60 protein-coding genes, 3 pseudogenes and 2 riboswitches (1 of these 65 running past the window's edge) are annotated in these 57,671 nt (G+C 40.7%); of the genes and pseudogenes, 41 read left to right on the top strand and 22 right to left on the bottom strand.

Features of this window, described 5'->3' with window-relative positions; translation table 11 throughout:
- The 12 genes from AC1DVB_RS08115 to AC1DVB_RS08060 form a co-directional block, all read left to right on the top strand.
- Positions 1-857, top strand: partial view of an amino acid permease gene (locus AC1DVB_RS08115; protein WP_034314336.1) — the 3' portion only. It extends 493 nt beyond the left edge of the window; 857 of the gene's 1,350 nt are visible here — the last part of the coding sequence; its start codon lies beyond the left edge, outside the window; the stop codon is at positions 855-857.
- Between the two features lie 17 nt (positions 858-874).
- Positions 875-1,720: a tryptophan 2,3-dioxygenase gene (kynA, locus tag AC1DVB_RS08110; protein WP_057278935.1), complete on the top strand. Its 846-nt coding sequence runs from the start codon at positions 875-877 to the stop codon at positions 1,718-1,720.
- A gap of 14 nt (positions 1,721-1,734) precedes the next feature.
- Positions 1,735-2,361, top strand: a complete 627-nt coding sequence (gene kynB, locus AC1DVB_RS08105) for an arylformamidase (RefSeq protein WP_057278936.1) — start codon at positions 1,735-1,737, stop codon at positions 2,359-2,361.
- Positions 2,362-2,377: 16 nt separating this feature from the next.
- Complete coding sequence (gene nadD, locus AC1DVB_RS08100; RefSeq protein ID WP_057278937.1) at positions 2,378-3,031, top strand: nicotinate (nicotinamide) nucleotide adenylyltransferase; 654 nt, start codon at positions 2,378-2,380, stop codon at positions 3,029-3,031.
- A 267-nt stretch (positions 3,032-3,298) separates the two neighbouring features.
- Complete coding sequence (locus AC1DVB_RS08095; RefSeq protein WP_477588900.1) at positions 3,299-4,330, top strand: sulfate ABC transporter substrate-binding protein; 1,032 nt, start codon at positions 3,299-3,301, stop codon at positions 4,328-4,330.
- A gap of 78 nt (positions 4,331-4,408) precedes the next feature.
- Positions 4,409-5,239, top strand: coding sequence for a sulfate ABC transporter permease subunit CysT (cysT, locus tag AC1DVB_RS08090; RefSeq protein WP_477588913.1), 831 nt, complete (start codon positions 4,409-4,411; stop codon positions 5,237-5,239).
- A 9-nt stretch (positions 5,240-5,248) separates the two neighbouring features.
- Positions 5,249-6,133: a sulfate ABC transporter permease subunit CysW gene (cysW, locus tag AC1DVB_RS08085; protein WP_095679634.1), complete on the top strand. Its 885-nt coding sequence runs from the start codon at positions 5,249-5,251 to the stop codon at positions 6,131-6,133.
- Between the two features lie 10 nt (positions 6,134-6,143).
- Entirely contained in the window at positions 6,144-7,208 is a 1,065-nt protein-coding gene (locus AC1DVB_RS08080) for a sulfate/molybdate ABC transporter ATP-binding protein (protein WP_034314325.1), read from the top strand.
- A gap of 513 nt (positions 7,209-7,721) precedes the next feature.
- Positions 7,722-9,122 carry a C40 family peptidase gene (locus AC1DVB_RS08075; protein WP_477588897.1) on the top strand — a complete coding sequence of 467 codons (1,401 nt, stop codon included), beginning with the start codon at positions 7,722-7,724 and terminating at the stop codon, positions 9,120-9,122.
- 199 nt (positions 9,123-9,321) lie between these two features.
- A complete protein-coding gene (locus AC1DVB_RS08070; protein ID WP_057279039.1) occupies positions 9,322-9,756 on the top strand; it encodes a hypothetical protein in 435 nt (144 codons plus the stop codon).
- A complete protein-coding gene (locus tag AC1DVB_RS08065) occupies positions 9,744-10,043 on the top strand; it encodes a YxcD family protein (RefSeq protein ID WP_034314323.1) in 300 nt (99 codons plus the stop codon). Before AC1DVB_RS08070 ends, AC1DVB_RS08065 begins: the two co-directional genes overlap by 13 nt.
- Positions 10,044-10,281: 238 nt before the next feature.
- Complete coding sequence (locus tag AC1DVB_RS08060; RefSeq protein WP_057278944.1) at positions 10,282-11,256, top strand: aldose 1-epimerase; 975 nt, start codon at positions 10,282-10,284, stop codon at positions 11,254-11,256.
- A gap of 39 nt (positions 11,257-11,295) precedes the next feature.
- On the opposite strand, the gene AC1DVB_RS08055 is transcribed toward AC1DVB_RS08060, so the two are convergent.
- On the bottom strand, positions 11,296-12,684 hold the full coding sequence (locus AC1DVB_RS08055) for an amino acid permease (RefSeq protein WP_057278945.1): 1,389 nt from the start codon (positions 12,682-12,684) through the stop codon (positions 11,296-11,298).
- Between the two features lie 522 nt (positions 12,685-13,206).
- On the opposite strand from AC1DVB_RS08055, the gene AC1DVB_RS08050 reads away from it, so the two are divergent.
- Entirely contained in the window at positions 13,207-13,374 is a 168-nt protein-coding gene (locus AC1DVB_RS08050) for a YezD family protein (protein WP_082609452.1), read from the top strand.
- A 62-nt stretch (positions 13,375-13,436) separates the two neighbouring features.
- Here AC1DVB_RS08050 and AC1DVB_RS08045 read toward each other — a convergent pair.
- Positions 13,437-13,631 (bottom strand): annotated as a pseudogene (locus AC1DVB_RS08045) (transposase); the annotation flags it as partial.
- Positions 13,632-14,020: 389 nt separating this feature from the next.
- Here AC1DVB_RS08045 and AC1DVB_RS08040 point away from each other — a divergent pair.
- On the top strand, positions 14,021-14,806 hold the full coding sequence (locus AC1DVB_RS08040; protein WP_239860578.1) for a serine hydrolase: 786 nt from the start codon (positions 14,021-14,023) through the stop codon (positions 14,804-14,806).
- Positions 14,807-14,906: 100 nt separating this feature from the next.
- Positions 14,907-15,506, top strand: a complete 600-nt coding sequence (locus tag AC1DVB_RS08035; protein WP_082609465.1) for a YdcF family protein — start codon at positions 14,907-14,909, stop codon at positions 15,504-15,506.
- A gap of 33 nt (positions 15,507-15,539) precedes the next feature.
- Here the strand turns inward: AC1DVB_RS08035 and AC1DVB_RS08030 are convergent, their stop codons facing one another.
- Positions 15,540-15,800: a hypothetical protein gene (locus AC1DVB_RS08030; protein ID WP_283930219.1), complete on the bottom strand. Its 261-nt coding sequence runs from the start codon at positions 15,798-15,800 to the stop codon at positions 15,540-15,542.
- Positions 15,801-16,088: 288 nt separating this feature from the next.
- Between AC1DVB_RS08030 and cspC the strand changes: the two genes are divergently transcribed.
- Positions 16,089-16,289 carry a cold shock protein CspC gene (cspC, locus tag AC1DVB_RS08025; RefSeq protein ID WP_034314312.1) on the top strand — a complete coding sequence of 67 codons (201 nt, stop codon included), beginning with the start codon at positions 16,089-16,091 and terminating at the stop codon, positions 16,287-16,289.
- A gap of 128 nt (positions 16,290-16,417) precedes the next feature.
- Here the strand turns inward: cspC and AC1DVB_RS08020 are convergent, their stop codons facing one another.
- The gene (locus AC1DVB_RS08020; protein WP_164468809.1) at positions 16,418-16,585 is read right to left on the bottom strand and encodes a hypothetical protein; all 168 of its coding nucleotides are present in this window, start codon (positions 16,583-16,585) and stop codon (positions 16,418-16,420) included.
- 537 nt (positions 16,586-17,122) lie between these two features.
- On the opposite strand from AC1DVB_RS08020, the pseudogene AC1DVB_RS08015 reads away from it, so the two are divergent.
- Positions 17,123-17,350: pseudogene (locus AC1DVB_RS08015) on the top strand (class I SAM-dependent RNA methyltransferase); the annotation flags it as partial.
- A gap of 358 nt (positions 17,351-17,708) precedes the next feature.
- On the opposite strand, the gene AC1DVB_RS08010 reads toward AC1DVB_RS08015, so the two are convergent.
- Entirely contained in the window at positions 17,709-17,804 is a 96-nt protein-coding gene (locus tag AC1DVB_RS08010; protein WP_454862179.1) for a DUF3898 domain-containing protein, read from the bottom strand.
- 239 nt (positions 17,805-18,043) lie between these two features.
- Here AC1DVB_RS08010 and AC1DVB_RS08005 point away from each other — a divergent pair, with 239 nt between their 5' ends.
- Positions 18,044-18,295, top strand: coding sequence for a hypothetical protein (locus AC1DVB_RS08005; RefSeq protein ID WP_057278949.1), 252 nt, complete (start codon positions 18,044-18,046; stop codon positions 18,293-18,295).
- A 464-nt stretch (positions 18,296-18,759) separates the two neighbouring features.
- Here the strand turns inward: AC1DVB_RS08005 and AC1DVB_RS08000 are convergent, their stop codons facing one another.
- Positions 18,760-19,992, bottom strand: a complete 1,233-nt coding sequence (locus tag AC1DVB_RS08000) for an aminopeptidase (RefSeq protein WP_454862124.1) — start codon at positions 19,990-19,992, stop codon at positions 18,760-18,762.
- Positions 19,993-20,270: 278 nt separating this feature from the next.
- Positions 20,271-21,758 carry an aldehyde dehydrogenase family protein gene (locus AC1DVB_RS07995; protein WP_454862125.1) on the bottom strand — a complete coding sequence of 496 codons (1,488 nt, stop codon included), beginning with the start codon at positions 21,756-21,758 and terminating at the stop codon, positions 20,271-20,273.
- Positions 21,759-22,028: 270 nt separating this feature from the next.
- Here AC1DVB_RS07995 and AC1DVB_RS07990 point away from each other — a divergent pair, with 270 nt between their 5' ends.
- The gene (locus AC1DVB_RS07990) at positions 22,029-23,234 is read left to right on the top strand and encodes an MFS transporter (RefSeq protein ID WP_477588890.1); all 1,206 of its coding nucleotides are present in this window, start codon (positions 22,029-22,031) and stop codon (positions 23,232-23,234) included.
- Between the two features lie 44 nt (positions 23,235-23,278).
- Here the strand turns inward: AC1DVB_RS07990 and thiE are convergent, their stop codons facing one another.
- From thiE to tenA, 5 genes are read right to left on the bottom strand one after another with little or no spacing between them, the layout of a single operon-like run.
- Positions 23,279-23,911, bottom strand: a complete 633-nt coding sequence (gene thiE, locus AC1DVB_RS07985; protein ID WP_230135520.1) for a thiamine phosphate synthase — start codon at positions 23,909-23,911, stop codon at positions 23,279-23,281.
- Positions 23,892-24,707: a hydroxyethylthiazole kinase gene (thiM, locus tag AC1DVB_RS07980; protein WP_230135519.1), complete on the bottom strand. Its 816-nt coding sequence runs from the start codon at positions 24,705-24,707 to the stop codon at positions 23,892-23,894. Before thiM ends, thiE begins: the two co-directional genes overlap by 20 nt.
- Positions 24,704-25,510, bottom strand: coding sequence for a bifunctional hydroxymethylpyrimidine kinase/phosphomethylpyrimidine kinase (gene thiD / locus AC1DVB_RS07975; RefSeq protein ID WP_477588887.1), 807 nt, complete (start codon positions 25,508-25,510; stop codon positions 24,704-24,706). Before thiD ends, thiM begins: the two co-directional genes overlap by 4 nt.
- Positions 25,479-26,000 (bottom strand): energy coupling factor transporter S component ThiW, encoded by a 522-nt coding sequence (gene thiW, locus AC1DVB_RS07970; RefSeq protein ID WP_477588910.1) that lies wholly within the window; start codon positions 25,998-26,000, stop codon positions 25,479-25,481. The genes thiD and thiW overlap by 32 nt, the downstream gene beginning before the upstream one ends.
- Before the next feature lie 15 nt (positions 26,001-26,015).
- On the bottom strand, positions 26,016-26,705 hold the full coding sequence (gene tenA, locus AC1DVB_RS07965) for a thiaminase II (protein WP_054397083.1): 690 nt from the start codon (positions 26,703-26,705) through the stop codon (positions 26,016-26,018).
- A 97-nt stretch (positions 26,706-26,802) separates the two neighbouring features.
- A riboswitch (TPP riboswitch) is annotated at positions 26,803-26,908 on the bottom strand.
- A gap of 157 nt (positions 26,909-27,065) precedes the next feature.
- Positions 27,066-27,170: riboswitch (SAM riboswitch) on the top strand.
- A gap of 175 nt (positions 27,171-27,345) precedes the next feature.
- Between tenA and AC1DVB_RS07960 the strand changes: the two genes are divergently transcribed.
- Positions 27,346-27,534: a Fur-regulated basic protein FbpA gene (locus AC1DVB_RS07960; protein WP_057278954.1), complete on the top strand. Its 189-nt coding sequence runs from the start codon at positions 27,346-27,348 to the stop codon at positions 27,532-27,534.
- 252 nt (positions 27,535-27,786) lie between these two features.
- On the top strand, positions 27,787-27,981 hold the full coding sequence (locus AC1DVB_RS07955; protein ID WP_063596405.1) for an aspartyl-phosphate phosphatase Spo0E family protein: 195 nt from the start codon (positions 27,787-27,789) through the stop codon (positions 27,979-27,981).
- A gap of 68 nt (positions 27,982-28,049) precedes the next feature.
- Here the strand turns inward: AC1DVB_RS07955 and AC1DVB_RS07950 are convergent, their stop codons facing one another.
- A complete protein-coding gene (locus AC1DVB_RS07950; RefSeq protein ID WP_034314287.1) occupies positions 28,050-28,556 on the bottom strand; it encodes a GNAT family N-acetyltransferase in 507 nt (168 codons plus the stop codon).
- Between the two features lie 218 nt (positions 28,557-28,774).
- Here AC1DVB_RS07950 and AC1DVB_RS07945 point away from each other — a divergent pair, with 218 nt between their 5' ends.
- Positions 28,775-29,476: a DUF459 domain-containing protein gene (locus AC1DVB_RS07945; protein WP_239860583.1), complete on the top strand. Its 702-nt coding sequence runs from the start codon at positions 28,775-28,777 to the stop codon at positions 29,474-29,476.
- 42 nt (positions 29,477-29,518) lie between these two features.
- On the opposite strand, the gene AC1DVB_RS07940 is transcribed toward AC1DVB_RS07945, so the two are convergent.
- Complete coding sequence (locus tag AC1DVB_RS07940) at positions 29,519-31,342, bottom strand: ABC transporter ATP-binding protein (RefSeq protein WP_477588883.1); 1,824 nt, start codon at positions 31,340-31,342, stop codon at positions 29,519-29,521.
- 184 nt (positions 31,343-31,526) lie between these two features.
- Here AC1DVB_RS07940 and AC1DVB_RS07935 point away from each other — a divergent pair, with 184 nt between their 5' ends.
- The 3 genes from AC1DVB_RS07935 to AC1DVB_RS07925 all read left to right on the top strand — a co-directional run bounded on the left by AC1DVB_RS07935 (position 31,527) and on the right by AC1DVB_RS07925 (position 33,300).
- Positions 31,527-32,009: a DinB family protein gene (locus AC1DVB_RS07935; protein WP_057278959.1), complete on the top strand. Its 483-nt coding sequence runs from the start codon at positions 31,527-31,529 to the stop codon at positions 32,007-32,009.
- 152 nt (positions 32,010-32,161) lie between these two features.
- Positions 32,162-32,626, top strand: coding sequence for a M15 family metallopeptidase (locus AC1DVB_RS07930; RefSeq protein WP_081088762.1), 465 nt, complete (start codon positions 32,162-32,164; stop codon positions 32,624-32,626).
- 131 nt (positions 32,627-32,757) lie between these two features.
- Positions 32,758-33,300 (top strand): acyl-CoA thioesterase, encoded by a 543-nt coding sequence (locus AC1DVB_RS07925; RefSeq protein WP_034314279.1) that lies wholly within the window; start codon positions 32,758-32,760, stop codon positions 33,298-33,300.
- 102 nt (positions 33,301-33,402) lie between these two features.
- On the opposite strand, the gene AC1DVB_RS07920 is transcribed toward AC1DVB_RS07925, so the two are convergent.
- The gene (locus tag AC1DVB_RS07920) at positions 33,403-34,038 is read right to left on the bottom strand and encodes a Bax inhibitor-1/YccA family protein (protein ID WP_477588881.1); all 636 of its coding nucleotides are present in this window, start codon (positions 34,036-34,038) and stop codon (positions 33,403-33,405) included.
- A gap of 493 nt (positions 34,039-34,531) precedes the next feature.
- Between AC1DVB_RS07920 and AC1DVB_RS07915 the strand changes: the two genes are divergently transcribed.
- From AC1DVB_RS07915 to AC1DVB_RS07880, 8 genes are all read left to right on the top strand, one after another.
- Entirely contained in the window at positions 34,532-35,557 is a 1,026-nt protein-coding gene (locus AC1DVB_RS07915; protein ID WP_477588879.1) for an ABC transporter ATP-binding protein, read from the top strand.
- Positions 35,535-36,461 carry an ABC transporter ATP-binding protein gene (locus AC1DVB_RS07910; protein ID WP_053534228.1) on the top strand — a complete coding sequence of 309 codons (927 nt, stop codon included), beginning with the start codon at positions 35,535-35,537 and terminating at the stop codon, positions 36,459-36,461. Before AC1DVB_RS07915 ends, AC1DVB_RS07910 begins: the two co-directional genes overlap by 23 nt.
- A gap of 15 nt (positions 36,462-36,476) precedes the next feature.
- On the top strand, positions 36,477-37,442 hold the full coding sequence (gene opp4B / locus AC1DVB_RS07905; protein ID WP_095679419.1) for an oligopeptide ABC transporter permease: 966 nt from the start codon (positions 36,477-36,479) through the stop codon (positions 37,440-37,442).
- A gap of 22 nt (positions 37,443-37,464) precedes the next feature.
- The gene (locus AC1DVB_RS07900; RefSeq protein ID WP_057279040.1) at positions 37,465-38,364 is read left to right on the top strand and encodes an ABC transporter permease; all 900 of its coding nucleotides are present in this window, start codon (positions 37,465-37,467) and stop codon (positions 38,362-38,364) included.
- Between the two features lie 19 nt (positions 38,365-38,383).
- Positions 38,384-40,147 carry an oligopeptide ABC transporter substrate-binding protein gene (opp4A, locus tag AC1DVB_RS07895; RefSeq protein ID WP_057278963.1) on the top strand — a complete coding sequence of 588 codons (1,764 nt, stop codon included), beginning with the start codon at positions 38,384-38,386 and terminating at the stop codon, positions 40,145-40,147.
- Between the two features lie 105 nt (positions 40,148-40,252).
- Positions 40,253-40,441 (top strand): hypothetical protein, encoded by a 189-nt coding sequence (locus tag AC1DVB_RS07890; RefSeq protein WP_034314269.1) that lies wholly within the window; start codon positions 40,253-40,255, stop codon positions 40,439-40,441.
- 31 nt (positions 40,442-40,472) lie between these two features.
- Entirely contained in the window at positions 40,473-40,610 is a 138-nt protein-coding gene (locus AC1DVB_RS07885) for a hypothetical protein (RefSeq protein ID WP_477588876.1), read from the top strand.
- Between the two features lie 92 nt (positions 40,611-40,702).
- Positions 40,703-41,749, top strand: a complete 1,047-nt coding sequence (locus AC1DVB_RS07880; protein ID WP_454862132.1) for a M42 family metallopeptidase — start codon at positions 40,703-40,705, stop codon at positions 41,747-41,749.
- 212 nt (positions 41,750-41,961) lie between these two features.
- Here the strand turns inward: AC1DVB_RS07880 and AC1DVB_RS07875 are convergent, their stop codons facing one another.
- Positions 41,962-42,384 carry a pyridoxamine 5'-phosphate oxidase family protein gene (locus AC1DVB_RS07875; RefSeq protein WP_057278966.1) on the bottom strand — a complete coding sequence of 141 codons (423 nt, stop codon included), beginning with the start codon at positions 42,382-42,384 and terminating at the stop codon, positions 41,962-41,964.
- 183 nt (positions 42,385-42,567) lie between these two features.
- On the opposite strand from AC1DVB_RS07875, the gene AC1DVB_RS07870 reads away from it, so the two are divergent.
- Both AC1DVB_RS07870 and cphA read left to right on the top strand, forming a co-directional pair.
- Positions 42,568-43,380, top strand: coding sequence for a cyanophycinase (locus tag AC1DVB_RS07870; RefSeq protein ID WP_454862133.1), 813 nt, complete (start codon positions 42,568-42,570; stop codon positions 43,378-43,380).
- Complete coding sequence (gene cphA / locus AC1DVB_RS07865) at positions 43,377-45,998, top strand: cyanophycin synthetase (RefSeq protein WP_454862134.1); 2,622 nt, start codon at positions 43,377-43,379, stop codon at positions 45,996-45,998. The genes AC1DVB_RS07870 and cphA overlap by 4 nt, the downstream gene beginning before the upstream one ends.
- Before the next feature lie 84 nt (positions 45,999-46,082).
- On the opposite strand, the gene yidC is transcribed toward cphA, so the two are convergent.
- Both yidC and AC1DVB_RS07855 read right to left on the bottom strand, forming a co-directional pair.
- A complete protein-coding gene (gene yidC, locus AC1DVB_RS07860) occupies positions 46,083-46,868 on the bottom strand; it encodes a membrane protein insertase YidC (RefSeq protein WP_477588872.1) in 786 nt (261 codons plus the stop codon).
- 28 nt (positions 46,869-46,896) lie between these two features.
- Positions 46,897-47,184, bottom strand: coding sequence for a hypothetical protein (locus AC1DVB_RS07855; protein WP_034314256.1), 288 nt, complete (start codon positions 47,182-47,184; stop codon positions 46,897-46,899).
- A 293-nt stretch (positions 47,185-47,477) separates the two neighbouring features.
- Between AC1DVB_RS07855 and AC1DVB_RS07850 the strand changes: the two genes are divergently transcribed.
- A complete protein-coding gene (locus tag AC1DVB_RS07850) occupies positions 47,478-47,936 on the top strand; it encodes a hypothetical protein (RefSeq protein WP_239860602.1) in 459 nt (152 codons plus the stop codon).
- A 350-nt stretch (positions 47,937-48,286) separates the two neighbouring features.
- Here the strand turns inward: AC1DVB_RS07850 and AC1DVB_RS07845 are convergent, their stop codons facing one another.
- Positions 48,287-49,108: a glycerophosphodiester phosphodiesterase gene (locus tag AC1DVB_RS07845; RefSeq protein ID WP_268590534.1), complete on the bottom strand. Its 822-nt coding sequence runs from the start codon at positions 49,106-49,108 to the stop codon at positions 48,287-48,289.
- 177 nt (positions 49,109-49,285) lie between these two features.
- On the opposite strand from AC1DVB_RS07845, the gene AC1DVB_RS07840 reads away from it, so the two are divergent.
- Positions 49,286-50,602, top strand: a complete 1,317-nt coding sequence (locus AC1DVB_RS07840) for an MFS transporter (protein WP_096338352.1) — start codon at positions 49,286-49,288, stop codon at positions 50,600-50,602.
- Positions 50,603-50,655: 53 nt separating this feature from the next.
- Here the strand turns inward: AC1DVB_RS07840 and AC1DVB_RS07835 are convergent, their stop codons facing one another.
- The gene (locus AC1DVB_RS07835) at positions 50,656-51,072 is read right to left on the bottom strand and encodes an organic hydroperoxide resistance protein (RefSeq protein WP_306804760.1); all 417 of its coding nucleotides are present in this window, start codon (positions 51,070-51,072) and stop codon (positions 50,656-50,658) included.
- 179 nt (positions 51,073-51,251) lie between these two features.
- Here AC1DVB_RS07835 and AC1DVB_RS07830 point away from each other — a divergent pair, with 179 nt between their 5' ends.
- Genes AC1DVB_RS07830 through AC1DVB_RS07820 form a run of 3 tightly spaced genes read left to right on the top strand, consistent with a single transcriptional unit; the run spans position 51,252 to position 54,473 of the window.
- Complete coding sequence (locus AC1DVB_RS07830; RefSeq protein ID WP_048687253.1) at positions 51,252-51,635, top strand: GntR family transcriptional regulator; 384 nt, start codon at positions 51,252-51,254, stop codon at positions 51,633-51,635.
- Positions 51,632-52,531 (top strand): ABC transporter ATP-binding protein, encoded by a 900-nt coding sequence (locus AC1DVB_RS07825; protein ID WP_477588867.1) that lies wholly within the window; start codon positions 51,632-51,634, stop codon positions 52,529-52,531. The genes AC1DVB_RS07830 and AC1DVB_RS07825 overlap by 4 nt, the downstream gene beginning before the upstream one ends.
- Positions 52,506-54,473: a DUF6449 domain-containing protein gene (locus AC1DVB_RS07820; protein ID WP_477588865.1), complete on the top strand. Its 1,968-nt coding sequence runs from the start codon at positions 52,506-52,508 to the stop codon at positions 54,471-54,473. Before AC1DVB_RS07825 ends, AC1DVB_RS07820 begins: the two co-directional genes overlap by 26 nt.
- Positions 54,474-54,565: 92 nt before the next feature.
- On the opposite strand, the gene cspD is transcribed toward AC1DVB_RS07820, so the two are convergent.
- A complete protein-coding gene (gene cspD / locus AC1DVB_RS07815) occupies positions 54,566-54,769 on the bottom strand; it encodes a cold-shock protein CspD (protein ID WP_034314240.1) in 204 nt (67 codons plus the stop codon).
- A gap of 894 nt (positions 54,770-55,663) precedes the next feature.
- Here cspD and AC1DVB_RS07810 point away from each other — a divergent pair.
- Positions 55,664-57,238, top strand: coding sequence for a peptide chain release factor 3 (locus AC1DVB_RS07810; RefSeq protein ID WP_034314233.1), 1,575 nt, complete (start codon positions 55,664-55,666; stop codon positions 57,236-57,238).
- 150 nt (positions 57,239-57,388) lie between these two features.
- On the opposite strand, the pseudogene AC1DVB_RS07805 reads toward AC1DVB_RS07810, so the two are convergent.
- A pseudogene (locus tag AC1DVB_RS07805) lies at positions 57,389-57,556 on the bottom strand (transposase); the annotation flags it as partial.
- Positions 57,557-57,671: the final 115 nt, after the last annotated feature.

The raw sequence follows: 57,671 nt of genomic DNA, 5'->3' as shown, positions 1-57,671 counted from the left end.
TGGGGGCCTATGTGGTGATTGGCGCCGAACCTTCAAGCGGGATCGGTGTAGAGAACTATGCCAGTGATGGAGGTTTTATGCCTTTCGGATTTTGGGGGCTCTGGGTCGCCATATTCATTTCGCTCTTCAGCTTTTTAGGAACTGAGCTGATTGCGGTGACGGCAGGGGAAGCAAAGGACCCGGATATAGCCGTACCTAAAGCTTTGAAGGCAACTGTCTTCAGGCTTGCCACTTTTTATGTACTGACTATCGGGATCATGTTAATGATTGTTCCCTGGCAAGCTGCCGGTATTGATAAGAGCCCATTTGTCAAGGTAATGGAAATCCTGAATGTTCCCGGGGCATCTGGGATAATGAATTTCATTATTTTAACCGCTGCTTTATCTGCAATGAATAGTCAATTATATGCCTCCACCAGAATGATATTTTCATTATCCGAGCAACATCAGGCTCCAGCCCTATTTCAAAAAGTGAGCAGGAAAGGTGTCCCGCTAAGGGCCCTTCTCATATCCACTTTAGGAATATTTCTTGCTGCAGGAGTAAAAGTCCTGCTTCCGGATACTTCATATGCATTCATGATGGGGATATCGATGTTCGGAGCCATTCTAACCTGGTTCATGGTATTCATTTCCCATTTGTATTTCAGGAAGAGGTGGGAGAAATCAGGGGGCCGCAAATTACCGGTTAAAATGTATGGATTTCCATATCTAACGATTCTGGGTGCATTTCTTTTGTTTGCTTTGACGGTATCCACCTGGTTCACTGGCCCATTTAAAATCGTGCTCCAGTTCGGGGTTCCTTGGCTGATCTTTCTTTGCATCGTTTACTTATTGATGTCGAAATTCAAAAGAAAGTAAAGGGAAAGAGGGATGGTATGGATAAGGATCCAAGGGATGAACATCGTTTGGAAGAAAGTATGGTAACTGATTTTGAAAAAGATATGTCCTATGGGGAATATCTGCATTTAAATCAAATTTTATCAAGTCAGCATCGGCTTTCCGGCCATCACGATGAAATGCTGTTCATCATCATTCATCAAACAAGTGAATTATGGATGAAATTGATCCTCCATGAATTGACTGCGGCAACTGATCATATTGTGGCAGGACATTTGGAGCCGTCCTTTAAGATGCTATCCAGAGTGGCCAGAATTCAACAGCAACTAGTTCAATCCTGGAATGTGCTTTCGACATTGACGCCATCCGATTATATGGAATTCCGGGAGAAACTAGGAAACTCTTCAGGGTTTCAATCATTTCAGAACAGGTTGATAGAATTTGCGATGGGTCAAAAGAATTCGCAAATATTGGCCGTTTTCCGTCATCAGCCCGAGCTTTATGAGTCGATGCTGGCAGCCTTGAATAAACCTAGTATTTATGATGCGGCTATAGGGGCTTTGGCTGCAAGGGGTCTTCCCATTGATCAATCGGTATTGAATAGGGACTGGTCTGTCATTTATCAGGAAAATGCAAGTGTTGAAAGCGCGTGGCTGACCGTTTACCGTGATGTGCATAACTACTGGGATTTGTATGAGCTGGCCGAAAAACTCGTTGATATTGGTAGTCAACAACAATTCTGGAGATTCAATCATATGAGCACCGTAGAACGTATCATCGGCAATAAAAAGGGAACTGGCGGATCGTCCGGTGTAAGTTATCTGAAGAAAGTGGTCGAACAGCCATTTTTTCCTGAACTTTGGACATTAAGGACCAAACTGTAAGGAGGGGTGAACACATGAATCAATGGTTAGATATTTCTCAGCGCCTCAATGAAAATACGCCATATTGGCCAGGAGATACGCAATATTCATATCGGCTGAATTCATCAATGGCTGAAGGTTCTTCCGTCAATGTAGGGGAAATCCGGATGAGTACACATTTAGGAACTCATATTGATGCTCCCTATCATTTTGATGAGAATGGAAAAAAAATCATCGAACTCGATCTTGATTTATATATTGGCACTGCTACCGTAGTAAAGGTGGATGCAGCTGAAAGCATTGGCATTAAAGCTTTTGAAGGCATCGAATTGACAGGGGTCCGGCGGTTGTTGGTGGCAACAGGTCAATGGAAGGACCTTAGACGTTTTCCGGAATGGATTCCACCGGTTGAACCAGATTTAGCTCCCTTCCTTGCAAATAAAGGGGTTAGGCTCCTTGGGCTTGATTTACCTTCAGTCGACTGTCTCGACAGCAAAGAATTACCTGCCCACAATAAACTGTCAGGCTGTGGAATTCATATACTCGAAGGGCTGGTCCTTGATGGACTGGAGCCTGGGCTGTACGATTTGGCTGCATTGCCGCTGGCATTGGAAGCAGGGGACGGGAGCCCGGTCAGGGCCGTGGTGAAGAAGAAAGGCTGATGAGGGGGATAAAATGATGGGTAAAATTGGAGTTTACGGATCTTCCTTCGATCCGGTCACGAATGTGCATTTATGGACAGCATCCACCATTGCGCATCGTGCTAAGCTGGACAAGGTGATTTTTTTACCTTGCGCAAATGGCCGTATCGATAAACAGATGAAAACAAGCAATGAACACCGTTGGCAAATGCTCAAGCTGGCAATAGGGGGCAACCCGATATTCGAAGTCAGTGATTATGAAATTAATGAACGTGCCGGAACGAGTAAACAATATACTTGGTATACGATGGAATATTTTAAATCTCGATTTCCAAAAGACGAAGTTTACTTCATAATGGGTGCAGATTTACTTGAAGATATTGATAATCAGGAGCTGCCGGTACACTTACGATGGAAATTCAGGGAAAAATTGATTGCCAATCATAAATTCATCGTCATGGCCCGGGATGGAATCGATATGCTGAAAATCATATCCAAAAGTCCATTGCTAAGGAATTATGATGATGGCAATACATTTCACCTTATTGATAAAGGCCTTTCCATGGAAATCAGTTCTACATATATAAGGGATGAATTTGCAATGGGCGGGGAACCACGATATTTACTGCCCGATCAGTGTTATCAGTATATCGTGGAAAATAAGCTTTATCAAAAATCATCAAATTCATAATTATTGGCAAAGTATTAAAAAGGGCTCGATCTTCCCGGTGAATCGAGCCCTTTTCGTTTAGGGAATTTTTCAACCTGCAAAATGTGAATGAATTTAATTAAAGGGACATGTAATACCTAGTTGACAACTTGGTAAACTTTGCTTTATGGTAAGGATATACAAAAATCAAAATAATTGCTGATCAGAGAACTGAAGGCATACTATCTCCCGAAAAATAATTGAAGGGAAATAGAATGCCTTTTTTGCTGTAAAAAGAGGGGGAAGCTCATGAAAAAGTTGATGTTATTGACAAGTTTGATTTTAGCCTTCGGTGTACTTACTGGATGCAACTCGGAAAAAACGAAAGAGGACGGAACATCGAAGTCAGTAGAGCTTTTGAATGTGTCATATGATCCGACAAGGGAATTGTACCAGGAATTCAATGAAGCGTTCGTGAAGCACTGGAAAGAAGAATCAGGTCAGGATGTAACGATACAACAATCACATGGCGGATCTGGTAAACAGGGCAGGGCTGTCATTGACGGATTGGAGGCGGATGTCGTTACATTGGCATTGGCTTATGATATTGATGCCATTTATGAAGCTAGTAACCTATTAGCGAAGGATTGGCAAAAACGTTTACCTGAGAACTCGACACCATATACATCAACGATTGTGTTTTTGGTGAAAAAGGATAACCCTAAAGGCATTAAAKATTGGGATGATCTGATTAAAAAGGATGTATCCGTCATTACGCCAAACCCAAAGACAAGCGGAGGGGCAAGGTGGAATTACCTGGCTGCCTGGGCTTATGCGGAGAAAAATTTCGATAATGACGAAACAAAAGTGAAGGATTTCATGAAAAAACTTTATCAGAATGTTGAAGTCCTGGATTCAGGGGCCCGCGGTGCAACGACCACTTTTGTGGAAAGGGGAATCGGTGACGTACTGATCGCTTGGGAGAATGAAGCTTATTTAACACTGGAAGAATTCGGTGATGACAAATATGAAATCGTCAACCCTTCAATCAGTATATTAGCAGAGCCACCGGTAGCTGTTATCGATGAAGTGGTCGAGAAAAAAGGAACTAAGGAAGTGGCCGAAGCCTACCTGAAATATCTGTATACGGATGCCGGTCAGGAAATTGCCGCGAAAAACTTCTATCGTCCAAGGGATGAGAAGGTCCTCGCTGAATATGGAGACCAATTTGCCAATATCGATATGGTGACTGTTGATGATACATTTGGCGGTTGGAAAAAAGCCCAGGAAACACATTTTAATGATGGTGGCACATTTGACGAGATTTACCAACAGCAGTAAGCATGAAGGAGAAGGTGTGGCTTTAACATCTTCTCCTTCATAAATCAGAAAAAGGGTTGAGGCGAAGCGATGAATATAATGACTGAAGGTAAACGGACGAAAAAGAGGACCATACCCGGTTTTGGATTGACGATGGGTTTTACGCTGCTGTATCTCACCATCATCGTTTTGATCCCGTTATCGATGGTTTTTCTAAACACATTTTCAATGGGGTTCCAGGATTTTTGGGCGACCATAACTGAACCGAGGGTTCTCGCTTCTTATAAATTGAGTTTCTTGACAGCGTTAACTGCGGCCTTTGTTAACGCAGTTTTTGGTGTATTGATTGCCTGGGTGCTTACTCGTTATGAGTTTCCCGGCAAAAGGATCATCGATGGACTGGTTGATTTGCCTTTTGCCCTCCCGACTGCCGTTGCAGGAATCACGTTGACCACCTTGTATTCACCTAACGGATGGATCGGGCAATTTTTCAGCTTTAAAGTCGCTTTCACTCCCGCAGGGATCATCATCGCCCTTATATTTATCGGTCTGCCATTCGTGGTGCGGATGGTTCAACCGGTGCTTGAAAATATCGAAAAAGGGATGGAAGAAGCATCCGCCTCTTTAGGGGCGAATCGAATGCAAACATTCATTAAAATCATCTTMCCGGAATTGATTCCAGCGATATTGACGGGTTTTGCCCTTTCTTTTGCGAGGGCACTTGGAGAGTATGGATCCGTTGTCTTCATTGCCGGAAATATGCCATTTAAAACGGAAATTTCCCCGCTGATCATCATGACAAAGCTTGAACAGTATGATTATGAAGGTGCAACAGCTGTTGCAGCCGTCATGCTCATTATTACATTTATAATTTTGTTGACCATCAATATCTTACAATGGTGGACCGGCAAAAGATATTCAGGGAAGTAGGGGGATATGATGGAACATGATAATTCAGTGGTTGCAAAAGCGAATCACCCAGTCATTATTACGAGAAACGCAACTAAAGAGCCTAAATCCATACAGTGGATCCTCATTTCCATTGTATTGCTATTTCTCACTTTGTTTTTAGTAGTCCCATTAATCGCAATCTTTGTAAAAGCCTTTGAAAAAGGTGCCGAAGCTTATTTTGCGGCCATCGCCCATCCTGATGCCGTGGCTGCGATTAAGTTAACATTGTTCGTTGTCCTCATCACCTTGCCGCTCAATGCCATATTTGGAGTGGTTGCTGCGTGGACGATAACAAAATATGATTTCAAGGGAAAAAACTTCTTAATAACATTGATAGATTTGCCTTTTTCCGTTTCACCGGTCATTGCCGGGTTGATTTTTGTCCTTCTGTTCGGCTTACATGGAACACTTGGTCCACTGCTGCAATCACTTGACATTAAAGTGATCTTTTCAATACCAGGGATTGTCATCGCCTCCATTTTCATTACCTTCCCATTCATTGCGCGCGAATTGATCCCGCTCATGCAAAGTCAGGGGACGTCTGAAGAAGAGGCCTCACTCACGCTGGGTGCGGGAGGGTTCAAGACATTTTGGTATGTGACGCTTCCCAATATAAAATGGGGACTTTTATATGGAATCATCCTTTGCAATGCCAGAATAATTGGGGAGTTTGGAGCTGTATCGGTCGTATCAGGCCATATACGGGGCATGACCAATACGATGCCGCTTCATATTGAAATCTTATACAATGAATATCAATTTTCGGCCGCTTTTGCGGTTGCATCCCTGATGTCCATCTTTGCAATCATAACGTTGATCATTAAAAGCTTCATAGAATGGAAAACGGACTTTAAATCGACCAAAGCAAGTTAGGAGGAATGAAATGAGTATCATCATAGAAAATGTTACAAAATATTACGGGTCCTATCAAGCACTCCAAAACATCGATCTGGAAATAAAGAGCGGTGAACTAGTAGCCCTGCTTGGCCCTTCCGGATCGGGAAAAACGTCATTACTGCGTATCATCGCAGGCCTTGAGCAGGCTGAGAACGGAAAAATCCTTTTTAATGAAGAGAATTACACGCATAAGCATGTAAAAGATCGAAATGTGGGTTTCGTCTTTCAGCATTATGCCCTTTTTCGTAATATGACGATTTTTGATAATATCGCCTATGGCTTAAAGGTTCGCCCAAGAAAAACAAGGCCCAGTAAAGAAGTTATCGAACAAAAGGTTACCGAATTGCTTCAACTCGTCAAGTTGGAAGGATATAAAGATCGTTATCCATCGCAATTATCAGGCGGCCAGCGCCAGCGTGTCGCATTGGCAAGGGCACTTGCCGTTGAACCGAATATCCTCTTGCTTGATGAACCATTCGGGGCATTGGATGCCAAGGTGCGCAAAGAACTTCGTCGTTGGCTAAGAAGACTTCATGATGAATTCAATGTTACGAGCGTGTTCGTGACTCATGATCAAGAAGAGGCGATGGATGTTGCTGATCGGGTCGTAATCATGAATGAAGGGAAAATTGAACAGATTGGAACCCCGGAAGAAGTATATGATCACCCTGAAAATCCCTTTGTTTATGATTTTCTAGGCAGTGTCAATCTATTCAAGGGCAACGTGCATAAAGGGAAATTGGTTACTGGCAATGTAGAAATGAATGCCCCGGGCAGTGAAGATGGAGCGGGCACTGGTTATGTAAGGGCCCATAACTTTATCATAGAAAGAGAACCAGCGGAAAAGGATTCGATCGCATCCATAGTTGACCACATCCATACAATTGGCCCCATCGTCCGGATAGAAGTCATTCGTCAGGATACAAACGAACCGCTGGAAATCGAACTGACGAAGGAACAATATTTGAATCTGGAAATAAGCAAAGGGGAAAGGGTATTCGTCCGACCGAAAGAATTGAAAGTTTTTGTCGACTTTATGGCTGGAATTTAAGAGTGGGTCGAATCTTGACGAAAAAACCGCTGAAAGCGGTTTTTTTTATTAGGCTGTCAGTAAATCTTCCTCTATGATTGGTAAATGAGCTGCAATCTGTTCCAAAAGGGCTACCGTGCATTCACAGGTGGTGAGTTTTTGTCTGCCAATAGTCCATGGTCCCTTGGTGCTAAACACTAGATAGAAAGTCTTGCATCAAAATGCGAAGGTGATTATGTAAGATATTGGATGTTTTATCACGTGAAAAAGTCGAATCTTTATGTTTAATGTTAAAATTGAAATATAATTGTAATATTGTTATTACGTATTTGACAAAATCTGATGATATACTACGACTTAGATGAAAACATAGTAGAGTTTAAGAAATGTATTTAATATTATCTCAACCTTAGAAGATTACATAAAGAGTAAAAAAAATAGAGAAGAGTTCCCAGCAAATTGTTTTGACTAATCATTTTTCATAGAGAAAAAGAAGTGGGTCGATGGAAATGCAAGGGGAGGAAAGCAGGGGAAATGAGTTTGAAGAAAAAACTTATCGTATTGAACACGACAATTATGCTTGGATTAGGAAGCGCTTTTGCCATACCGTCTGTAAAAGCTGAATCTATCACGGATATTCAATCGCAACGTACTGGAATACAATCAGATATTTCAGAGGCAGAACAAGTTATTCAGCAATTGAAAAAAGAACAATCGAAAATGAATGCCCAAATTGCCCAGATCGAATCGGCAATGAAAGAAAATGACCAAAAAATCAAAGATACTAAACAAGAAATTAAAGACACCGAAAAAGACATAGAATCTTTAAAGAAAGAAATTAAAGCGTTGGAAGAAAGAATCGCAAAACGCGAGGAAGTCTTGAAAGAGCGCGCACTTTCTTTCCAAGAGAGCGGCGGGGACGTTGAGTACCTGGAAGTTGTTTTAGGTTCTAAAAGCTTTGGTGAATTCGTTAATCGTGTTGGGGCGGTAGCCACTATCGTGGAAGCTGACCAACAGATTCTTAGCGAGCAGGAAGCGGATAAAGCTGACTTAGAGAAAAAACAAGCGACCGTTGAGAAGAAATTGCAAAGCCTTAAGGATATGGAAGTAGAGCTTAAAGGCATGCAATCTCAAATTGAAGATCAAAAAGCTGAAACTGTCAACATGAAGGCTAAGATCGAAAAGAAAGAATCGGAAACAGAAGCGCTTAAACAATCTTTAGAGAATAAAGATGCTGGTCTAGAAGCACAAATAGCTTCCATTCGTGAAAATATCAAAAAAGAGGAAGAACGTAAAGCAGCGGAAAAAGCAGATCTTGACCGTGCTGCTGAAGAAGTGAATTCTTCAAATGCTTCCAGTGAAGAATCATCAAGTTCTTCTAGAGAAGAGTCATCAAGTTCTTCTAGCGAAGAATCATCAAGTTCGTCTAAAGGAGAGGCTTCGGCAAAAAGTTCTTCTAAAGCTGAATCATCTTCAAATTCATCTAAAAACAGTTCTGCTGCTAAACCTGCAGCAAGTAAAACCGAAACATCTAGTAAGCCAAGCAGTGCAAATACAGGCTCTGCCATTACAGCAGGTTATAAATATATCGGTAACTCCACATATAAATTTGGAGGCGGAAGAACGGCATCCGATATTGCTAACGGTCTTTTCGATTGTTCAGCGTTCGTTGCATGGGCTTATAAACAAGCTGGTGTGAACCTTACACCGAGTACGGATGCATTGAAAAATGCAGGACGTCAAGTATCTGATAGTCAAAAACAACCTGGAGATTTAGTATTTTTCAATACCTATAAAACTGATGGGCATGTCGGAATTTATGTCGGCGGCGGCAAATTTATCGGTTCCCAAAGTTCAACAGGTGTTGCAATTGCCAATATGGAAAGTGGATATTGGGCAGATGTATACAACGGCCGTGTCGTTCGTGTAAACTAATAGTTCAATAATAAGCAGGGGAGAAAATGCCCCTGCTTATTTTTTTGAAAAAAATCGAAAAAAAATGAAACTTATTTTGAATTTCAACGTAAATACTATAAGATAAAACAAGGATAGGTGATGTGGACTTTCAGTTAATCTGGGAAAAGATATAATGAAACAACATTCCATACTATTAAAACGGAGGCAAAAAAACATGATGAAGAAATTAATGGCTGCATTACTTACAATTACACTAGCATTCTCGCCAGTCGGCACGTATGTATTCCAGGATCATTCGGAGTCAGTCGATGCAAGGGGTTACAAGTCCGGAAAAAGAAGCTTTAACAGCAACAACAATAATAATTCGAATTTCCAAAATAAACAAACGAAGAAATCCGATGCCACTACTGCCAATAAAGCCAAGAGTGGAAACACATTCGCAAAAGGCGGCTTAATGAAAGGACTTATGCTAGGAGGATTGGCAGGTTTACTTTTTGGTAGCCTATTTGCCAATATGGGAATGCTTGGTTCTATACTTGGTCTATTAATCAACGTGATGGCGGTTGTAGTATTAATCGTTGTAATCCGTAAAATATTCACATATTTCAAAGATAAGAAGAAGAAAGAAGATCCAAACCCATGGAGAGGCTAAAGATTTCCGAACAAGATATCATCAATGCGGTTTGTGTTTACATTGCCCGTAAAAAGCAGGTACAACCTAATGAGGTGGAAGTGGAGTTAATGTATGATGATGATTATGGCTTTTCGGCGGAAGCGTTTGTCGATGGCCGGAAACAAGTGTTAATCACCATCAACTTGATAGAAGCGCTTCGTTTATGGCTGGATGAATATATGAATAAAGATCCATACTCAGGTATTGAACTTGTTTTGGATGATGATGAAGGTATAGTGGCTTTGGTAAGTGAAAGTAATAGATGAGTAAAAAAGGATGCCGTAACGGCATCCTTTTTTTATTTAAAAAGCTACAAGTCGTCAGGGAGAAGGAAAAGGAAAAAAAGAAAATAGAAAAATAGCAAAGTAAATTAAGCAAAATCCTCGATTATACATACTATTTCAAACTTAGAAAGAGTAAGGACGAAATATATTTTCCATTTGTTGCAATAAATGGTCCGTGGAAGTAGGATGGATATATGTTCAAGTCAAAGGAGGAGAAAAAGTGAAAGGGTATATAGAAGATATCACTTTTTTAAATGAAAAGGCCATAAAGTTCGGCAATGAAAAAGTGGAAGCGATCCTTGTACCATCTTTAGGAAGCAATCTGCTTTCATTGAAATACAAGCATAAGGATATTGAGTTGCTGCGAACTCCGGATAGTGTGGAGGAGTATAAAAAAGCTTCCATTTTATACGGAATGCCAATCCTGTTTCCTCCTAATCGAATTGAAGATGGTCAATTTACATATAAGGGGACTTCGTATAAGTTTCCAATCAATGAAATGGAAAAATCCAATCATATTCATGGTTTTTTGCATGACATGCCGTGGCAAGTCTGCAAAAAGGAAGTGAACGGGAAAGAAATCGTGATTAATACTGAATTCTCAAGCAGTGATTTTGATCTAAAAGGTAGCTTTCCACAAGATATCACTGTGAATATGTCTTTATCTTTAAGGGATGAAACATTGGAAATACAATTGGAAATCACCAACAAGGGCATTGAACCATTTCCGTGGGGAGCAGGTTATCATACTGTATTCAATTTTCCATTTGGACCAGTGAGTAAATGGGAGGATTGCAGAATATCTCTTCCCGTCAATAAACATTGGGAGTTGAATGAAAGATCATTGCCCACAGGTGCAATTCATGAAACGGCCAATACATTGGAAATCCAAAACGGTATTAGCTTGGACGGCCGGCAATTTGATGACTTATTTGGCTATGATAAGGAAAGAAATCCGGAAAACGAGTGCATTCTCACTGATCAAGAGGCTGGCATACAAGTCATCTATCAAGGCGATCAACATTTTAAGTTTTGGGTATTGTTCAATCAGGAGGGGTTCGTTTGTCCTGAACCATATACTTGGGTAACGAATGCTCCTAATTTGGATTTGCCTGCAAAATTGACTGGATTGAGGGAGTTATGCTCAGGGGAAACGGTACAGCTGAAAACCAGATTGATTGTGAAAGAAATATAAAAAACACCTAGGCATTTAAAAATGCCTAGGTGTTTAAGGTTATGCTTTTTTTCTCATCCAGAGTGGGTATAGGACGATTCCGAATACATATAAGGCTATGCCTAGTATGAATGTATTCATATCGGCTGTACCTGTCTTGATGACCCAGATCGAGTAGATTAACGCCAAGATTGTAATAATGCCATCACGTACCCTTGAGCCTTTCATGATGTCATAGGTTTCCCCGGTCATCACAAGTTTCAATTGATACAGAACGGATGCAAGGTACGGGATCAAGTAAGCAAGTGTAGCGACGATCATCGAAAATTTATAAGCCTCCAAAATCGTACCTGAAATAGTGGAGAATAAGAATATCTGTGTCATGATATTTGTTATTGTCATAGAACGGACAGGTGTGCCATTTTTATTTGCTTTCGCAAAATAGGCCGGGAACAAATCCGATTTCGCTGCCTGGTAAGGAACTTCCGAGGCAACGACAATCCATCCGATCGTCGATCCCAATAAGGAAATGACGGCAAGAGCAGCCATTATATAGGTGCCGCTTGAACCAACTACTGCTTGTAGTGCGTCAACAAGCGGTTTTTGTGATATTTTCAACTCGTCTTGTGATATGGCACCCATCGTCAATAAAGTAATGCCGATATAAATGGCAACAGCGATAAGTAAACCAAGAATCGTCGCTTTCTTTACATCATTTTGTGACTTGGCACGGTTTGAAAGCATGACGGCAGCTTCGATACCGATGAAGGCCCATAATGTTGAAATGGCAGCAGCGTTCACTTGATCACCTAGGGAGATTGCAGTTCCCGCCTTATCATAAAATTCAGCTCCGTTTCCTAGATTGGAAGTATCGAAGATGAATATCGTGATAATGATGAAAAATAAGAATCCAAGCACTTTGGTAACTGTAGCAAAAAGATTCATTTTCCCGGCACTGTTAAAACTTCTTACCAAGATTGCCTGAATCCCCCAAAGGGCAACGGAACATACTGCAAACGTTAATGCTTTACCTAGTTCAAGTTGAAACGAACCCGCTGTATAAATCACTTTTGGACTATGCATCACAGGGAAAAACGTTGAAAGGTAACCAGCAAATGAAATGATGACAGAAGCTGTCGCAGCCCAATTCGCAGCCCAATACCCCCAAGCCATGCTATACCCTGAAACCCTTCCTTTAACAGGAGATTTAAATAATGACTGAGCATAACTTTGAGGTCCAGCCTTCAAATCAGGTTTCCGGACTGCCAGGTTACCAAACACCAAAGCTATTAGAAATACTCCTAGTCCAGTAACGATCCATGCTAATGTGGACCCTAACGGACTGGATACCTGTGCTAATTGAGCAGGGAGCATGAAAATTCCGCCGCCGACCATATTTCCAATTACGAAAGTGGTCAAAATCAATAAACCCCATTTTTTATTTACCATTTATATCGAACCTTTCTTATATACAAAGTGTGTGTTTATACCGACAACTTATACTAAAATAGTATATCTCAAATAGTTTAGTTTGGTAAAGTGGTAAATAAGTAAAATGTAAAAGGCGGACTAATCAGAAAATTTAAACACAGGATTGACAATAGGATAAAATTGGATTATAGTAGTAAATGCCAAGTTAGTTGGTAAGAATAATGTGGTTTGCCACATTAAATCGTATTTTTCTTTAACATTTGCCATTCCCGAATATTGCCGATTAGTCAACTAAAGGCACCCTTACATCTAATCTGTTAGATGGCGGGTGCCTTTTATTTTTTATAGGGAAGGGAGGGAATATGGAGTTCCTATTAACTGGTTATTCTTATACGGAAAGTTAAGTGATGAGGATATGATAGGTAAACCAAGTTCCCAAGAAAACATTGAAAGCGGGAAGCGCACATGTGCTTGTCGTGCGAACCTTTTTTACATTAGGTGAAAACGAAGCTTTATTACCAGTAGTGAAGGGGAGATATTATGGAAAAGAAAGAAGAATTGAAAATCAGGCAAATCATTTCAAGCTTGGAGGATCTGCAATATGGATCGGTTTTAATTACCGTACATGATGGTGAAATCACACAAGTGGATACCACCGAGAAGAAACGATTCCCATTAGTGAAGGGCCGTGCCGTTAAAGCTAGATGAATGACAGGTATTAAGGGAGCCTTCAATATGAAGGCTCCTGTTTGTAGACTTATGGGGTTCGGAATCAGTTTAACTAAAATAACTGGATCAATACTTGGGCGTCCTACCTCTGAATACATATCTTTCACCAAATCATAAATGAAAGTGAAGTCAATGGAAGCCTCCATTTTACGAACCAAATGGCTCGCCGGCACCAGTTGATCTAAAGTAATCAATTCAAGTTGATTTCGTTGAATAGAATGATGTTTMGAAAGCATCCTCATCACCTCAAGTTTTAATAAATTTATTTTAAAACAAAAAAGATTGTAGGCAAAAGGAKTTCTATCTAAATTTTTAATAGTTGACTGGAGCGGGTGTGCGAGACTCCTGCGGGAATAGCGAGTCCAAGGGAGACCCCACAGGCGCAAGTGCGCCGAGGGCGGACCGCCCGCGGAAAGCGAGTGCCTACGTTCCAATCAACGTCCAAATTTGTACAAGCAAAAAAACTGTAGACTTCAAATATGAAGGCTATTTTTTTATACAAAAATTTATTCAATTTGGAATTTCTAATAAGATTGTACTGCTTTTAACATGGTAGAATAAGTTAGGGTATAAGGGAGTTTTTTATAGGGGTTTAAATGATATCTAAGGGAGGAACAGGGAGTAGATGACCTTACAAACTATAGAACATGATATCTTGGCATTAGTTGAAACATTTAATGGGAGAATCGCATATAAAATTGAAAATGGTCTTGGGGACACGATTGGATATCACGAGAATGAATCCTTTCAATCAGCGAGTTTGATCAAAATACCAATGATCATCGAAGGTTATCGTCAAAGTGAACAAAAGAAAATCTATTTGAACCAACCAGTGACCATCCCGCCTAGTGAAGTGACTGGGGGATCTGGGGTCCTGCATGTCTTATCGAATAAGGTATTTTTGACCGTAGAGGATTTACTGACATTGATGATAACTGTTTCCGACAATACATCCACGAATATGATGATGAGCCTGTTGGGCTTTGAAGAAATCAATCAATGCATCAAGGAACTTGGTTTGAAAAATACTGTCCTTGAACGGAAAATGCAGGATTTTAAGGCTTTAAAAGAAGGGCGCGACAATACCATTTCGGCAGAAGATACGATTACCTGCTTAAAAGCCATACATACAGGCAACTTTTTAACGAAAGAAAGCCGGGAAAAAATATTGCATGTATTTGACAATCAGCAATTAAGGGATAAACTTCCATCTCTGATGGGCAGAGGAGTCAAGGTCGCAAGCAAAACGGGCGGAATTCGGGGAGTTGCCCATGATTGTGCAATCATTCGGTCAGAAACACAAACTGTTTATGCTGCAGTTCTTACTGAAGATATGAAATCAGAGGAAGAAAGCCGTCAAGTAATCAGTAAAATTGGGAAAAAGATATATGATGATATGGTCGCAGAATAAACTGTTGATTGAGAAGAGAGGGAAGTCTTTCATGATTTCCCTCTCTTCGATCTTAGTTATATAGGAGTTAATGGTAATGAAAGTTATATATGATAAGAAACTGAAGCGGGGAAAAATTTTGAAAAGGACGATGAAACTTTTTTGTGTAATATGTGTCATTGCGGTACTTGGGTATTTTGGATTTTTGCACATGAAAATTCAGGAAAGCATTCACCAGCAAATTCCGGAAAATGCCGATTACCTCATGATTCTTGGAGCAAGGGTCAAAGGTTCGGTTCCATCATTATCCTTACAATACCGGATTGATAAAGCGGCAGAATATTTATCGGCGAATAAACATACAGTGGTCATTGTATCTGGCGGCAAAGGACCGGGAGAAGATATATCGGAAGCAAAAGCAATGCAACAGGGGCTAATCGCCCAAGGAATTGAAGAAGCACGCATCATGATGGAAGACAAGTCTACAACAACTCACGAAAATATCGTTTTCTCAAAAGAGCTCATTCCTGATACAGCAGCTTCAGGGTTGATCGTTAGCAATGACTTTCATATCTACCGGGCAGTCGAAATAGCAAAAAAAGAAGGCTTGGACATGAAGGGATTGCCGGCAAAGACACCAAAAGTGTCACTGTTGAAGTCATATACCCGTGAATATCTGGCAATTACCAAATACTATTTGACCGGGTTGATTGGGAGGTAACATCGAATTCTCCTAAAAGGTGGGGTGCTTTCATTATTCGACTTCCACGACAACATTAGGAACTTGCCAAAAATCTTTCTCTTGATATAGCTCCTTAAGTGTCTTATAAACGGGAAAACCGGTATAGGAAATCTCGACTCGTTCATCAGCATCCACTTCTTCCACATCTATATCATCAACAAAACCAAGTTGATCATCGATTTCCATTAAATAATACCCGAGTGCCTCATACCCGCTATAGGCTACAATGACCTTACTGTCAAAACCGCTATTAGAAACTTTGTAATATTTCATTGAGTGTCCTCCTTGTTGATAATTCTTTAAGTGAAAATCGTACTGTTTCTTATTACTCTGATATACCCATTAATTACTATCTGAATCATTAAATTGGATAAATAAAGAAATTAAGAAGGCAAAAAGAATGTGGCCATCTTTAAATTATCACTGGAAAATTTGCTATCTGCGTCAATTCATGTTAATCTAATAAAGAATTGTTTTTGGTTGTGGAAGAGGATACTCGTTATTTTCCAAATGATTAAAAATAGTAATACAATGTGTGTTATGCACTAGGAGGCAACAACAATGGAACAAGGTACAGTTAAATGGTTTAATGCAGAAAAAGGTTTTGGATTTATCGAACGCGAAAACGGAGACGATGTATTCGTACATTTCTCAGCTATCCAAAGCGAAGGCTTCAAATCTTTAGACGAAGGTCAAAAAGTAACTTTCGAAGTTGAGCAAGGTGCACGTGGAGCTCAAGCTGCTAACGTTCAAAAAGCTTAATTTTAAAATTAAATCGTAACCTATATGAACAGACTTCCTCGATGGGAGTCTGTTTTTTATTGTGCTATAAAATGAAAGCAAAAAAAAAAAATCCCACTCTGACTGAGTAGGTTTTTAGTGACTTGTCATTAAGCTTTTTTAAATTCTTCTTCAAAGAAAAAAGTAGTCGGATGTTCTTTAACAGTATAAGAATATCTCTTCATGTTTTTTACATATGCCCATTTATTAATGGTTACTGATTCATTAGTATCCTGAATGGTTACTGTTTCACCAGTATTATACTTATTGCTTTTCAATTTAGCCACCCTCTTTACTAATAGTATAACATATTTGGCAATGAAAGATGTGTTCAAGATATTCCAATAATACATTGCGTATAAAAAACAGACTAAGCATATGGCAATGAGCCTAATAATTTTGAATGTTGTATAGAAAAAGTCAATGGGTCATGTTTTAGGATGAACAAGGAGTGGATGTCACAATATAGGATTAAGCGGGGGCAGGCTAAGTTATAGCGAATGAACTTACTCGAAAGCAAGGAGTCGATATTACTATGGGCTTGTCCCCCTTTTTGGGCATGAAAAAACAGCCACATGTTCCCAGGTACTGCAGAAATCACGTGGCTGAAGGTTTTCAAGTGATGGAAGGGGCTTAAAGCGGTTAATTAAAACGCCCAGTCCCCATTACGGAAGACAGGTTCCGAAGATTAAAGAGATAAAAATAGAAAAAGTAGGAAAAACTACTTTTTTGTGATCGCATGTGACCACTGTGTTACCAGAGAAAGTACAGTTATAATAAGCAAGAAGCAATTGGAAAAGAAATAATCTGGTGAGAATCCTCCATATGGTGAGCGGATTGGGGAGCAGAAAGCGGTAGAGCAAATGTATAAAGAAATGGGTTAAGCTTTCGCTAAGCTTGATAATTGGACCGTTTATATGAATACGTCCCATCCAGATTTTGAAAGATTATATGGCAAATTGGCTACGAAAAAACGGAATCTATTTAATAGGTTTATACGAACTGATTACTATCAATTTATTGGCTTATTCAAACGACCTTAAAATTCATATAAAAAAGAAGTTCCATTTATTTTTGGAACTTCTTTTTGTATTAAATGAATGGAAACCTTAAATCACGAACTTTCAGACCGACTTTTTAGTATTATTTATTTCATTACAGGAGCGGTCACATTTTTGGTCACTAAGCTGGTCACAACTCCTTTAATAACGCATGTTTTTGGGTTTCAAAAGCGGTCGCTAAGTTAAACGTCTTGATAACGTCACATTCTCATTCACAACCCCTAATTACCTAAACCTTCTTACTAATCCGCTCCACAATCTCTATTAAATCATCATGGCTATGAAATTCAATCGGCGAAAACCTTTATCGAAATGAATTGTATTGTATCAGTTTCTATCATTAATATATACTTCCTGTTAATTTCCTTAAATGGAAGCTATCTCCGAAATCAACTAAGAGTCCTTTGACAGATGTACTGCCAAGTTTCATTCGCAGCTCGGCTTCAGATTATTGCTCGACAATCTGGGCWGTGGCTTCGACGACTTGGTGGATTTCAAAGTGTTCCTGGATTTCCTTTTTGTCGCTCGTTTCCTTTTGAATAAGTTGCTAGAATTTTTCTTGAATATTCAGATAATAAATATACCTTTTTTTTTTTGTGTATAGCATGACAAAAGAACGAACCATGCTGTCTGAAATTGCATTTAATATATTAACAATGAAAAGAGGTGAATTATATGTCTGATTCTGGTTCTAGATCTGTTGATGTAGTTACGATTCTTTGGGAAAGAGCTACGTTAATACCTTTAGCTCAGCGTACAATTGTACAAGCTACAACGATTGGAAGTGCTGCTCCTTGTGCTAACAATTTAGATCCTGGTGATTCCTACAGAGCTGCTGTACGTTGTTTACTTCGAAATAGATTTGTACAAGTATTGAACCTTGACTTTGGGCGAACCGGAGTTGCCGTGTTCATCCGTTTATTCTAGGATATTAATTGGGGGACAAAGTATTTTTGATTTAAAATACTTTGTCTTTTTTATAAATACACAAAAACCACCAGTCTTTAAGATTGGTGGTTTTATCAATTTTACTAATACAGGAATGTTAAGTAGGAAGCGGAACATTATCTTAGTGAATTTCTAGCTGGAGTTGATCCGATTAAATTACCATTTGATCAATTTATTCAAGATTTGTCGAATCAAATGAAATTGAATGTAGCGGTAGTACATATCAAAACTTATATTAGCTTTAATAAATGTTGTATTAACACTAAACTTGGTAATATAGAATATTTTCAAAGCGGATTGGTTATACAACTATTCAAAATTACGTTATATCAATAGCTGCGTGCTTCCTAGTATGCAGAAACACGCGGCTGATGAATAGTGACCATTTCTGTCGAACACTCAAGGTTTTAGACGTTCAAAACCCTAATAGATCAAAGCTCTTCTTAAAACGCCCAGTCCCCATTACGGAAGACAGGTTCTGAAGTGCCGTCCTGTTTGATGCCGTCGATGTTCATTTTCTCCGATCCAATCATGAAATCGACATGTGTAAGGCTTTCATTCAGTCCATTTTCTGCAAGTTCTTCTGGACCCATGTTTTTTCCGCCTTCAATACAGAAAGCATAGGAGCTGCCGATAGCAAGATGGTTTGATGCATTTTCATCAAATAATGTGTTGAAGAATAAAACATTCGATTGGGAAATCGGTGAGTTGAATGGAACAAGCGCGACTTCACCAAGGTAGTGTGAACCTTCATCCGTTTCAACCAATTGCTTTAGGATTTCTTCCCCTTCTTCTGCTTTTACTTCAATGATCCGTCCTTCCTTAAACGTCACGGAAAAATTATTGATGATGTTTCCGCCGTAACTAAGTGGTTTCGTACTGGAAACCGTACCGTTAACGCCTGTTTTCAATGGAACTGTAAACACTTCTTCGGTTGGCATATTAGCCATGAATTCATGCCCCTGTACGTTAACGCTTCCTGCCCCTACCCATAGATGTTTGTCGGGTAATTCGATTGTCAGGTCGGTTCCGGGAGCCGTATAATGCAATTTTTGGTAATGCTTATCATTTAAATAATCAACCTTTTCATGCAGGGTATCATCGTGTTTTTTCCAGGCTTCCACAGGATCTTTCACATCAACACGAACTGCTTTGAAAATGGCTTCCCATAGGAGGTCAACACGTTTTCCTTCTGCTTCTTCAGGGAATACTTTAGCAGCCCAAGCCTTTGAAGGGACGGCAACTATGGACCAGCTCACTTTATCGGATTGCATATACTGACGCCACTTCTTCAGTGCTGTCCCGGATGCTTTTTGGTAGTTGGCAATCCTTTCAGGCTTTACACCTTTTAATAAGTCAGGGCTGGAGGAGATGACGGATAGATAAGCAGCTCCGTTTTCTGCGAGTTCGATCGTTTCTTCTGCGCGCCACTTTGGATATTCGTGGAACACCTCATCTGGAGCCAATTCATATTTGGTACGTGAAACGATATCGTCATTCCAATTAACGATGACATTGCGCGCACCGTTCTCATATGCCTTTTTTACAATGAGACGCACAAGGTCAGCACCCTCTAATGTTGTGTTTACGACCAAGGTTTGATCTTGTTGGATGTTTACGCCGACTTTTACGGCAAGTTCTGCATATTTTTCTAAATTCGTTTGAAAATCACTCATCATTTAAAACTCCTCTTTTCCATTTTCTACATTTTTAATTGTACTTTTTGTCATATAAAAAAGAAACTTTTTACATCGTTTGGGAAAACTACTCGTATACGAAGGAGTTCATTATAACCAGCAGCTATTTTGTCTATCTTGCATTTTACCAAAACTAAAGAAGGAAAGACTATTGAAAAGGTTTGAATAGTTGAATAATTTGATGATTTGGTGCAGTGTATCAATGGACTGAAAGAAAGAGGGCCTCTTTGAGACCCTCTTTCTTAATAGTCAGTAAATCATTTACTCAAATTAATCCAGACACTTTTCACTTCAGAATAGTTGTCCAGTGCATAAGATCCCATTTCACGTCCGATTCCGGATTGTTTGTAGCCGCCGAACGGAGAAGCTGCGTCGAACGCGTTATAACAGTTCACCCATACGGTACCGGCACGGAGTTTTCCTGCAACATAATGGGCATTGGCTATATCGCTTGTCCATAAGCCGGCAGCCAACCCATATTCACTGGCATTTGCACGGTTAATGACATCATCTAAATCCTCGAATGGCATTGCCGCTATGACCGGTCCGAAAATCTCTTCTTTAGCAATCGTCATATCCTCTTCAACACCAGCGAATATAGTAGGAGAAACAAAGTAGCCCTGTTCACCCGGTTTATTTCCGCCGACAAGAACTTCCGCACCCTCGTTTTTCCCTTTTTCAATATAGCCCATTACCCGATTTTGCTGCTCCTCGGAAACAAGCGGCCCAATTTGGGTACTTGGATCCAGGCCTATCCCTTGTTTGATGTTTTTTGCATGGCTAGCCATATCGGCAACAACATTATCATAATGTTTCTTTTGGATATAAACCCTTGAACCGGCACAGCATACCTGGCCTTGGTTAAACATGACCCCATTCAAAGCTCCAGGGATGGCTTTTGAGAAATCCGCATCAGGCAGGATGATGTTTGGCGATTTTCCTCCAAGTTCCAATGTGACCCGTTTCAATGAATATGAAGCGGAACGCATGATCAATTTTCCAACTTCGGTCGAGCCGGTAAATGCGATTTTATTTACTTGCGGGTGGTCGACAAGCGCTTGTCCAGCCGTTTCACCAAAACCGGGAACGATATTGACGACCCCATCAGGGAAACCGGCTTCAGCCAATAATTCAGCCAGGTAAAGAGCGGAAAGCGGTGTTTGCTCAGCGGGCTTTAATATGACCGTACAACCTGTAGCAAGTGCCGCTCCCAGTTTCCACATCGCCATAAGAAGCGGAAAGTTCCATGGGATGATTTGGCCGACAACACCAACAGCCTCGTGTTTCGTGTAGTTAAAGTAATTTCCGCTTACCGGGATGGTCTGTCCAACAATCTTGGTGGACCAGCCAGCAAAATATCTCATATGTTCAATTGCTAAAGGAATGTCGGCATTTGTAGTTTCACTGATTGGTTTCCCATTATCCAACGTTTCCAATTGAGCAAGTTCAGTTTTATTTTCTTCCATTAAATCGGCTAGTTTATACATCAGTCTACTGCGTGCAGCTGCGCTCATTCTTGACCAAGGACCTTCATCGAATGCTTTGCGTGCAGCTTTGACGGCTAAGTCGATATCTTCTTTATCAGCTTCATAAACATCGGCAAGTTTTTGTCCTGTAGCAGGATTAGGAGTGGAGAAGGTTTTTTTTGAAGCACTTTCTACAAACTGACCATTAATATAGAGCTTTTTTGGTCCTGTTAAAAATTTTTGCAGCTTTCCACTTACTTCTAACGTTAGATTTGTCATTAATTACCCTCCTGAATAAAATGTTTATCTTGGGCAAAACATGATGACTTATTGTTAACGCTATGATTGCCAATTTTTATGATAAATGAAAAAAAAGGAATATTCAATCTATAACATTCGACAGAATATCCAAGATTTCTTCATCTATTAAAAAAATGTAGTATTATTTTGTCAAGACATGTGTAATTACTATAGCAAAAATGAAAGTTAATAGTTAAAATGAAAAAGGATAAAATAACAAGAAGGTCTAAAGTTCTTCAGGAGGAATATATGGGAAATAATGCGAAAATGATATCGCAGCGTAAGTTACTTAGTGTTGCGGGTCTTGGATGGATGTTCGATGCACTTGATGTCGGTATGCTTTCTTTCATCATTGTTGCATTAAAGCAGGATTGGAACTTAACCAGTGAGCAGGTTGGCTGGATTGGGAGCATAAACTCCATAGGAATGGCTGTTGGCGCCGTATTCTTTGGTGCGATGGCCGACAAGGTCGGACGAAAGAATGTCTTTATCATTACTTTATTATTGTTTTCGATCGCAAGTGGCCTGTCTGCAGCAGTCAGTACACTCAGCCTGTTCTTGATATTGCGTTTTTTGATTGGAATGGGACTTGGGGGAGAACTTCCGGTTGCCTCGACATTGGTCTCTGAAAGTGTTGAAGCGAGTAAAAGGGGAAGGGTTGTCGTCCTTCTTGAAAGCTTTTGGGCGGTTGGCTGGATTTTGGCAGCACTCATATCCTATTTCATCATACCGGCTTATGGTTGGCGGGTTGCATTATTATTGAGCGCAGTTCCAGCTTTATATGCGCTGTACCTGCGCTTGAAACTGCCGGATTCACCAAAGTATACGGAACTTGAAAAAAAGCAAAGACCATCTGTATTAAGCAATATGAAAAGTGTCTGGAAAAAGGATTACTCCCGTCAGACCCTTGTATTGTGGATTCTATGGTTTTGCGTGGTCTTTTCCTATTATGGGATGTTTTTATGGCTGCCAAGTGTGATGGTCCTTAAAGGCTTCAGCATGATTCAAAGCTTTGAATATGTTTTGATCATGACGCTCGCACAGCTTCCGGGTTATTTTTCAGCTGCATGGCTGATAGRGAAAATGGGACGTAAATTCGTTTTGATCACATACTTAATTGGGACGGCCGTCAGTGCCTTTTTCTTTGGATCGGCAGAGGGGCTGGCACTGCTGATAGTTTCCGGAATGTTCCTCTCTTTCTTCAACCTGGGGGCATGGGGGGCACTTTATGCGTACACACCTGAACAGTATCCAACATCAGTTCGCGGTACAGGGGCTGGGTTAGCTGCAGGGATCGGGAGGATTGGCGGTGTTCTTGGACCTTTGCTTGTTGGGTATTTAGTTGCCGCAGACACCCCGATTTCTTCGATTTTCACCATTTTTACAATTGCTATTTTAGTGGGGGCAGTTGCCGTGGCTTTTGGGAAGGAAACAAAGAATACCGTTTTGACATAAACAAAGGATGGGGACTTTGACTGCATGCAGTCCCCATCCTTTTGTTATTTAAAGTCTTTTATGATTTTTAAAAGGGATTCGGAGGCAGTCTTCGGATTATCTGCATTCATGATGGCCGATACGACTGCGGTACCTGATAGTCCGCTATCAGAAAGAGCGGAAATGTTATCGGCAGTGATACCCCCGATTGCTACTGCGGGAATGGATACGCCGCGGCAAATTTCCCCCAGATCCTCAAGTGCCATTAGGGTTGCATCTTGTTTGGTCTTGGTGGGGAAAACGGAACCGACTCCGATATAATCCGCTCCATTTCGTTCGGCTTCGAGTGCTTCTTCAAGAGTGGAGACAGATACACCGACAATCATATCTTCAGGAATCATTTTTTTGACGACAGGCAGTGGAAGGTCATCTTGCCCAATATGAATTCCGTCCGCTCCAACCGCAAGTGCTATATCCACCCGGTCATTGATGATAAGGGGAATCGAAAGCTCATTCAATAACTGTTTTAATGCAGATGCTTTTTCATAAAAGGAGAGGGAGGAATTGTTTTTCTCTCTAAGTTGTACGATCGAGACTCCTCCTGAAACAGATTGTGCAATGATTTTGGTCAATTCTTCTATTGCTATGGACTCTTCCGTAACTAAATACAGGCTTAAATCAATTTGGGACTTCTTCACTTATTTTCACCTCATGCATCCAGATTTCCTTATCCATTCTTGATATGGCATCGATTAATCGCACACGGAAAGTACCTGTTCCTTCATCCTTTTGAAGGGTTGCGGCTGCTAGTTCCCCTGAAATGCTCATTGTTGAGATACCGGCAATTGCTGCAGAATAGAAATCATCGGTGACTCCGGAAAAAGTTCCGATAAGAGCAGTGGACATGCAACCGGTACCTGTAACATTAGTTAAAAGGAGGTTCCCGTTATCGATGATGGACGTATGTTTTCCATCGCTGACCGCATCCTTAGCTCCGCTGACCACGATGATGCTATTCAATTCATTTGCCGCTCGTGCAGCCAGCTCTGCATTGCTAATCGCAAGTTCCCCCGAATCCACCCCGCGAGTAACGGTATCCCCACCCATCAATGACAGGATTTCACTCGCATTTCCGCGAATGATTTGGAAAGTAACCTTACTTAGGAGCTCTTTGACTTGCTCTGTACGATAGGAGGTGGCACCAACGCCCACCGGGTCCAAAATGACCGGGATGTCCAGGGCATTTGCCGTTTTACCGGCAATCTCCATTGCTTCCAAGGCCTTATCATCGATCGTACCGAAATTCAGGACCAATGCATCTGCTAATTTGACCATATCCGCCACTTCTCTTGGGCTCGATGTCATTACTGGTGAACCTCCGATGGCAAGGGTGGCATTTGCACAGTCATTGACCGTAACAAAGTTGGTGATTTGGTGAACGAGTGGTTTCCTTTCTCTTACCTTCATAAATAAATCGGCTGAAGAAACCTTCATAATAAGTCACTCCTTTCTTTTTTTGAATATGAATGAAAATGATKGACAGGTCCATGACCTTTACCGATTGAAAAGCTATTGCGTATCGCTTCGGAAATATAGGTCTTGGCTTGTTCGATCGACACTTGCAATGGCAGTCCATTTGCCAGGTTAGATGTAATGGCGGATGATAGGGTACAGCCCGTACCATGAGTGTTTTTTGTATGAATGCGCTCTCCCTTGATCCAGTGGAAGTCAGTCCCATCATAAAAAAGATCATTTGGATTTCCTGCTGCATGGCCGCCTTTAAGTAAAACGGCTTTGGGACCCATTTCTTGTATCGAAATGCATGCCCTGTAGAAATCTTGTTTCGTCCGAATTGGGAAGCCAGTAAGTACTTCCGCTTCTGGTACATTGGGTGTTACAAGATTTGCAAGCGGAAGCAATTCCATTTTTAAGGCAGAGACGGCCTTTTCGTCGAGCAAATGGTGGCCGCTTTTGGAAATCATGACAGGGTCAAGGATAACGATGGCAGGCATGAAGGTTTTAAGGGACGCAGCGACCGTTTCCACGGTTTCTTTTGATCCAAGCATGCCTATTTTTACTGCATCGACAGGAATATCTTCAAAGATAGCTGCAATTTGATCCGATATGATAGCAGTTTCAATGGGCTGTACAGAACGGACTTCCATTGTGTTTTGGGCGGTTACGGCTGTGATGGCAGACATTCCAAATACACCATGTGCAGAAAATGTTTTTAAATCCGCTTGTATTCCAGCACCGCCCCCTGAATCAGAGCCTGCGATCGTTAATGCTGTTTTCATAAAAAAACCCCTTCATATAAGTATTTTTTAGCAATATTTTAAGTAATATGAAAGCTAAAATCGCCCCTGCGAATGAACTGAACATAAAAGCCGGTAAAAAACCAAAAAGAGCAGCTTTTTCTCCCAATAGGAGGGTTGCAAGCGGATAACAGGCCAGGGAACCGAGAAAGCCGGTCCCGATCACTTCCCCTAAACAGGCGAATTTTAAGCTTTGTGTTTTTCGGTAAAGGATGGCGGCCAAAAGTGCACCATACATACTGCCGGGAAAGGCGAAAATTGAACCGGTACCAATCATGTTTCTAATGATGGAAACTAAAAAAGCTTGTGTCACCGCATATGCAGGCCCCAATAGAACCGCCGTCAGGACATTTGCCAGATGTTGAATAGGAAAGATTTTTGCAAATCCTGCAGGGATGAAAATAAATGAACTGGTAAGCGTCGTTAAAGCCGTGATCATGGCAGTCAATGTCAGTTTCTTGATAGGGTTCATCCTCATGTCAACCACCTACAGAGGCCAATCCTGCTCATTTTGAACCATGTCCCAGAATAAATATTCATATCGGGAAGTAACCAAAAAGTGCTTTTCTAATCTAAGAAGTTCCTTTTCAGGCATGCCTTCCGTCAATTCTTCCAACAAAGCGATCAGCCACTTGTGTGCTTCCCCGAATTCAGGAGATGAATAGGACCTTATCCAATCTGCGTAGCGATTGTTTTCCAGTGCTGCTCCATTTTGTTCTTTTAATAGCAAACCGATTTCATAATAATCCCAAGCGCAAGGCAGAAGACAGGCGATCAAGTCTGCCAAAGTCCCATGCTGAGCTGCATTTAGCATGTAACCTGTATAGGCTAGAGTGGTTGGAGTAGGTTCTGTATTTTCCAATTCCTTGGAGCTGATCCCGAATTCGGAAGCATAATGCCGATGAATATCCATTTCCACTTGAAGGGTTTCATTTAAAATGCTCGCAAATTTTGCCATGGTTTCGATGTTATGGGCTTTGATGACACCTAAAGCAAAGAGCTTGGAATAATCCATGAGATAGACATAGTCCTGCTTCAGGTAATAGGCAAATTTCTTTTCAGGAAGTGTGCCGTTTCCAATTGCCTGGACAAAGGGATGTGAATGATTCCTTTTCCAAATCTCTTTTGCCCGTGCATGCAGTCTATCACTGAATGTTTCTAATTTTGTATTCTCCATTGTTCATCCTCCTATAGAATGGCTCCCTTTGCCTTTGTTAAATAAAAAAACCCCGTTCCTGAATACGGAACGGGGTAGATGGATATAGTCTGTAAATGGACGATATCATCCACTTCCCTCCGCCGGTATGAGCCGGTTCAGGTTCAAAGGGTCCGGAACTAATTCCATCTCAGTCTTAAAAAAAGACTCCCCTAGTGGTGTGAATTGTATGTAATTACTGACATCATATCAGAAAGACAAGAAAATGCAACCCGTATTTGAAAGAGGAATCACTTTATGTCCAGGAAAAAAGGGAGAACCAGGTAATTGACTTTTGAAGATTATTAGGATAGAATCATTTCTACATCATTATATATCGAATTCTTATCCAGAGAGGTGGAGGGACTTGGCCCTAAGAAACCTCGGCAGCGGACCCGTTTTGGGAACTGTGCTAAATCCAACAAGCATATGCTTGGAAGATAAGAAGAGCCGTACGGAAACTGTCAGCCTCTTCTTAAATTAGAAGGGGCTTTTATTTTTGGGAAATAACGTTTAGTGACATACTAGAAAAGGTATATATAATTTGGTGAAATCAAATAAGTTGATAAAGTTTAGCTAACTAGAAGCAGGCTCTAGGATGACTAGGAAAGGAGCCATTTACATGGCAGAATTATTTAAGAGGATTGAACAGAGGAAGGCAAAACTCATTGAAGAGCTATTGTCCAATGGAGTATACAAAACCTCTGATGAAAGGCACCTTTATGATGCCCCATTAAAAGTACTTGAAGATGAATATAAGATTGTTATAAATAGACCTAATAACGAGTCACCTTCTGAATGGATGACATAGTAAGTGAAATACAATATTTGGTTTTTTGGATAAGGGATATGATGTAAGCATTCACAGTCTACACTAGTGGATGCTTTTTTTGCGTTTATTAGAAAACGACACAAATTATACATAATTAAATAACAAAATAGGTGTTTTGTCACATTTGACCTATAAAATAACACATTTAATTTCTGAGAAATAGTTGATTTTAACTAGTAGTTTCATTATGATGAAAGTGTAAAAATATTGAATAAATGGGAGGTGACTATAATGCCTTGCCGTAAGGTAACTATAGAAAAAGTAGAAGAGAAGAGACAGGAAATGATAAAGTTGGGAGCGATTTACGGCTTAACAAGTCTGCTGACTGTTCAAGCCAGTCAAGAATTGGATACGCTATTGAATGCGTTAGCAAGTAAAAGAGATTCTGAATATTTTTCCCTTCAAGAAGCATATAGGTATTTTTAAATTAGCAATTCGACCTGTATTAATCTAAAAAAGCTACTGCTCAAGGCAATAGCTCTAAAGAATTATATTTAAATATCGACACGTTTACCTAGAATGATCAAATCCCGCTCAATGCCATCCATCTCGGCAACTTGAGGTAAATGTGCCCATTCTTCAAACCCGAATTTAGAAAAAAGCTTAAGGCTTGGTGTATTATGGGCGAAAATGAAACCCAATAAAGTCTTAACACCTAATTTTGGACTCAATTCAATTGCCTTTCGAATCGAAATTTGTCCAATTCCTTTTCCCCGGAAATAATCATCAATGTAAATGCTGATTTCGGCAGTGGAATTATATGCCGGTCGGCCATAAAAGGATTGAAAGCTCATCCATCCAGCGGTTTTCCCTTCTATAGTAATGATATATAGCGGTCTACTTTCTGAATGATGTTCCTCAAACCATTTAACCCTCGATTGGACGGATACAGGTTCCGTATCTGCCGTGACCATCCTTGAAGCAATTGTCGAATTATATATTTCAACAATTCTGGGTAGATCAGATAGTTCTGCCTCTCTAAACTCTATGTGTTCTTCCATGATTTAAACTCCTAACTATCATTTATTCAATCTCCAGAATGAAGGGTAATCCCGTTTTTGGTTTTAGGGACGTTGAATGAAACCCAATCCATTGAAAGTTTTATATTATCATACACTTTTTATTCTTTATCTGACAATTCTTTTTTATGTTAGTACTGCAGATTTTTTGGGTATGAAAAAGATTAAATACTTCTAGTAAAAAACAAGAGGAGAACCAAATGAAAAAATTGGCAGGTATATTGATTATCGTACTGTTTATATGTTTTGCTGCATATGAATTTCAGGCCTCGGAGTCGGAAGACGTGCAAAGGGTCATGGCTTTTGGAGATTCATTAACCTATGGAAAAGGGGATAAGGACGGGGAAGGATATATAGATGGCCTTGAAGATGAATTGAATAATCCCCAATCGGAGCAAAAAGTGAGTTTTTGGAATTACGGTATTAAAGGCCAGGAAACGGATGGGGTGATGAAACAGCTAGATGATTACCGAATTAAAACGAAACTTGATGAAGCCGATACTTTCATTGTTTTTATTGGAACGAATGACTTGATCAATAGTAATGGCGGGAACTTGGAGAAAATAAGTGACCGAAAAATCAATGAGGGTAAACGGGAATATATCAACCATCTGAAAAAGATTACATCAACACTGATAGAGGCAAACGATAAAGCGGATATTCTGGTAATAGGACTATATAACCCAATTAAAGACAATCAAAAACTTGAAAAGCACATTCGCGATTATAACGAGTCAATAAAGGGATTAGCCGATAAAGGTGAAAGGATGTTATTCATTCCTACAAATGATCTTTTTGAAGATGAAAAGAAAACAAAGTATTTCAGTGATAAGTTACATCCGAATGAAAAAGGGTATCAGCTCATTGCGAATCGGGTTTTGGAAAGTTATGATTTCAAATGAAACCAAACATGCACAGAAAGGCTTTCTGTGCATGTTTGCCTGCTAAGTTGCTAGGTATTTGATATCGCTTAGTTGAGGGAACTGTAAGTCATGGAGCTGCTTGTATCGGCCGTTGTTTTGCATTAACTGGTCATGTGTTCCTTTTTCAAGAACCTGCCCTTTTTCCAGAACAATGATTTGATCGGCGTCATGAATGGTCGATAAACGATGTGCAATGACTATTGAAGTCCGTTTCTTCATTAAACGTGACAAGGCTTGCTGGATCAAATGTTCAGATTCTGTATCCAAGGCCGCCGTTGCTTCATCGAGAATGATGATTTGCGGATTTTTCAAAACTGCCCTGGCAATGGCAATGCGCTGTTTTTGTCCGCCTGAAAGCTTGACTCCGCGCTCTCCGATCTGAGAATCATAACCATCAGGAAAAGCACAGATAAAGTCATGCGCATTTGCCGCTTTGGCGGATTCGATGATTTCATAATCTGTAGCATCAAGTTTGCCATACACGATGTTATCACGGATGGAACCATTGAATAGAATGATATCCTGAGAAACAATTCCCATTTGTCCCCGTAATGACTTCAGTGACACATCTTTGATATTATGTCCATCCATTTTAATCGTTCCATTTTGCGGATCATAAAATCGGATCAGTAGGCTCGTGATGGTCGATTTTCCTGCGCCGGAGGAGCCGACCAAAGCGGTTACTTGACCAGCTTTCATGGTCAGGTTTAGATTGCCGAGAACAGGAACAGTCTCATCATAAGCAAAATCAACACTTTTAAACTCAATTTTCTTTTTTATGGCAGGGAGTTCAATGGCATTTCCCTTGTCACTTATTTCAGGTTGGGTTTCCAATATTTCAGTTATCCGCTCAAAGGCGGCGGCTGATTGCTGGACAATACTGATTACCCGGCTAAAATTGCGAACGGGACTCTGCAGCAACCTTAAATAGGCTAGAAAGGCCACGATTAATCCTATTGTGAATTCACCCTCCATCACTTGCCAAGCACCGAACACAATGACTGCTACAAGACCGATATTGTTCAATAAATCAATAATCGGCCCGAACATGGAACGCAGCCGAACGGACTTAAGGTTTGCAGTCATATTTTCCTGATTACGCCTCGCAAACCGCCTTGATTCGAATTCTTCATTTGTAAAAGATTGAATGAGCCGCATTCCTGAAATCGAATCCTGTAACTGGTTGCTGACATCTCCTGCGGAACTTTGCACAGACCTAAATGACATCCTGATGCGTTTCCCGAATACCCTTGTGATATAGAACATGAAAGGGAATGTAATAAGAAGGACAATGGTAAGCTTCCAGTTAATGAAAAGCATATATACCGCTACGGCAATGAAGGTCACCGTGTCAGTCAAAACCTGAAGTATGCTCGAAGAGATGAGCTGCTGCAGTAAATTGACATCATTGGTCAACCGCGACATTAAGTCACCAGTCCGGTTTTTATCAAAGAATTTCATATCCAGTGTTTGAATATGTTCATACATGCTATTACGTATATCCATGATGGCCTTTTGACCGACCTTGGAAACGATATAGCTGTTAAAGTAGTTCAGTATAGCCAATAAGATTGCAACACAAAGAATTCCTGCACCAATCCAGATCAACGAGTCATATCTTTTTTCGGGAATGATTTTATCAATCGTAAACTGTGTCAATTGGGGGATGGAGAACTCAAGCAATGAAATGAAAAGCATGATACATAAAACCAAAGAGCAAAACTTCCATTTCGACGGGACCCGATTGAACATTTGTTTAACCATCAACCATATGCTTCCTTTTGAGGGTATTGCATGTATTGCACTGCGCCCTTTGTGGCTGAATGGAATATGTCCTCCACTCATAACGATCACTCCTATTTTACTGTCCTAGATGATTTTTGCCTTTATGACTATCATAGGGCTTTTCTAAAAATAGACAACTTTTAATCGGTTCGTTTTGTCAAAAAAGAATTATTATTTTACACTTTCCTATAGGACATGGAATAATTAAAGGAGATTAGCAAGGCTGATAAGAGGAGATGCTAAAATGAATGAAAATGAAAAAATCAGGGGAGAACTTTTAAATGCGGTCAACGGACTATCGGATGAACAGCTGAACGCCCAACCTGAAACAGGAAGATGGAGCATCATCCAGGTTTTGGATCATTTATATTTAATGGAGAGGGCCATAACAAAGAGCATTTCCGATAAATTGAAAAGCGATGAAAGCATTCCTGCTGTGGATAAACCGATAGAACTTACGTTAAATCGTAAAATGAAGGTCCAGGCCCCGCCATTTGTCACTCCGTCGGAATCATACCAAACTTTGAGTGAAGTTAAGGAGAAGTTGTCCAAATCCCGAAAAGCTTTTGTACATGTCGTTGACCATGCAAAGGAAATTGATCTCGAACAAAAGTCTTTTACGCATCCTTTGTTCAAAGATTTAAGCCTGAAGCAATGGATTCCGTTCGTGGGACTGCATGAAAAACGGCATTTATTGCAAATTGAAGAATTAAAAGCAAAGTTATAATAGAAGAAAAACTCATCCGTCTCTGGTTGAGTTTTTCATTTTCAGATAGATATTTTCGTAAAGGAAGGATTTTTTAAGTGAAAGCCACTTGGATAAGGACATGTTTGGTATTGGGCTTTTTCGGATTGCTGCTGTGGCTATTGTTCAAGTATATGCTTCCGCCTGATCTAGACGAAATCGAACTGACTGACGAGCTGAATCCGATCGTAGCCGAAAAAAAAGACGAGCTCATTCAACTGGCTAAGGACAAAGGCATCCCGGTAATCATTACGGCCGGATTCCGGTCTTTAGCCGAGCAAAATGAACTCTATGAAAAGGGCCGATCAGACCCGGGCAACATCGTAACGAATGCAAGAGGTGGCGAGTCGCTGCATAACTTCGGTTTGGCGATAGATTTTGCCCTCCTTAACAAACAAGGCGAGGCCATTTGGGATATGAGTTATGACGGTAACGATAATGGAAAGTCGGACTGGATGGAAGTCGTAACAATCGCTAAAGGGTTAGGTTTCGATTGGGGAGGGGATTGGGCAGGGTTCAAGGATTATCCGCATTTACAAATGACATTTGGCTTAAGCCTGCGTGAGCTGCAGCAAGGCAAGCAGCCAAAAGGGCAGTGAAAGTGGTTGGCTTCATCATAAGCCGCATAATTTTGACTAAAAGCAGGAAAATAAGCATGTGAATTGCTTTACAGGTAAGAATTCGATAAAGTGAACTAGTGAGAAATCAGACATAAAGGAGTGCAGTCACCATGGAAGAAACAAAAAATTGCCGGGACTCTTTGGTCATAAAAACAAGCCTGGTCCTCCCGCCGGATACAAATAATATTGGTACGATGTTCGGAGGCAAATTAATGGCATACATTGATGATGTAGCGGCTATATCAGCCATGCGTCATGCGCGAAGCAACGTCGTTACGGCATCAACTGATTCCGTCGATTTCCTGCACCCTATTCACGAAGGAAATGCAGTTTGCCTTGAAAGCTTCGTGACTTATACGGGCAGAACATCAATGGAAATCATCGTAAAGGTGATTGCAGAGGATTTAGTTACAGGAGCCCGAAATTTATGCGTCATTTCCTTCCTGACATTTGTTGCCATTAATGAAGAAGGTAAACCAATTCCTGTTCCCCGTTTGGTTCCGGAAACGGAGATGGAAATGAATTTAAATGAATCAGCAAAACAACGGGCCCAAATAAGGAAAAAAAGAAGGGAAGATACACAGTTCATTGCAAGTACTTTCGGTGTGAAACTGCCATGGACCGATCAATCAAATCCAGGATTATATAAATAAGATAGGCATCCCTTCAGCCGTTCTTATTGATGATCGAGACATTAAGTGAAAAGACGCTTGGATAATTCCAAGCGTCTTGTTTATGTTCCCTTGTTAGGTCTTTTAGTCATCGCTAGCTAAAATACCAAAGAAGCGCAAGATGTTAATGAATAGGTTAATGAAATCAAGATATAGATTCAACGCCATGAGCGGTACTTCTTCGGCTGTTACCCCGTAATGCTTCATTCGATTGAAATCATATAAAATATAACCGCTGAAAACTAAAATCCCTATAAATGAAAAGACCAGCATGGCTGTAGAACTTAATGGAAAGAAAATGTTGAAAATGCTAATGACGACTAAAGCTAGCAAGGCCGCAAATAACATTCCCCCCAAGAATGAAAGGTCCCTTTTGGTGGTTGAGGCATAAACCGCCAGTCCTCCAAATACGACTGTCGTCGTAACACCTGCCAGGATCACCACATTTGCCCCTGCTGCGGCTAGGTAGTGGGCAATGATCGGATAGGTCGTAATTCCGGAAATCAACGTGAAAATATACAAAAATGTGTAACCGATGTTTTTTTTCCTTCGCAATATGAATGCTCCAATCAACATGGCAATCTCAAGTATCGCCAAGGGAAGAAACAAGGATGGCGGAACAAGAGTGCCGAGAGCCATACCTAAAACGGAAACGGCAAGAGATAAAGCGAACGTCCGCATGACGGACGGCATATATGTTTGTACAATTTGTGAATACATTCAATCACCCCATCATTTATTTTCTACCGTTTTCTACGAATCTGATTTAAAAAGGTTTCATTGCATACAATGAAATTTGGTGTTTTTTTAAAAGTATTGAAATATATATGAAGTAATTACCTTTTCTATGATATTCTTACAAGTATACTAATTTTTCTGAAATATTAAAATACTTTAAACGAAACCATTCCGCGGTAAGTAAAACGATAAGGTCAATAAATAGACATAAACTTCAAAAAAAGCTATCTCGAAATAATAAATCCGAAATTATTGATTCTATATATTTAATCGGACTTCAAAACTTTACTGTATAACAGTTATAAAGGAAACGTTTTTATGTTGCAGAAAATTATTCCTAAAGTTATAAAATATGAAAAAAATGTGATTATTTTCTATAAAAACTATTGTATAATTGTAAAAAAATGATTAAAATTTTAAATAATTATCAGAAGATTAATTATTTTCCCGATAAAATAGTTTAGGGGGAGCAAGGATGAAGAAAGCTATTTTACAAATAGAAAACCTAACTACCTCATTCCGAATCGGTAACAAATATCATGCAGCGGTGGATGATGTTTCGTTTACGGTGAATGAAAATGAAATTGTAGCAGTTGTTGGAGAATCAGGGTGTGGAAAGAGTGCATTGGCCTTATMCATCATGCAATTACATAATAAGCAAAGAACGAAATCCGAAGGAAACATCCATTATAATGGCCAAAATCTCCTTAAGTTGAATGATGTACAAATGAATAAAGTCCGTGGTAAGGAATTGGGTATGATATTCCAGGAACCCTTAACGGCTTTGAACCCGCTCATGACCATCGGAAAACAGATCGAGGAGAATCTTGATTACCATACTGAACTCTCCAGTGCTGAAAAAAAGAACAGGACGATCGAACTTTTGACACAAGTGGGAATTCCATACCCTGAACGGACGTACAAGCAATATCCGCATGAGCTCTCGGGCGGAATGCGGCAAAGGGCAATGATCTCGATTGCCATTGCTTGCAACCCTGCACTGGTCATCGCCGATGAACCCACGACGGCATTGGATGTTACGATCCAAGCGCAAATACTTGATCTGCTGAAGGATATCCAAAGCAGGACAAAAATGGGGATCATCTTAATTACACATGATCTGAGCGTCGTAGCAGAGGTCGCTGACAGGATCGTTGTCATGTATGCAGGTCAGGTAGTGGAAACGGGAAGTGTTAAAGAGATATTCAACAATCCGCTGCATCCATATACAAGGTCATTATTGAATTCGATTCCTTCGGCCGCAAACGAGAAAAACCGTTTGCATGTTATCGAGGGAATCGTTCCATCGATAGCCAAAATGGATCGGATCGGATGCCGCTTCCAAGATAGGATTCCATGGATACCAAAACATGCGCATGAAGAGACACCCCGGCTTCACGAAGTGGGCAACGGTCATTTTGTCCGCTGTACCTGCTATAAAGCATTCTATTTTCAAGCTGAAGGAGATGCATCGGCTCATGACATTACTAAAGTTAGATAATCTTAAAGTGCATTTTCCAATAAGGGGCGGTTTTTTTCGAAGGGTGGTCGATCACGTAAAGGCAGTTGACGGTGTTTCCTTTGAGTTGCAGCAAGGGGAAACATATGGTTTGGTCGGGGAATCCGGAAGCGGCAAGTCCACGACAGGCAAGGCAGTGGTCAAACTGAATGAGGTGACATCCGGACAAATCCTGTTTGAAGGCAGGGATTTAGCATCTTTAAGTAGAAGAGAAATTAAACCGTTCAGAAAAGATATCCAAATGATTTTCCAAGACCCATATTCATCATTGAATCCCAAGAAGAGGGTACTTGATATAATTGCCGAACCGCTGAGGAACTTCGAACGGTTATCCCCTTCAGAGGAAAAGAAAATCGTACAGGACTTCTTGGACAAAGTCGGACTGAGTCCGGAATCGATTCACAAGTATCCTCATGAATTTTCTGGGGGGCAGCGCCAGCGAATTGGGATTGCCCGATCATTGACATTGAAACCTAAACTGATCATTGCGGATGAACCGGTGTCAGCCCTGGATGTTTCCGTTCAGGCACAAGTATTGAATTTTCTTCAAGATCTCCAACAGGAGTTCAATTTGACTTATTTATTTGTAGGGCATGATTTAGGTGTAATCCGGCATATGTGTGACCGGATGGGTGTCATGTATCGCGGTAGATTGGTAGAGGAAGGCAAAAGCGAGGAAATCTATGAAAATCCCCAACATATATACACGAAGCGCCTGATTGCCGCCATTCCTGATTTAGAGCCGGAAGTCCGCGAAGATAAAGTGCAGCTTAGAAAAAAACTCACCTCGGAATATGAGTCTACCTACTCAAAATATTTCGATGAGAATGGACGTGCTTACGATTTGAAGCCAATCTCATCGACGCATAGAGTCGCATTACAATAAGGAGGTGGAAGGAATATGTGGAAATTTATCCTAAGACGATTATTAGTAATGATCCCGCAGCTCTTTTTATTGAGCATCATCGTTTTCATGATGGCAAAAGCAATGCCCGGAGATGCACTGTCCGGCCAGGAAATCAACCCTAGGGCCAATCCAGCCGAGCTTGATAGGATCAGGGAAGAGCTGGGTTTGAATGATCCTTGGTACCAACAATATCTAAGGTGGGCATCCAATGCAGTACAGGGGGATTTCGGTGTTTCCTATACACATAAGACGCCCGTTATGGATGTGATCGAAGACAGGCTTTGGAACACGGTGTTCCTGGCATTGGTCACGCTGATCTTTACATATATGCTTGCGATACCATTAGGCATACTTAGCGGAAGGTATAACGATACCTGGGTGGATAAAACCGTTACGGGTTATAGCTATTTAGGGTTTGGCACGCCAATTTTCATTTTTGCTTTAATCATGTTATTCGTTTTCGGATTTGCCCTTGATTGGTTCCCGTCTGGAGGCAGTGTCGATTCAAAAGTGGATGAAGGAACATTCGCCTATGTTGTAAGCAAGATCAATCATTTGATTTTACCAGCTTTAAGTACAGCTTTAATTGCAACAACAAGTACGATCCAATATTTGCGAAATGAAATCATCGATAATAAAATCAAGGATTTCGTAAGGACAGCGCGTTCGAAGGGAGTGCCCGAATCAAAAGTGTATTCACGGCATATCCTGAGAAATTCCTTTTTACCGATAGCAGCATTCTTAGGTTATGAAATTACTGGATTGGTCGGCGGCGCGGTCATAATCGAGACCATTTTCAGTTATCCGGGACTTGGGCAGCTTTTCCTTAGTTCAGTCAGTCTGCGGGACTTCAGTGTTGTCACGGCCATCGTCATGATGACGGGATTTGCCACTCTGCTTGGCACCCTTCTTTCGGACATCATACTTAGTGCGGTCGATCCGCGCATACGGATAGAATAGGAGCGGGGTGAGTCGTATGGAAATGAAAGTGGAAACCGGTAAGAACATACAAGTTAATGATGTGAGCCCTTCAGGTATCAAGATCATCTGGCAGGAAATCAAGAAAGACAAGCTTGCCATGGGCTCATTGATTATATTAGCAGCCATATTGCTTTTTGTTTACGGTGCGTCGTTTTTCATGGACGCCAAAGAAATAGCCAAGGTCGATTTTCTCTCCATTTATTTGGAACCATCCTCAGACTATTGGCTTGGAACCGATTATGGCGGCCGGGATGTATTCGGCCAACTGATAATCGGTACCAGAAATTCATTCACGATCAGTTTATTCATTACATTATTCACGGCTATCATCGGTTTATCATTAGGGCTTCTGGCGGGCTACTTCGGCGGGGCAACCGATAATGTGATCATGCGTGTCATCGATTTCGTGATTGCCCTGCCGCAATTGATGTTCATCATCGTTGTGGTCACGATTGTGCCGATCTTCAATGTATATGTTTTCATTTTAATCATGACGATGTTTTTATGGACAGGAAAGGCTCGGCTGATACGTTCAAAGGCTTTGTCTGAGCGTGAGCTGGATTATATCCACGCCTCACAGACACTCGGGACGCCACATTGGAAAATCATCCTGTTTCAGCTTCTGCCCAATGTCAGTTCATTGATCATCGTCAACTTCATTTTGAACCTTGCAGGCAATATTGGCTTAGAATCCAGTTTGACTTTCTTAGGGTTCGGCCTTCCGGAGAGCACCCCAAGTTTAGGGACGCTCATCAGTTATGCTCGAAATCCAGATGTTCTGGAAAACAAGTGGTGGATATGGGTACCCGCATCACTCATGATTTTAGTGTTGATGCTGAGTATAAATTTCGTTGGTCAAGCGTTAAARCGCGCAGCCGATGCAAGACAAAGAAGAGGATAATAAAAGGGGAGTGTATGATATGAAAATCAAAAGCTACAGTAAGGTATTAAGTGCATTGGCCATTTCGTCTCTACTGCTTGCTGCATGTTCGAATGATACGGAGAAATCGTCAACGAAAGAGAAAAAAGGGAAAGATGTCGAACAGGTCGATACCTCTAAATTCCCGACAAAGACGACAAATCAAGGAGAGCCGATTAAAGGCGGCCATTTGACATATGGTTTGGTATCAGATACCCCGTTTGAAGGGATATTAAACAAAGTTTTCTATCAAGGTGAACCCGATAATCAAGTTATCACATTCTTTGATGAGGATTTATTGGATACAGACGAAAACTATGTTTTCACGAATGAAGGTGCCGCTTCCTATGAGATATCGGACGATCATAAAACGGTCACGCTGACGATTAAGGATAATGTAAATTGGCATGATGGAAAGCCAGTGACAGGTGCCGATTTGGAATATGCATATCTTGTCATGGGAAGCAAAGATTACAAAGGTGTCCGCTATGACGAGCAAATGGCTTTGATCGAGGGTATGGAAGAGTATCATGAAGGGAAAGCGGATAAGATTTCAGGCATTAAAGTCGATGGCAAGAAAATCACTTTCACATTCAAAAAGGCGAATCCTTCCGTCACGACCGGATTATGGACATACCCGCTTCATAAAGAATACTTAAAAGATGTTCCGATTGCAGATTTGGAATCATCGGATAAAATCCGTAAAAATCCGATTGGGTTTGGACCATTCAAAGTGAAGAAAATCGTTCAAGGGGAAGCGGTCGAATTCGAAGCGAATAAAGATTATTACCGCGGTGAACCTAAATTGGACAGTGTCACATTGAAAGTCGTGAATCCGTCCGTTGTCGTCAAGTCACTTGAAAATGGTGACCTCGATGTAGCAGAGGTCCTGGCGGAGCAATATGAGCAAGCCAAGGAATTGGATAATGTCGAATTATTGGGGAAAGTTGAATTGGCTTATTCCTATATTGGTTTCAATTTCGGCTACTATGATAAAGAAAAAGAAGAAAATATTATGGATGAGAATCCGAAATTCGGAGACAAACGCCTTCGTCAGGCGATGGCATATGCCATCAATAATGAAGAAGTGGGCGAAAAAATGTACAAGGGCCTTCGCTTCCCTGCCAACTCTGTCATTACACCGAACTTTAAATATAACAATAAAGATTTAAAAGCATATGAATATAATCCTGAAAAGGCTAAGGAACTTTTGGATGAAGCAGGGTTTGTAGATACGAATAATGATGGCATTCGTGAAGATGCTGATGGAAAAGAGTTCAAAATCAACTTTGCTTCCATGAGCGGTTCCGATGTTTCTGAGCCACTGGCAAGATATTATATCCAGCAATGGGAACAAGTAGGGTTGGACGTCGAATTGCAGGATGGAAGGCTGCATGAGTTCAATTCATTCTACGACCTGCTGAAAAAGGATAATGACGAAGTTGATGTTTATTCAGCAGCATGGGGCGTCGCTTCAGATCCGGATCCATCAGGAATATGGTCCAGGTCTGCAGAATTTAACTATACCCGCTGGGTGAGTGAAAAAAATGATGAGCTTCTTGCTAAAGGGATTTCAGAGGAAGCCTTCGATGATCAATATCGAATCGATACGTATAATGAGTGGCAAGAATTGATTCATGAAGAGGTTCCGGTCATTCCGACATTATTCCGTTATCAATTGGCTGGAGTGAATGAACGCGTTACAGGTTACGATTATCTCGCAGGCCGTCAATATCAATGGCATAATGTTGGGGTAACGAAATAATTTAAGCTGACTATCGGCTGCCTTTATGGCGGTCGATTTTTTGCGTTTCAATGGAGTGGATAAAGGTTATATAGATAATAGTAAGTAATTGGAAGGGTGATATTGATGGAAGTGAGAAATCCTAATGAAACAAAGAGAGAGTTAGAAATATTGTTTACTGAATCGGTTGGCCGTTTACTGAAACCTCTCGAAGAGGAAATCATTGCAGACATTGTAGCCTATCCAGACGAAAAGAGAATTGCCTTCTTGGAATATATGAAGGAAATGTCCAACAAACAAAGACAATTGAAGTAAGTTGAACTTTCATCATGAAGGAGGTTTTTTTATGAGAAACGAAGATATGGACAGATACAAGGTATGGCGCGATAAGTGGAAAAGAAGAGTGAATATGGAGAATTTAGCGTTATATGGAATTTCAACATTAGTTATGGCAATCTTGCCTGTCATGGCTTTTATGAGGTAAATCTATTAAAGGGCCGCCTTTTGGCGGTCTTTTAATATGTTAAAAGTTGCCATGAAAAGATATAATGAACAAAGAGGAAAGGAGAGATATGCATGAGCGTGATCGAAGAAAAAGAAATCGTATCTTACATAAAAGAATTGGTGTCCATACCCAGCCCCTCCGGCTATACTGAGCAAGCCATTAAATACGCGGCCGATTTCATGGAGCAGAGGAAGGTTTCATATAACATCACGAATAAAGGGGCATTGCTTGCTACATTAAAAGGCGAAGATGATAACAAACAACGCTTGCTGACTGCCCATGTCGATACTCTGGGGGCCATGGTAAAGGAAATCAAGGCGAATGGCCGCCTTAAATTGACGATGATCGGCGGTTTCCGCTGGAACTCAGTGGAAGGGGAGTATTGTAAAATCCATACAGCTGACGGAGCCATTATCACCGGGACCATTTTAATCAATCAGACCTCTGTCCACGTATATAAAAATGCCGGCGATGCGAAGCGTGATGATGAGACAATAGAGGTCCGGATAGATGCTGTCGTGAAAACCAAAGCGGAAACCGAGGCCATTGGCATTTCTGTTGGAGATTTTGTCTCCTTTGAACCGAGAGTGGAAGTGACGGATACAGGCTTTTTGAAATCAAGGCATTTGGATGATAAAGCTAGCGTGGGCATCCTCCTTCATATCATTGACCTCATTTCCACAGGAAAGATAAAATTGGCATATACGACCCATTTCCTGATTTCCAACAATGAAGAAATCGGCTATGGAGGAAATTCCAATATCCCTGAGAAAACAGTCGAATATCTAGCTGTTGATATGGGCGCGATCGGTGATGGACAAACGACGGATGAATTCAGCGTATCCATTTGCGCAAAAGACTCCTCGGGTCCTTATCATTATAAACTGCGTCAGCATCTGGTCTCACTTGCCAAAGCAAATGCCGTCGACTACCGCGTCGATATTTATCCATTTTACGGATCGGACGCTTCCGCTGCCATCCGGGCAGGATATGATGTCGTCCATGGCCTGATCGGACCGGGAATCGATGCATCACATGCCTTCGAGCGTACACATGTCTCTTCATTAAAGCATACAGCCAATCTGATTTTGCATTATATCCAATCAGAGTTGGTATAATCGTGAGAAAAGCCCGCACTCCTATCATAGTAGTGCGGGCTTTTACTTTGTTTTTTAGCGATATTTTCATTATATTCGTGAGTTTTGGTGTTTTATCACGTGAATTTTGGTCATTTACTTGTGATTTGGAGTAATACTCGTGAATTTTGGTCATTTACTCGTGAGTTTGAGCGTAATGCTCATCAATTGGCGTAAGTACAAAAAATAAAGATTTATAATGATAATTCTTGTGGAGGTTCACCATTGTTGTTCATCAACCGTATGCTTTCCGGCTTAATTTGCAGAATTAAATAATTTGGATCTTTCGGACCTTCGAACCACTTTTCAAAGGATTCATTCCATAATTTATCTTTCAGTTCCTGTGATTCGTTTATTTTCGAGGTACCTGAGATTTCCAGGTAAGAATCGCCCAATCCTTCATTATCATAGCCGATCAGGATATGAACATTAGGGTTCTTTGCAATTTCATCGATTTTTTCCGTCTTTCCGCTCGTTGGTGTGTATAAAGTTAATTCATCGTTAAAAAATGTCATATAGCGTGAATGTGGTTTGTTGTTTTCAACTGAAGATAAAACTCCTATTTTATGATCACGGATGATGTTCAATACTTTTTCTTTTATTTGGTTTTGGCTCATTTTTATACACTCCTTTTATTTTTTACTCTATTACTTTTCCTCTTTTTTCATTAAGTTAAACAAAATTATGCAGTTTGCCATTTTTATGAATGAATACTGAAAGAAGTTGCCATACTAGTCATTATGTGTTCTGTTTAGAGCAATTTCATGATGTGAATCCATTTGTAAAGGTGAGTATGATGAATGAATTGTGGTGAATTACTTATCATTGGCGGGGCAGAGGATAAGTGCCTTGAAGGTGAAGTATTAAATAAATTTGTCGAGCTTGCAACCCATAGCGAAGGCGGAATAGGAATATTGCCTACAGCGAGTGAAATTCCTGAGGAAGTGAGTACAGAGTATATCAAGATTTTCAGGGATTTAGGTGTGGACAGGGTGGAAGTGATCAAGCTGGATTCAAGGCAGGATGCAGACGATCCGGCAATTTGTGAACAGCTTTCATCTTTTTCCGCCATCTTCATTTCAGGGGGAAACCAAAGCCGATTGTCTGAACTGATTGGAAAAACAAAGTTCCACGATGCCCTTTCTAAAGCCTGGCATGAAGGAATGGTGATAGCAGGGACAAGTGCTGGTGCTTCGATTTTAGGAAAGTATATGATCGTTGCTGCTGACACGATGCTGAATGACAATAAGTTAAAGGTTGAAATTGGCGTAGGTTTCGGCTTCCTGGACGGACTGATAATCGATCAACATTTTTCCCAGCGTGGCCGTTTTGATCGTCTGTTAAGTGCAATAGCAGGGAAAAAGGAAATTATGGGTATTGGCATTGATGAAAATACAGCAATTTTAGTTAAAGACGGTCATTTTGAAGTAGTCGGCCAACATCAAGTATTGGTTCTTGATGGCAGCACCAGTGATTATATCAATATCACATCTTCTGATAATGGCAGTGAAGAGTTGACTCTTTCGGGATTTAACCTTCATGCACTAACCAGGGGATACCGTTTTGACCTGCTTAAAAGGAAATTGTTGATGAAAAAGGGGATCCAACAATGAAGATCAATCGAGTCCGTTATTTAAAAGGACCTAATTATTTTGCTTATACACCTACGATTTGCATTGAATTGGATATAGGGGAACTGGAACAGAAACCATCTGATTCAATACCTGGATTCAATGAAAAATTGTTAAAGGTGCTCCCGAACTTGGGAAGCCATACATGTTCAAAAGGGTATCGAGGCGGATTCGCCGAAAGGCTGAGAAAAGGAACATGGATGGGACATATATTGGAGCATATGACGATTGAGCTTCAAAACTTGGCCGGAATCGAAGCCATTCGGGGAAAAACGATAATGATGGAAAAGAAGGGTTTTTATTATGTTACCTTTGACTATCAGGAGCCTCACTCAGGTCTTCAAGCTTTTTTAGCAGCAAAAGATATCGCGGAGGCCATCCTGAATGGTGAAAAACTTATAAATGTACAATCTTATGTAAAACAAATAGAGCAGTTATATTATAAAAATAAACTGGGGCCAAGTACCGAAGCCATTTTTAAGGCAGCGCAAGCAAAAGATATCCCTGTCGAGCGAATGGGTGATGAAAGCTTACTGCGTTTAGGAACAGGTGCAAGGCAGAAGTATGTCCAGGCGACAATCTCTAGCCAGACTTCGAATATTGCGGTTGAGAATTCATGTGACAAAGCATTGACCAAATCCATTTTAAGAGGATGTGGCCTCCCTGTACCTGAAGGGGAAGTTGCCCATTCCATTGAAAATATCTTTGCCTCGGCGGACAGGCTGGGTTTTCCACTGGTCATAAAACCGTATAATGGGAGACAGGGTCAGGGTGTCATCACCCATATCAAAAATAAAGATGAGCTATTCAATGTAATCAATTGTTTGGAGTTGCATGTGGAGAAGTATATTATCGAACGGCATATTGAAGGGCATGATTATCGGTTACTGATAGTTAATGGAGAACTTATCGCCGCCAGTTTGAGGCTTCCCCCCTATGTTATTGGCAATGGCAAGGAAACGATACGCAGTTTGATAGAAAAGGAAAATTGTAATGATTTGCGGGGAGAAGGTCATGAAAAGCCGATGTCAAAAATCCCACTTACACATACCGTGACGTGTTACTTGGAAAAATCGAATCGGACGCTCGATACGATTCCGAATCAAGGGGAATTGGTTCAAGTTGTCGGCAATGCAAATCTTTCGACTGGCGGAAAGGCAATCGATGTAACGGACCAGGTTCATCCGACCATTAAGAATATGGCTGTTGCAGCTGCGAAAGCGATCGGTTTAGATATCGCCGGAATAGATTTTATTTGTGAGGATATATCAAACCCGATCGAACATTCAAGGACTGCAATTATTGAAGTGAATGCTGCACCGGGAATTCGAATGCATCATTATCCGAGTGAAGGGAAAAAAAGGGATGTAGGCAAAGCCATTGTCGATTATTTATTTCCGACCAGGGAAGAGGCGGCTATACCGATCATTGCAGTGACCGGAACAAATGGCAAGACGACAACAACCCGATTGATTCATTATTTTCTTACTAATGAAAAAACAAAAGTTGGGATGACAAATTCTGATGGAGTATATATCGGCGATGAGGTATTGGATCACGGTGACTGCAGTGGCCCTGTCAGTGCAAGAATGGTATTGGCCCATCCTGACGTCGATATTGCCGTTTTGGAAACGGCCCGGGGCGGGATTCTGCGTGAAGGTCTTGCTTTTCGTAAATGTGATGTGGGGATCATCACCAATGTAAGTGAGGATCACCTCGGCCGTGATGGAATCGATACATTGGATGATCTCATTAAATTAAAGAGGCTGGTAGCTGAAGTCGTAATGAAAACAGGCTATTGTGTACTGAATGCAGATGATCCGAATGTAGCTGCCATGAACGCTTATACAGATGGGGAGGTCATTTACACCTCTACAGATGCCACCCAGCCTCACGTGAAAGCTGCGATAGATAAGGGATGTAAAGTTTGGTACGTCAATGAAAAAGGAGTCATTTGTCATTCAGCTGATGGAGTCATCCATCCATTTATGGATTGCACCATGGTTCCAATTACGATCTCCGGCATGGCACGTCATAATATCGCCAATTTACTTCAGGCGTTAGCCGCAGCCGAAACACAAGGCATTTCCATGGAAGAACTAAGAAGGAAGGCTGCCACATTTATGCCTGATACGAATTTGTCCAAAGGACGGTTCAATTTGAAAAAGTTGAAAGAGCGCACGATCATCATCGACTATGCTCATAATGAAGCAGGATTGAAGGCCATATTCGAAACGGTCAGTGCCTATAACAAAAATCATCTTATCACTGTTTTGGCAGGGCCGGGGGACCGTATTGATGAAGAACTTATCAGGCTCTCCAAGGTAGCGGCCATTAATTCCGATCTGTTCATCATTAAAGAAGACGATGATTTGCGGGGAAGGGAGCCGTTAGAAGTAGCCGGGCTGCTTCAGGATGCTGCGGTAGAAGCTGGGTTACAAAAAGATCGGACATTCATCGAACCTAATGAATTGGACGCATTCATAAAAGCCTGGGAGAAATCACAACCGGGTGACCTATTATTGTTCTTTTACACGGATTTCGAATATGTAGAGAGATTTTTCGAAAAGGTTTCTACAAATCCGTTGCCGAAGAAATAAAACAAAGTGATCTCACCCAGGAAATCGCTTCACTTTCCAGCGTAAGTGGAAAATGAATGTAAGAAAAAAGCTAATCCAAATGGATTAGCTTTTTTTCATGACCGTTTCATTTGCAGCCGGGACAGCGGCATGGTCTTTTTTATATATCCGCTTAAGCACGATTGACTGAACAATCATGAATATACCTCCGATAGACCAATATAGTGGCAATGCAGCAGGAGCAGAGAAAGAAATGAATAAAATCATTGCTGGTGAGAGCAAGCTCATCATCTTCATTTGTTTCTGCTGTTCTTCCGGCATTTGTCTCACGGAAATGACCGATTGGAAGTAATAAATGACACCAGCGATTATCGCCATGGCAATATTCGGCTGACCTAGGCTGTACCAAAGGAAACTATGGGTCGCAATTTCATGGGAACCTTGAATCGCATAATAAAAGCCCATTAGGATCGGCATTTGAATTAAGAGCGGCAGACAGCCCATGTTTAAAGGGTTGACTCCATGTTTTTGGTAAAGCTGCATCATTTCCTGCTGAAGGGCCTTTTGTTTAGCAGGATCTTTCGTATCTTTGATTTTCTGCTGGATTGCTGTCATTTCCGGTTTCAGGCCATTCATCTTCGTCTTCATGCTAAGCTGTGTTTTGTATTGTTTGGCAGTCAGAGGTAGCAWAACAAGGCGAATCAAAAATGTCATCATGATGATGCTTAAACCATAGTTGCCATTAAATAAACCAGCATTGAATTCCAGCATTTTTGTCATGGGGTTAACCAATGCAGTATGAAATGGTCCGCTCGTTGCTGCTGAGCAACCAGTCAAAAGGGTCGTTGCCAAAAATAGGACGGCAATTAAAAACATGTTTTTCTTCTTCAATATAATTTCCTCCTCGAATTGTTAATGTTTAAACAACTAGAAGGAGGCTTGGCTCATCGGAATCATCTGGTGAATCTTTTTGCCGGATAAAGGTGAAAAAGCGCTGTGCACCGCGCCAATCAAAGGTGCTGCCTGTATGAACAGGGGATTTACTTTTATCTGTATGAACGGAAGCTTGATATTTGTCATTCAAGAGCGATTGCTTTTTATTTAAGAAGTAAAACGCGGCCAGTGGAAAGACAAAGGTAAATAAGTAACCTGCCCATACCGCATGGCGAACGGTTTGATAATCGAATTCTAATAATAATTCCCACATAGGAATCCCTCGTTTTTTCTAAGATAAGAAAATTTGTCCAAAAATGATTTAGGGCCTGATATGACTTTTGACCACATTTAAATCATTACCAACACTATATCAATTCTAGGGCAAGAAAGCTAAAAAATATAGGGGTTTTTTCAAAAAATAAACAGGGAATATTTTCTGATGCATCAATTTCAAAAATAGATCAAATGGAAATCAAATTCGAGACCGTTCAGAGCAAAGGTTGCACAAATGGTCATTCGTCTACATACGGATAAATGGAAGTTCAAATTATAAGGTGAAAAGGTATGAAACCATACGATTCATTCAATCAACAGAACGACCATAACGGTAATGAACGAAATGCACATCTCCGAAATATGGGCAATCATTTCATGGAAGGGGCATATCCATTAGAGAATCAGATGATGGATGTAAGGACTCCTCCTGGCCCGCCTGGTCCTTCCTACGGAGGGGGCCAGCCACCGCCTCGGCCGCCGCACGGAGGAGGACCGCCTCATATAGCTCCGCCATTATTCACTCCACAACTTCATGAAGGAATGTATAAGGCAATGGACACTGGGTCAATGAAAGGGTGCTTATACAAACATACGTATATTTGGCTTAAGAATGGCCGTTCATTTTGGTTTTACCCAACATATGTCGGATATAATTCAGTGGCAGGTTATCGTTGGAGACGAAGTCAACAGCGATGGGCCTATTATGGGACGGACGCGCATGAAATACAATACTTTCATTGTTATTAAAAAACAAAAAACAATCCGCATTTGCGGATTGTTCAGAATGTAGACAAACTCGATGAAAATCGAGTTTGTCTACATTTTTTTTGCTTGTACAAATTTGGACGTTGATTGGAACGTAGGGCACTCGCTTTCCGCGGRCGGTCCGGACTCGGCGCACTTGCGCCTGTGGGGTCTCCCTTGGACTCGCTATTCCCGCAGGAGTCTCGCACACCCGCTCCAATCAACTATGTTTTAGCCTACAGTCTTTGTTCCTAACCTTTAATCAAAATTTCAAAGGGAATTTTAAAAGGGATTCGGAGTGGGTCTCACCCTGAACCGTGTAAAGAACTAGTTATCACTTATCATTCAAAGTTTCAATCCAAAAAATAATCTGGAAAATCGGAAATGATCCCATCTACCTGCATCATTTTGAACATGTGTATTTGTTTTTTATTGTTGACGGTCCATGTAAATACTTTCATCCCGTGCTTTTGGATTCGCTTTTGCAGCTTCGTACTCAAAATCGTTTGTTTTGGATTCAAAAATGATGCGAACTCGGCAATCTCTTTTATTTTTTGGTCATTGATTCGCCGTTTTATCAAAACGCCCACTTGTATGTCCGGCATTAATTGATGAAACCTTTTCATGGATTCCATATCGAACGAATGAACCATTATCTTATTTTTACTTGTTGAACATTCTTGGAATTTACCTAATTCTTCGGCAAGTTTCTCTTCTATGCCGGGATAAGCAGAGGGATGTTTCAATTCGACTAAAATTCCGACCTCAGACCCGAAATTCTCCAATACCTCACTTAGTAAAGGTATCCTTTCGTTTTTATAGCGAGAATGATACCAGCTTCCTGCATCCAGTTCCTTTAATTCGGCTGCCGTGTAATCACGGAGGTTCCCTTTTCCGTTTGTGGTTCGATCCAAGGTGGGATCATGATGAACCACAAGGACATCATCTTTACTGAGGTGGATATCCACTTCCAGGAAATCAGCACCCAATTCAATGGCTTTTTTATAAGATGCCATTGTATTCTCGGGGCAATATCCAGATGCACCTCGATGTCCAATTTTAATGGGGGAATGCTGCTTTATTAAGCTTTCAGGGAAATCACTTTTTGATCCTTTAGCGTAGAGAGCGAACAGGACAAGCATGGTTATCACGATAATAAGAAAAAATGCGGTCATCTTTCACACTCCTATCAGGCACAATGATTAAAAATTTGCAGGACAGTCTCATTTCATAATATTACATGTTAGGCAGGAAAAAATCATGTTTTACACAATGTTATAATCCGACTTAAAGGATTTATTGGAAAGGTATGGAATACATATAATTTAAGTATCAATAAGGAGGGAAAGCAGATGGAATTGCAGGTGAAACCGAAGTCTAAAAAATGGAAGGGGAATTTTGGTTTATATTTTTCCCTTCCCATTCTCTCTTGGGCGTTTTACGATTTTGCCAATACGATTTTTTCTTCTAATATCAATACGATTTTCTTTCCATTCTTCCTCCAGGAACAGATTGGGGAAAATGCCGTTCTTGATCAGATTGCGAGTACCTTCATCTCCTACGCTAATGCGATTGCCAGTTTGTTTCTCGTTTTGTTTTCCCCGCTGTTCGGTGTCATGATCGATCGAACGGGAAAAATGAAAAAATACATTATGATTTTCACCCTCATTTCCGTTGTATGTACATTTTTAATGGGGGTATTCGGGGGGACGCCGTTGGATGGAAAGATTCTGGGCATTCCCGTTTCCTTGGCGATCGTCATTCTTTTATTTGTGATAGCAAAGTTTTTCTATCATTCGAGTCTGGTTTTCTATGATACGATGATGAGTGATTTAGGCACGAAACAGCAATTGCCGCTAATATCAGGATTTGGCGTGGCGGTAGGCTACCTTGGAACGTTAGTGGGACTGTCAATCTATCCATTCATAAGTAAAGGGAGTTCACATGAAGCCTTCATACCCACGGCCATTTTATTTCTGGTTTTTTCCCTTCCCTTATTCTTTTTTTTAAAAGAGTCTCCAAAACAGCAAAAAGCGAAAGAACCTTTTTTATCAGGTTATAAGGAAATTAAATCAACATTTAAAGAGATGCGCTCCTACCGATCGGTTTTTACATTCATGATTGCTTATTTCTTTTTAAATGATGCAATTGCGACCACTATCGGCATGATGGCCGTATATGCCAAGACTGTTGTTGGATTTTCCTCCAGCGGATTCATTTTGCTATACCTGGTATCGACAGTATCGAGCATTGCCGGATCGTTTCTGTTTGGATACATCACGCAGTCGAAGGGACCGCGGCTGGCTGTGACGTATGTGGGGGTTCTGCTCTTGGTCGCTTTATTTATAGCGGTCTTCGCACAAACCGCCCTTTGGTTCTGGGTTGCAGGGAGTATGTTCGGAATTTCGCTAGGTTCGATGTGGGTGACATCACGGACCTATATCATTGAATTGACTCCAGATGAGAAGAGGGGGCAATTTTTTGGACTATTTGCATTCTCTGGAAAAGTCTCTTCAATAATCGGTCCGCTATTATATGGAACGATAACGTTGATATTCCACGACCTCGGTACATTGGCGAGCAGGATGGCACTAGGGTCATTAATCATCATGGCGATAATAGGTCTTGGCTTTCTTTTGAAACTGAAGGGATTGGAAGAAGTGAAATAAGAAAAAGGGACTGGAGCCGGCCTTAATGCCGTATCCAGTCCCTTGCAAAAAATTTATACCAAAATCAAGGTGACATCGACGTTCCCGCGTGTTGCTTTTGAATAGGGGCAGGTCATGTGTGCTTTTTTGGCGAAGTCTTCGGCTTCTTCCCTGCTTAGGTCGGGAATCGAAACATCCAACCTTACAGCCAATTTAAAACCGCCGTCTTCCTCATCTTTACCGATCGTTACATTTGCCGTCACGGACGTATCGGCTTTTTTCTTTTCTTTTTGCAGTACAAGATTCAAGGCACTGTCAAAACATGCCGCGTAACCGGCTGCGAATAACTGTTCAGGGTTTGTGGCGCGCTCACCGGAACCACCTAATTCCTTCGGTGACCTCACATCGAAATCCAGAATCCCATCCTCTGATTTAATATGTCCTTCCCGACCACCGTGTACGGTAACTGTAGCTGTATATAATGGTTTCAATGAAAACAACTCCTTTATTCATTCTTACTATCATTACTTCCCTGCTGTAAGTCTTGTTAAACAAAATGAAAGTGAGTATTGTTTGAAAATGGTATTAAATTGGTTTTAAATTGGAAGATATTGTTTTATAATGTACTGTATTAGGAGATGTAATACACCCATTGCAAGGAGGGTTTATGATGATTGAGTTGGATGTTCAAAGTGGAAAGCCGGTATATGAGCAATTGATGGATAAGTTAAAGGAACTAATGATCAATGAAGTTTTACAGGAACATAATCAGCTCCCATCCATACGAATATTGGCTCAGGAGTTGACCATCAATCCAAATACGATCCAGAAAGCGTACAAGCAGCTTGAGTCTGACGGGTTTATATATACCTTACCAGGCAAAGGGAATTTCGTGGCACCTCCTAAATCCTTCAAAAATTCATTGAAAGAAGAAGAGATCAGAAACGAGCTTTCAAAGGTACTCGCTGAAGCTCTGTATATCGGAATCGATAAACATGAAATTTATAGAATAATAAAGGAAATCAGTCCATTGGCAAAGGGGGGGGATTCATGATTGAAATAAAACAGGTGAGTAAATTATATGAAGGAAAAGAAGCAATCAAAAACGTTACCTTGGTTATACCAAAGGGCTCCTTATTCGGGTTATTAGGTTCAAATGGGGCGGGGAAAACGACTCTATTAAAAATGCTTTCAGGCAACCTGAAACAGGATGCAGGTGAAGTTCTTATTGATGGATCATATGTGTTTGAAAACCGTGAAGTGAAAAATCGTTGTTTCTTCCTTCCTGACACGCCTTATTTCCTGGCTAACTATACGATCACGCAAATGGCAGGTTTTTATAGCCATATTTATAGTGAGTGGAATCAAGAACGTTTCTATCAATTACAGGAAGTATTCCCGATACCCGTCCAAAATAAAATACATAAACTATCGAAGGGAATGCAGAGACAGGTTGCTTTTTGGCTAGCACTCTCGACGATGCCGGAAGTTCTAATATTGGATGAACCGTTTGATGGATTAGATCCGGTCATGCGAAAAAATGTGAGACAGTTGTTGATTCAGGATGTATCGGAAAGGAATATGACGATTTTACTATCGTCCCATAATCTCCGGGAAATTGAAGATTTAGCCGATCATGTAGGGATTTTGCATAAGGGTGAGCTTGTTATCCAAAAGGTTTTGAATGACTTGAAAGCTGATGTACATAAAGTGCAAATTGCCTTTAAACACAAAATTCCCCATGGTTTATACCGCGGAATTCAAATCCTTAACAAGGAAAGACGCGGCAGCGTGATCGTTTGTATCGTTAAAGGTAGTGAAGCCATGATTAAATCGCATTTTAATCAGTTTCAGCCAGAAATATTAGATATTCTCCCCCTTACTCTAGAGGAGATATTCATTTATGAAATGGGGGATATCGGTTATGTCATCCAGAATAACCTGGTTTAATAGGGAACTGATTATCTATATTTTCAGAAGCACTGGCTGGATTGGTTTTCTATATCTTGTAGGCCTCATATTTGCGCTGCCTCTGGAAATGTTAGCGATTATCTTGAATAGGAACAATGAATATGTGGAATTCGAAAACCTTTTTTCCTGTCAGCAGATGATACAGTTTGTTTTGGTCATCGTTATTCCAGTATTACTTGCCATCTTCCTTTTTCGGTTTTTACAAATGAAACAAGCCTCAGACTTCATTCATAGTTTACCGATTACGAGACGCAGCATCTACGCTCATATGATTGGAACGGGAATTGGCTTCATGGTTTTGCCGATTTTACTTACAGGTTCAATATTGATATTATTTCACTCGGCAATTGATATAGAACGGCTATATACCATGACGGATATATGGTCTTGGATGGGGGCAACATTTATTTTGGAAGCTTTGATCTTTTCCGTTGCCGTTTTACTTGGAATGGTTACGGGATTATCAGCCTTTCAAGGAGTGCTGACCTATATTTTTCTTACTTTGCCGGTGGGGCTTTTTGTTTTGTTTGCAGCTAATGTGAAATTTTTGATAGCAGGATTTTCTGCAGAGTATTATCTAAGTGCCAATATGAATGGAATCTCCCCATTATTAGCAGCAACGGAGATGGAAAAAATCACTTTCTTCTCTATTAATACATTAATTTATAGTATATTAACCTTTCTATTTCTGATCAGCTCTCTTTTTCTCTATGAGAGGAGAAAGCTGGAGCATGTGTCGCAGGCATTTGTTTACCCGAAGATTAAGCCAGTGTTTAAATTCGGCCTGACATTATGCATGATGCTGTTTGCAGGGCTTTATTTTAGCGAAACGACAGGCGAACCTGGGTGGATTTTTTTTGGATATGCCGTCGGTTCTTTGCTTGGATATTATTTAGGGGAAATCGTCCTGCAAAAGACTTGGCGAATACGGGTCAACCTGAAAGGTTATGTAGCGTTTATAGCGGCTGTCATTGTGCTGGCACTCATTATAAAAATAGATCCCCTTCAGTATAAGACCAAGATTCCTGATGAAAAGATGATTAGCCAAACTTATATTGGTGATTCTCCTATATTTTTTGAAGGCGATGACACGTCGAATAATGCTTCCAATTATCTTGAAGAGAAGGAAAATATTGAAGCGATCAGGTTATTGCATCAGGAAATCATCGATAAGGGTAAAAAGGTTTCCATTGGTGAATGGAATGATGGTCAATCCGTATTTCTGATGTATGAACTCAAGAATGGAAAACGGTTAGCAAGAGAGTATCATTTGCAGAATTACGATTCATACATGCCACTGTTGGCGAAAATATATGAGTCGAATGAATATAAAAAAATGGTTAATCAGGTATTGAATGTTTCCGCTCAAGACGTTTCTAAAATCAAGATAACGGCGAGCGGCCAAGTGGACAAATCCATAACGATCACGGACCGTCAACAGCTGGAAGCTGCAGTGAAGGCATTGTCGGAGGACCTGAATAATCAATCGTTCGCACAAATGACTTCTTCTTTTGGTGATTATGCCTCCATAGAGATTCTTTTGAATAATAACAAAACCATTTATATGAATTGGGACTCTTCATATCCTCAGTTTTCAGAATGGATGGTAAGTACCGGACAATCGGAACAAGCGCGGTTAATGGCTGATGATATTTCTTATATCCTGGTTGCAAAGTCCGATTCGAAAATTTATCACACGAATTCTGAAAGTGAACTTGCACAGCAGATTGAACAACAGCCAAATCGCTTGAAAATTAAGACCGCTTCTGAAATCGAGACAGCGATTGATAATGCCCAAATTGATTGGAGCGGGGAGTATTCAGCTGCCTTTTATTATAAAGAAAGCAGAGATGTGGACATCAAGAGTTTTTCTGGCGAACATGTTCCCGATTTCATTTTGGATCATTTTAATGAAAAATAACGTGAATATTTCGCATTACATAGAAAGGATGCCGCCCGATATGGGCGGCATCCTTTTGCATTGCCTATCAATTATGTTTGTGTATCTATGCTTTAGAGTTTTACGACGTTTTTAGCTTGAGGTCCGCGGTTTCCTTCTTCGATCTCAAATTCAACCTCTTGACCTTCATCAAGGCTTTTGAAACCTTCTCCTTGAATGGCGGAAAAATGTACGAAAACATCATCTCCGTTTGGTACTTCGATGAAACCAAATCCTTTGTCACTATTGAACCATTTCACTTTACCTGTTACTGTCATTCGATGAATCCTCCTAAAAAGTTAAAAAATATTAATGGTGATGATTTTACCTAGAGGGAAAAATCAATTTCACACATTATCCAGCACCCTCATTCAAGTTAAAATTATCATACGACGATGCTTGATAATATGTGAAAGTATACAAGGAAAATTACCACAATAACCTCTGGATAAATTTCCAGTTTTTTAGTATATACCCACCTTTATAAAGGATAAAACAAATGGAAGTAATTTATACATTCCCATTTGGGGAAAATAATATTAGACAGGTTTTATATGGGGAAATATAACGATATTGTCGCACGGGATTTTCCTTGATTGAAATTTGACTTGGGATTCCATGTCAAATATGAAAGGGCTTTATGGTGAAAACAGGAAAACAAGTTGGCATTAAAGTTTTCTGCGAAAATAATCGGGTATAGGATAAGTAAGAAAGGACTGATGAAAAAATGAAGAAATTATTAAAAAGAGCTCTCATTTTTGCTGCTCCAATCATATTCAAGGAAGTAAAAAAACGCTGGAAGAACAAGCGGAATCAAAAATCGTTAAAAACTGCAAGGTAAATAAATAAACCATGAATAAATGAACGGTAATCATATGGATCAAGATAAGGGGCGCTGATGAAGCGTCCTTTGTTTTGCATCTTAATAAATCCCCTATTGGGTGTTTCATTCACCTCTACATCTTTCCTTCATATCGTGTTAAAATAGAAAGGTTGATTGAAATGAATGCTGAGTAGCCAATGCTTAAGCCTTATGATATATTTCTTCTTACATATATTGTGTATGATCAGGATTTTTGCATACAAAGAAAGGTTGCCATTCCAATGTAAAAAATACAGTAAACCTCCTATAAATTTTTTATTGATGACTCCAATAATGAAAGGAACATATTATGACTAATTTAAAAGACGAGGTTCAATCCCGACGGACCTTCGCAATCATCTCTCACCCGGATGCCGGGAAAACGACTTTGACAGAAAAATTACTGCTGTTTGGCGGCGCGATCCGCGATGCCGGAACAGTTAAAGCTAGAAAAACAGGGAAGTATGCAACCAGTGACTGGATGGAAATTGAAAAGCAACGGGGAATTTCCGTTACATCATCAGTCATGCAATTCGATTATGATGACTTCCGTGTCAATATTCTCGATACACCGGGCCACCAAGATTTCAGTGAAGACACATATCGTACACTGATGGCTGTTGATAGCGCCGTGATGATCATCGACTCGGCAAAAGGTATCGAGGATCAAACGGTTAAATTATTCAAAGTATGCCGGATGAGGGGTATACCGATTTTCACTTTTATCAATAAAATGGACCGACAAGGTAAAACGCCGCTAGAATTGCTTGCCGAACTTGAAGAGGTATTAGGAATAGAAACATATCCAATGAACTGGCCGATCGGGATGGGAAAAGACTTCGTGGGCATTTACGACAGGTTCAACAATCGGATTGAACAGTTCAAAACTGAAGGGGAAGAGCGTTTCCTTCCGTTGAATGAAGATGGTGAACTCGAAGTGGATCATAAACTTAAGGATTCCCAGCTATATGAGCAAACTTTGGAAGAAATCATGCTGTTGACGGAGGCGGGTAACCAATTCTCTGAAGAAAACATTGCGAATGGAAAACTTAGTCCTGTATTTTTCGGAAGTGCTTTAACGACATTCGGTGTTCAGACGTTTTTGGATGCTTACCTGAAGTTTGCACCAGCTCCACAAGCACGAATGACAACGTCAGGTGAAATGGATCCTGTCAGCAATGACTTTTCCGGTTTCATTTTCAAGATCCAGGCGAACATGAACCCAAAACACCGTGACCGAATCGCCTTCCTTCGCATTTGCTCCGGTAAATTCGAGCGTGGAATGAGCGTCAACTTGAGCAGGACAGGGAAACCGATCAACCTTTCTTCCTCTACCCAATTCATGGCTGATGATCGAAACACTGTAAATGAAGCGGTAAGCGGAGATATCATCGGTTTATATGATACTGGTAATTACCAAATTGGCGATACGATTACCACAAGCAAAGACATGTTTCAGTTTGAAAGGCTGCCTCAGTTTACGCCGGAACTATTCATGAGGGTAACAGCTAAAAACGTCATGAAACAGAAACATTTCCATAAAGGTATTAACCAACTTGTACAAGAAGGGGCAATTCAGCTCTTCAAAACGGTTAGGATGGAAGAATATCTGCTTGGTGCGGTTGGGCAGCTTCAATTTGAAGTATTCGAGCATCGAATGAGGAACGAGTACAATGTTGAAGTCGTGATGGAGCGCATGGGCAGCAAGATTACACGCTGGGCTGAAGATGAAAAGCTTGATGAAAACCTTCATAGCTCAAGAAGCATCCTTGTTAAAGACCGGTTTGATAAATATGCATTCTTATTTGAAAATGAGTTTGCACTTCGTTGGTTCCAAGATAAAAATCCTGACGTGGAATTATATAATCCAATGGATTTGAAATAAAGAAAAAAGCCCGTGTTTTATACACGGGCTTTCAGTTTATAGACAAAAGGGGTTCGGAATTAAAAAATTCTGAACCCCTTTTGAAATTCCCTTTGAATTTTCGCCTAAAGTTAAGRGATTGCGGCTCWACGAGCTCACATGTTAGGCCATTTACGGACCTCGCCATGTCCAATTGGCCATCTTCTTTAAATTAATGGCAGCGAAAGTAAGCATCGCCTGCATTGACAATTTTTTATGTCCCCTTAAAGTAGTCCAACGCATACCATGCTTTTCTTTTGCATCTGCGAATACACGCTCAATCGTTTCTTTACGTTTTGATACTTCTATTTTAAGACAAAAATGACTCTAGGCAAAAGTGTTCTATCTAAAAGGTAAGACAAAGTTGATTGGAACGGAAGGTACGAGACTCCTGCGGGAAAAGCGCGTCTAGGGG

The sequence above is a fragment of the Peribacillus sp. P4_D6 genome (genome assembly GCF_056401795.1).
Note: the sequence above shows the minus strand (reverse complement) of the source record. Positions and strands in the feature narration are given on the sequence as shown.

Bases quoted from the DNA above. Each gene is read 5' to 3' on its own strand.
- AC1DVB_RS08030 (WP_283930219.1), bottom strand. From the start codon at position 15,800: ATGAAATATTACAAAGTTTCTAATAGCGGTTTTGACAGTAAGGTCATT.
- AC1DVB_RS07850 (WP_239860602.1), top strand. From the start codon at position 47,478: ATGAAACCATACGATTCATTCAATCAACAGAACGACCATAACGGTAAT.
- kynB (WP_057278936.1), top strand. From the start codon at position 1,735: ATGAATCAATGGTTAGATATTTCTCAGCGCCTCAATGAAAATACGCCA.
- cphA (WP_454862134.1), top strand. From the start codon at position 43,377: ATGAAGATCAATCGAGTCCGTTATTTAAAAGGACCTAATTATTTTGCT.
- opp4A (WP_057278963.1), top strand. From the start codon at position 38,384: ATGAAAATCAAAAGCTACAGTAAGGTATTAAGTGCATTGGCCATTTCG.
- AC1DVB_RS08050 (WP_082609452.1), top strand. From the start codon at position 13,207: ATGGAAAAGAAAGAAGAATTGAAAATCAGGCAAATCATTTCAAGCTTG.
- AC1DVB_RS08070 (WP_057279039.1), top strand. From the start codon at position 9,322: ATGAAGAAATTAATGGCTGCATTACTTACAATTACACTAGCATTCTCG.
- AC1DVB_RS08000 (WP_454862124.1), bottom strand. From the start codon at position 19,992: ATGAGTGATTTTCAAACGAATTTAGAAAAATATGCAGAACTTGCCGTA.
- cspC (WP_034314312.1), top strand. From the start codon at position 16,089: ATGGAACAAGGTACAGTTAAATGGTTTAATGCAGAAAAAGGTTTTGGA.
- AC1DVB_RS07935 (WP_057278959.1), top strand. From the start codon at position 31,527: ATGAATGAAAATGAAAAAATCAGGGGAGAACTTTTAAATGCGGTCAAC.
- AC1DVB_RS08080 (WP_034314325.1), top strand. From the start codon at position 6,144: ATGAGTATCATCATAGAAAATGTTACAAAATATTACGGGTCCTATCAA.
- kynA (WP_057278935.1), top strand. From the start codon at position 875: ATGGATAAGGATCCAAGGGATGAACATCGTTTGGAAGAAAGTATGGTA.
- AC1DVB_RS07920 (WP_477588881.1), bottom strand. From the start codon at position 34,038: ATGTATTCACAAATTGTACAAACATATATGCCGTCCGTCATGCGGACG.
- thiW (WP_477588910.1), bottom strand. From the start codon at position 26,000: ATGAACCCTATCAAGAAACTGACATTGACTGCCATGATCACGGCTTTA.
- AC1DVB_RS08065 (WP_034314323.1), top strand. From the start codon at position 9,744: ATGGAGAGGCTAAAGATTTCCGAACAAGATATCATCAATGCGGTTTGT.
- AC1DVB_RS07845 (WP_268590534.1), bottom strand. From the start codon at position 49,108: ATGACCGCATTTTTTCTTATTATCGTGATAACCATGCTTGTCCTGTTC.
- AC1DVB_RS07995 (WP_454862125.1), bottom strand. From the start codon at position 21,758: ATGACAAATCTAACGTTAGAAGTAAGTGGAAAGCTGCAAAAATTTTTA.
- tenA (WP_054397083.1), bottom strand. From the start codon at position 26,705: ATGGAGAATACAAAATTAGAAACATTCAGTGATAGACTGCATGCACGG.
- AC1DVB_RS07840 (WP_096338352.1), top strand. From the start codon at position 49,286: ATGGAATTGCAGGTGAAACCGAAGTCTAAAAAATGGAAGGGGAATTTT.
- AC1DVB_RS07855 (WP_034314256.1), bottom strand. From the start codon at position 47,184: ATGTGGGAATTATTATTAGAATTCGATTATCAAACCGTTCGCCATGCG.
- AC1DVB_RS07875 (WP_057278966.1), bottom strand. From the start codon at position 42,384: ATGAGCCAAAACCAAATAAAAGAAAAAGTATTGAACATCATCCGTGAT.
- AC1DVB_RS07910 (WP_053534228.1), top strand. From the start codon at position 35,535: ATGACATTACTAAAGTTAGATAATCTTAAAGTGCATTTTCCAATAAGG.
- AC1DVB_RS07940 (WP_477588883.1), bottom strand. From the start codon at position 31,342: ATGAGTGGAGGACATATTCCATTCAGCCACAAAGGGCGCAGTGCAATA.
- AC1DVB_RS07955 (WP_063596405.1), top strand. From the start codon at position 27,787: ATGCCTTGCCGTAAGGTAACTATAGAAAAAGTAGAAGAGAAGAGACAG.
- thiM (WP_230135519.1), bottom strand. From the start codon at position 24,707: ATGAAGGTTTCTTCAGCCGATTTATTTATGAAGGTAAGAGAAAGGAAA.
- AC1DVB_RS08075 (WP_477588897.1), top strand. From the start codon at position 7,722: ATGAGTTTGAAGAAAAAACTTATCGTATTGAACACGACAATTATGCTT.
- AC1DVB_RS07890 (WP_034314269.1), top strand. From the start codon at position 40,253: ATGGAAGTGAGAAATCCTAATGAAACAAAGAGAGAGTTAGAAATATTG.
- AC1DVB_RS07950 (WP_034314287.1), bottom strand. From the start codon at position 28,556: ATGGAAGAACACATAGAGTTTAGAGAGGCAGAACTATCTGATCTACCC.
- AC1DVB_RS07960 (WP_057278954.1), top strand. From the start codon at position 27,346: ATGGCAGAATTATTTAAGAGGATTGAACAGAGGAAGGCAAAACTCATT.
- AC1DVB_RS07820 (WP_477588865.1), top strand. From the start codon at position 52,506: ATGTCATCCAGAATAACCTGGTTTAATAGGGAACTGATTATCTATATT.
- AC1DVB_RS07825 (WP_477588867.1), top strand. From the start codon at position 51,632: ATGATTGAAATAAAACAGGTGAGTAAATTATATGAAGGAAAAGAAGCA.
- AC1DVB_RS07930 (WP_081088762.1), top strand. From the start codon at position 32,162: ATGCTTCCGCCTGATCTAGACGAAATCGAACTGACTGACGAGCTGAAT.
- AC1DVB_RS07885 (WP_477588876.1), top strand. From the start codon at position 40,473: ATGAGAAACGAAGATATGGACAGATACAAGGTATGGCGCGATAAGTGG.
- AC1DVB_RS08005 (WP_057278949.1), top strand. From the start codon at position 18,044: ATGTCTGATTCTGGTTCTAGATCTGTTGATGTAGTTACGATTCTTTGG.
- AC1DVB_RS07870 (WP_454862133.1), top strand. From the start codon at position 42,568: ATGAATTGTGGTGAATTACTTATCATTGGCGGGGCAGAGGATAAGTGC.
- nadD (WP_057278937.1), top strand. From the start codon at position 2,378: ATGGGTAAAATTGGAGTTTACGGATCTTCCTTCGATCCGGTCACGAAT.
- AC1DVB_RS07830 (WP_048687253.1), top strand. From the start codon at position 51,252: ATGATTGAGTTGGATGTTCAAAGTGGAAAGCCGGTATATGAGCAATTG.
- cysW (WP_095679634.1), top strand. From the start codon at position 5,249: ATGGAACATGATAATTCAGTGGTTGCAAAAGCGAATCACCCAGTCATT.
- AC1DVB_RS07945 (WP_239860583.1), top strand. From the start codon at position 28,775: ATGAAAAAATTGGCAGGTATATTGATTATCGTACTGTTTATATGTTTT.
- AC1DVB_RS07810 (WP_034314233.1), top strand. From the start codon at position 55,664: ATGACTAATTTAAAAGACGAGGTTCAATCCCGACGGACCTTCGCAATC.
- AC1DVB_RS07925 (WP_034314279.1), top strand. From the start codon at position 32,758: ATGGAAGAAACAAAAAATTGCCGGGACTCTTTGGTCATAAAAACAAGC.
- cspD (WP_034314240.1), bottom strand. From the start codon at position 54,769: ATGACAGTAACAGGTAAAGTGAAATGGTTCAATAGTGACAAAGGATTT.
- AC1DVB_RS07880 (WP_454862132.1), top strand. From the start codon at position 40,703: ATGAGCGTGATCGAAGAAAAAGAAATCGTATCTTACATAAAAGAATTG.
- AC1DVB_RS08040 (WP_239860578.1), top strand. From the start codon at position 14,021: ATGACCTTACAAACTATAGAACATGATATCTTGGCATTAGTTGAAACA.
- AC1DVB_RS08055 (WP_057278945.1), bottom strand. From the start codon at position 12,684: ATGGTAAATAAAAAATGGGGTTTATTGATTTTGACCACTTTCGTAATT.
- opp4B (WP_095679419.1), top strand. From the start codon at position 36,477: ATGTGGAAATTTATCCTAAGACGATTATTAGTAATGATCCCGCAGCTC.